Here is a 56,335-nt window from a genome sequence, read left to right as displayed (position 1 = left end):
CCGAGGTGATCACCTTCAAGGCCGTCTCGGACAACGCGGTCGAGGTGCACCTGGAGGTGCGCAAGGACGCGGGCACCCACGGATACTGCACGCTGCGCTCGCAGGCCGACGACGGCAGCGAGGTGGGCCGCGCGGACTTCCGTTTCGACCAGGGCTCCTCCCGCATCGACAAGGTCGTCACGCTCCGTACCACCTCCCGCGGCGGCACGGCGGAGCTGCTCGGCTGCCACGCCGACTGACACCACGCGCTGACCTGCGTTGACGTAATTCTGATGTCTTATGTCCTCCCCCTTCTGCCTGGGAATTGTTAGGCTCGTGGTTTCGCCCACCCGTGAAAGCACATTCTTCTGGGTAGGGCGATGCTTTGTATTCCCAGTACCTACGAGGAGCACCTGTGACCCAGACCAGCGAGAACGTCACCTGGCTGACCCAGGAGGCGTACAACCAGCTCAGGGCCGAGCTGGACTACCTGTCTGGTCCTGCGCGCACGGAGATCGCCGCCAAGATCGCGGCCGCGCGCGAGGAGGGCGACCTGCGCGAGAACGGCGGGTACCACGCGGCCAAGGAAGAGCAGGGCAAGCAGGAGCTCCGTGTGCGCCAGCTGACCCAGCTCCTGGAGAACGCCAAGGTGGGCGAGGCTCCCGCGGCGGACGGCATGGTCGCCCCCGGCATGGTCGTCACCATCGCCTTCGACGGCGACGAGGACGACACGCTGGACTTCCTGCTCGCCTCGCGCGAGTACGCCAGCGCCGACATCGAGACCTACTCGCCCCAGTCCCCCCTGGGCTCCGGCGTGAACGGCAAGAAGATCGGCGAGGACGCCCAGTACGAGCTGCCCAACGGCAAGCTCGCCTCGGTGAAGATCCTCAAGGCCGAGCCCTACAAGGGCTGAGCCGGGACCGACCCCTGCGACGATGCCCCCGGCCGCGCCGGGGGCATCGTCATGCCCGCGTCCGATGATCAGGACCGACCAGAGCAGCGAGGCTCACACGGGGTGCTGCATGGGTCAGGCGTCCGACGGCGAGGCCGTCTGCACCAGGTCGGCGAGGGTCCGGCCGGTCAGGACCGCGCCGCGCGCCATGGGCAGCGAGCGGAAGCGGTCGATGAGGCGGCCCTTGTGCATGTCGTCGGCGATGCCCGCTCCGGCGCCCGCGGTGGCGAAGGTGACGGTCCGCGCGAAGATCCCGGCCATCAGGAACTCGCGGAACGCGCTGAGCTGCCGGTGCGGCTCGGGGTGGTGGCGGTGACGGGGCTGCCGAAGGTGCGGCTGCCGCGGGTGGTCAGCTGAGACGCGGGTGGTCGGCCGAGAGCTGAGCGGGACCGGCCGCGCCCGGTAGGGCAGCAGGGCCCGGACCGCGCGTCGCGGTCCGGGCCCTGCCCCGTGCGGTGCCGCCCTACGGCGGCGCTGCGTCAGCTCTGTGCGGTGTCGTCGCCCGCCTGCCCGGCGCCGTCAGCTGCGCCTGTCTTCTCGCGCATCTTGCGCACCAGCTCCGCCTTCTGGTCGGCCGCACCCTGGCGGTCGAGGTTGCGGTACGGACCGTTGTTCTGCCGTTCGGCGCGGGACAGCTTCTTGCGCTGGCCGCCGCCCATGCCCACGGGGTTGTTGATGTTCTTGCTCACGGTCACGGGTTCTCCCGGTCATGATGTGAAGTGATCTACGGATTCATCGGTGGAGGACGGGTGGCGACGTCGAAGGACGTCAGCGGGGGCCCATCACGCGCTCACTCGTGAATCGGCGTCTGGAAGAACATGAGAAAGACGTTACCCGCTTCCGTCGGCCCCGCACACCAACCTTTTCGCCGCCCCGGCGTCGGCCCGGGCCTTCGGCCCGGGCAAGTCCAACGGGGCGATACTGGGCCGCCGCGGGCGTTGTCAGTGGTCGCGAGCCCACAGCCAGCTTTCGCGAAAGGAACCCGGGAAGACGGAGGAGCGATCAACTGGTCGCCCGGCGGTACTTGCGGACCGCGAGCGTGCGGAAGACGACGATGATCAGGATCGAGTAGATCAGCGACGCCCACACGGGGTGCTGCATCGGCCAGGCATCAGACGGGGACAGGCCTGGGTCGCCGAAGAGCTTGCGGCACGCCTGAACGGTCGCGCTGAACGGGTTCCACTCAGCGATGTGACGCAGCCACGGGGTCATCTTGCTGGAGTCCACGAACGCGTTCGAGATGAAGGTCACCGGGAACAGCCAGATCAGGCCGCCGGAGGTGGCCGCCTCCGGTGTGCGCACCGACAGGCCGATCAGCGCGCCGATCCACGTGAAGGCGTACCCCAGAAGAAGCAGCAGGCCGAAGCCGCCCAAGATCTTCCCGAAGTTGGTCGTCTCCACGGAGCCGGGGCGCCAACCTACGATCAACGCGACGATCGCGAGGACGAACAGCGTCAAGGCCGTCTGCACGAGGTCCGCAACGGTACGCCCGGTCAGCACCGCGCCGCGCGCCATGGGCAGCGAGCGGAACCGGTCGATCAGGCCCTTGTGCATGTCGTCGGCGATGCCCGCACCGGAGCTGGCGGTGGCGAACGTGACGGTCTGCGCGAAGATGCCCGCCATCAGGAAGTTCTTGTAGACGTCCAGATCGGCGCTGTTGCCGATCTGCATGGAACCGCCGAACACGTACGTGAACAGCACCACGAACATGATGGGCTGGATGAGCCCAAACAGAATCATTTCGGGAATCCGGGTCATCCGAATCAAGTTCCGGCGGGCGATGACCAGGGAATCGTTCACAGCGCTCACTTCGCCTGCTCCTTCAAGGCGTCGGGCCGCCGGTCTCGGATGCGCGGCGAGACGGCGCCCCGGGGGGCCGCCGTGGGGACGGCGTCTGTCACGGCACTCACTTCGTGGCCTCCGTCTGCGCGGTTTCCGTCTGCGCGGTTTCGGTCTTCGCCGGGTCCTTCTTCGCGGGGTCCTTCTTCGGCTTGCGGCCCCTCGCGTCCCCCGCCGCCCCGTTCTCCTCGTCCTTCACCTCGGCGACATGTCCGGTCAGGGAGAGGAAGACGTCGTCGAGCGTGGGCCTGCGCAGCCCGATGTCGTCGATCTCGATGCCGCGGCCGTCCAGCTCGCGGATGACCTCCGCGAGGAGCTTCGCGCCGCCGGTGACGGGCACGGTGAGCTTGCGGGTGTGCTCCTCGACGGTCGTCTCACCCTTGCCGAAGCCGCGGAGCACCTCCGAGGCCGTCGCTATGTGCTCACGCTCGTGCACGACGACCTCGACGCGCTCGCCCCCGGTCTGCGCCTTGAGCTGGTCGGCGGTACCGCGGGCGATCACACGGCCGTGGTCGACCACACAGATGTCGTGCGCGAGGTGATCGGCCTCTTCCAGGTACTGCGTGGTCAGCAGCAGGGTCGTACCGCCGGAGACCAGCTGCTTGATGATCTCCCACAACTGCTGCCGGTTGCGCGGGTCGAGGCCGGTCGTCGGCTCGTCCATGAACATCACCGGCGGTGAGACGACCAGCGCGGCGGCCAGGTCGAGCCGGCGGCGCATACCGCCCGAGTACGTCTTCGCGGGGCGGTCGGCGGCCTCCGTCAGGTTGAACTGCTCGAGGAGCTCGGCCGCGCGGACCTTCGCCGCCTTCGCCCTCATCTGGTAGAGCTGGCCGACCATCTGGAGGTTCTCGCGGCCGGTCAGGTACTCGTCGACGGCCGCGAACTGTCCGGAGAGGCCGACCTTGCGCCGTACCTCGTCGGGGTGCTTGAGCACGTCGACGCCCGCGACGAACGCCTTGCCGCTGTCGGGGCGCAGGAGGGTCGTCAGACAGCGGACGGCGGTCGTCTTGCCCGCGCCGTTCGGTCCCAGCAGGCCCAGGACGGTGCCTTCCGGGACATCGAGATCGACCCCGTCCAGAGCCCTTACGTCACCGAAGGTCTTCACCAGGCCTTCGGCATAGATGGCGCCTGGCATGTGAGTTCTCCACGTCGTTGGGGAATTTTCACGGTAACTTCTTACCTTTGCCCGTCTCGTCCCGCCTCACAGACTGCGGCGAGCGCAGCGAGAGGCCGGGCGAGGACCGGGCGCGAGACACACCGTAACGCGATGTATCGCGTTACTCAACAGGTTTTTCCGAGGTTCGAGGACAGAGACCCTGACCTCGGAAGACGGACGACGGAAGATCAGTCGATGACCGTGTAGCCGGCCTCGCGCAGGGCGCGGCCGACCTCGGCGCAGTGCTCCGGACCCTTCGTCTCCAGGTGCAGCTCGACCTCCACCTCCGTGAGCCCGAGCCGGGGATCGGTCCGTACGTGGCTCACATCGAGGACGTTAGCGTCCGCCACTGACAACACCCCGAGAAGTGTGGCCAGAGCGCCGGGACGGTCCGTCAGCCGCAGGGTGACCGCGAGGTAGCGGCCGCTCGCGGCCATGCCGTGGCGCAGGATGCGCTGCATCAGCAGCGGGTCCACATTGCCGCCCGACAGCAGCGCGACGACCGGCCCCTCGAAGGTCCCGGGCTCGCTCAGCAACGCCGCGACGGGGCTCGCGCCCGCCGGTTCGACGACCAGTTTGGCCCGCTCCAGACAGAGCAGCAGCGCACTCGACAGGTGGCTCTCCGACACCGTGCGGACCTCGTCCACCAGCTCCTCGACGATCCGGAACGGCACATCGCCGGGCCGTCCGACCTTGATGCCGTCGGCCATCGTCGCCGGGTTGTCGACCGCCACCGGGCGTCCGGCCGCCAGCGAGGGCGGATACGCCGCCGCGCCCGCCGCCTGCACGCCGATGATCCGTACATCGGGGCGCAGCGCCTTCACCGCGACCGCGATGCCCGCGGCCAGCCCCCCGCCGCCGATCCCCACGACGATCGTGCGCACCTCCGGGCACTGCTCCAGGATCTCCAGGCCGACCGTGCCCTGACCCGCGATGATGTCGGGGTGGTCGAAGGGGTGGATGAACACCGCGCCCGTCTCGGCCGCGTACTCCTGGGCGGCGGCCAGCGTCTCGTCGACCACCTGACCGTGCAGCCTCACCTCGGCGCCGTAGTCGCGGGTGGCCGCGACCTTCGGCAGCGGGGCGCCGGTCGGCATGAAGACCGTGGAGCGCACGCCGAGCAGCGAGGAGGCGAGGGCGACGCCCTGCGCGTGGTTGCCCGCGCTGGCCGCGACCACACCCGCGGCGCGCTCCTCCGGAAGCAGCCCCGCGATCCGCACATACGCGCCCCGCAGCTTGAACGAGCCGGTGCGCTGGAGGTTCTCGCACTTGAAGTGCACCGGGGCGCCCACCAGCTGGGACAGGTACCTGCTGCCCTCCATCGCGGTCATCCGCGCCACGCCCGTGAGCATCTTCTGGGCGCCTCGTACGTCGTCCAGAGTCACCCTGGGCAAGGAGTCGGCCGTGCTGTAGCTCATGACCACCAGTCTCGCAGTTCACACCCGAGGACTCCTGGTGTGACCACGGGCCGAGACCGGTTTTACTCAGCGTCGGTACGACCCGCGTCCGAGCCGCGTACCCTTTCCCCCAACCCAGCTCCCCACGCATGAATTGAGCCCCCGGCCATGCCCACAACACCAGAGATGTCGATGGACATGACGACCGTCGGTGACACCGGTCTTCTCGACACGCTTCAGCACGAGGTCGCGTTGTTCGCGCGCCGTGCCGAACAGACCCGGCTCGGCGGGGTGGGGCAGGTCCGCAACTCCATGGACCGCGCCGCATACCTGCTGCTCAACCGCCTCGACAAGGAAGGCCCGATGGGCGTCAAGGCGCTCGCCGCGAGCATGGGCATCGACTCCTCGACGGTGACCCGGCAGGTGGCCCCGCTGGTCGACACCGGTCTCGTCAAGCGGACCTCGCACCCCGAGGACGGACGCGCCGTGGTGCTACAGCTGTCACCGCGCGGACAGTCCCGCCTCGACGAAGTGCGCTCCTCCAGGCGTCAGTTGATGGCCGAGCTGACCCACGACTGGGCGCCGGAGGAGCGCGAGGCCTTCTGCTCGCTCCTCACGCGCTTCAACAGTGCGCTCTCGTCGCGGATGGCCCCGACGGGGGGCACGGCGGGGGGCACGGCGGGGGAGCAGCCGGCTTCCTGACCCTCTCACCGGCTTCCTGACCGTTCCGCCCCTTCCCGAGCCTTCACACGCGCGTGTGTTTGCGGCTTCACCCGCGCGTGTCGTTTCGGCTTCACACGTGTGTGCCCGCCGGACTCTTGACCGCGGGGCCGCGTCTGGCCTCATATGAGACCGGGTCCTTGTCGCACACGGTGCGGCCCGTCGTACACGGCCGGACCCTTGGTTCCGTCAGGGTCGTCCTCGGGCGGGAGGCGTGGTGCGAGATCGGCGCGCGTTCCAAAACGCCCGCCGGGCCCGGGAGTTCGAGGCGTTCGTCGCGGGCGCGGCAGGGCGGCTGCTGCATGCCGCCACACTGCTCACGGCGGAGCCGCCGAACGCCAATCCGCGCGCGCGGCGCCTGCTGACGCTGACGCTCGCCCACACGTACGCCTCCTGGGACCGGCTGCGCGGCGAGGACCCGTACGACCGGGCCCGCCAGCAGCTGGCCGTCCGCTTCGCGCGTGGGGCGTGGCACCAGTACGGGGCTCTGGGGCGCTCCCGCCCATCCCCACCCCCGTCCCCGTCCCCGTCCGGCTCCGTGGCCGTCCTGGCCCGGCTGACGCCCCAGGAGCGGCTGATCCTGGTCCTGAGGATGTACGAGGGGGTCGCCGAGGAACAGACGGCGGCCCTGCTCGGGCTCCCCGTGGAACGGGTCCGGGCGATCTGCGCGCGGGCGATGACGACACTGCTGCACCCACCGCGCGGACCGGCACCGACCATGGCGAAGGTGGTGCCGTCATGAGGCACGGTGGCGCGGTCGTGAGGTCGGTGGTGCGGTCGTGAACCTGCCCGAGCGCGAGGCGACCGTACGGCGGCTGCTGGAGCAGAAGCAGCCCTCCGTGCCGCCCGACCTGTACGCGGACGTCGTGCGCCGCGGGAGCCGGATGCTGCGCCGCAGGACGCTGGCCCGGCGGGTGATGTGGCTGCTGCTGTTCGCCGCCGTCGTCGCCTTCGTGGTGTGGGCGTCGATGGCCCGTCCCTGGGTGGAGCCGCCTTCGCAGACGACCCCACCACTGACGGGCTGGTGACCCCGAGGGGCCGATGGTGGGTTTAGCCGAGGGCCTGCTGCAGGTCCTGGAGCAGGTCGTCGACGTTCTCGATGCCCACGGAGAGGCGGACGAGGTCGCCGGGGACCTCCAGGGCCGAGCCGGCGGCGGACGCGTGCGTCATGCGCCCCGGGTGCTCGATCAGGGACTCCACGCCGCCCAGGGACTCACCGAGGGTGAAGACCTTGGCGCGGTTGCAGACCTCGACGGCCGCTTCCTCGCCGCCCTCGACCTGGAAGGAGACCATACCGCCGAACGCCCTCATCTGCTTGGCGGCGATCTCGTGACCGGGGTGCTCCGGGAGGCCCGGGTAGAGAACGCGGGTCACGCGCGCGTGCCGGGTGAGCATGTCGGCGATCTTGGTGGCGTTCTCGCTGTGACGGTCCATGCGCACCGAGAGCGTCTTGGTGCCGCGCAGCACCAGCCAGGAGTCGAAGGGCCCGGCGACCGCGCCCATCGCGTTCTGGTGGTACGCCAGCTCCTCGCCGAGCGCCTGGTCGCTGACGATCAGCGCGCCGCCGACGACGTCCGAGTGGCCGCCCATGTACTTGGTCAGCGAGTGCACGACGACGTCCGCGCCGAGCGCGAGCGGCTGCTGCAGGTAGGGGGTGGCGAAGGTGTTGTCGACGACGAGCCGGGCGCCCGCCTCGCGCGCGATCTGCGCGACCGCGGCGATGTCGGTGATGCCGAGAAGCGGGTTGGAGGGGGTCTCCACCCACACGACCTTGGTCTTCGGCGTGAGGGCCGCCCGTACGGCGGCCGGGTCGCTGGTGTCGGCCACGGACCACTCGACGCCCCACCGCGAGACGACCTTCGCGAAGAGGCGGAACGTACCGCCGTACGCGTCGTTCGGGATGACCACGTGGTCGCCGGGGCTGAGCAGCGTACGCAACAGGCAGTCCTCGGCCGCCAGTCCGGACGCGAACGCGAGGCCGCGACGACCGCCCTCCAGGGCGGCGAGGTTCTCTTCCAGGGCGGTCCTGGTGGGGTTGGCGCTGCGGCTGTACTCGTAACCGCCGCGCAGCCCTCCGACGCCGTCCTGCTTGTAGGTCGAGACCTGGTAGATCGGCGGGACGACCGCGCCGGTGAGGGGATCGGCGGTGTTGCCCGCGTGGATCGCGAGGGTCTCGAAGTGCTGACTGATGTGCCTGTCGCTCATGGGTCCCGAGCGTAGTGCGCCCGCGGGCCTGATGGCGGCTCACGGCCTGTGCGGGGCGCCTCGTGGTCGGCGGGACGTGCCGGGATCGGGCCGGGAGCGAACTGGGATCGGGCCGGGAGCGGACCGGGAGCGGACCGGGTTGGCCAATTGTCGGACCCGTCTGGTTCGCTTGAGGCATGGAGATTCTCTGGGTCCTGATGGCGCTGGCCATGTTCAGCCTGGTCCTGCTGCCGGTCCTCAGGCGCAGGCGCACCGGCATTCAGCTGGTCTCGCCCGGCGACCCGGACGCGGCGGACCCGGAGAACTACGGATTCCTGCGTCAGGAGGAGCTGGACATCCGCATGCCCGGACCGGACGGGGACCTCCTGGACGTCCTGGACCTGGTGCAGCGCACACAGGACTACCAAGCGGCCTCGCAGCTCCTGGCGGGCACGGAGATCTCGGGCGAGACGCGCTGGCAGCGGGTGCAGGCCTTCGCCGGCGCCGCGTCCCTGGAGCTGCAGCAACGCCCGGGCGGGGTCAGCCAGACGCCGGGCGGGCAGTGGCTGCGGGTGTGGCGGGCCGAGAAGCCCAAGGACGCGGGCGGCGCGGCGGTGCACGCGGAGTTCCTGGTGCAGCAGGCGTGGCGGACGTCGACGCCGGGGACGGACGAGTTCCGGATCATCATGGAGGAGGCGAGGACGGCATGCGGCGAGGCGGCCCTGCTCTCCCCCGGTGACCCGATCCCGTACATCATCGAGCTGTCGGTGGCCCGCGGACTCGCCTACCCCCGGCCGGAGTTCGAGGCGCTCTGGCTGAAGATCCTGGACCGCGCGCCGGCCCACATGGGCGCGCATCTGGCCGCCCTGCACTACTGGTGCGAGAAGTGGCACGGCTCGCGCGAGGTGGCGTACTCCTTCGCGGAGGCCGCGGCGGCCCGCGCCCCTCAGGGCTCCCTGCTGGCCGCCATGCCCCTCTTCGCGGTCTTCGAGCACCTCCCCGAGGTGAACCTGGTCCGCGGCTTCTACCAGAGCGAGGTCGTCACCAAGGCGGTCCACGGCGCGCTCTACGCGGTGCACGCGGCCCGCCCCGACGACCCGATGCTGGCGCACGTGCGCCATCTCCTGGTGCTCTTCCTGGTCCGCGGCGAGCGCTGGGCGGAGGCCATGAACCAGCTGGTGCACGTGGACGGCCACGTGGGCGCCCTCCCCTGGACCCTCACACCCGACCCGGCGGCGGACTACGCGCTCTACCGCGCCCTGGCGGTGGCGGGCTACGAGGCGAACGGCGGAACGCCGGCGTCACTGCCCCGCTGAGGACGTACGAGCCCCGCGATCACGACCGGGGCTCACCCGTCGAACACCACGGTGCCCCGGCCCCGTGCCCCTGTGATCCCGTGGAGACCGCATGTTCCTGCACAGCCGCACCCCTCAGCTCCCGACCGCCGAACAGGCACTGCGCGGCCGCCCAGAACCGATCTTCACGGTCCCCGACCGGCACACCGTCCTCGGCAACCCCCTCCTCGGCCCCTACCCCGAGGGCCTGGAGATCGCCGACTTCGGCATGGGCTGTTTCTGGGGCGCCGAGCGCAAGTTCTGGCAGCTCCCGACGGGCGTGTACACGACCCTGGTCGGCTACCAGGGCGGCTTCACCGAGCACCCCACGTACGAGGAGGTCTGCTCGGGCCTGACCGGCCACACGGAGGTCGTCCGCGTGGTCCACGACCCCAGCCTCGTCTCCTACGAGCGCCTTCTCCAGGTCTTCTGGGAGTCCCACAACCCGACCCAGGGCTTCCGCCAGGGCAACGACGTCGGCACCCAGTACCGCTCGGCCATCCACACCCACTCCCCCGCCCAGGCAGCCACCGCGGCCGCCTCCCGCGACGCCTACCAGAAGGTCCTGACCTCCTCCGGCTACGGCACCATCACCACCGAACTCCTCCCCGCCGAAGGCCGCACCTTCTACGCGGCCGAGGGCTATCACCAGCAGTACCTTTCGGGCAGCAAAAACCCGGACGGGTACTGCGGGTTGGGCGGGACGGGCGTCAAGCTGGGTACCCCCTTCGGGACGAACCGGGGGGCATCCTGCCCGACGGGTCTCACGCCGGCTCCGACGGATGGCTGACCGCACGCCAGAGAAGTAGCCGAACCGGCCCGAGCGCGGCCGGGTCGTGCTGCTGAGGCGGTGAACGTGGCCGCCTCACTCGTCGCACGCGCTGCCCCTCTCCATGCCGCTTGGGCCGGGCCGCCGGGCCGGGAGGAACGGGAAGGTCGCGAACGGAGAGCGCGGGGAGGAACATCGGAGTCACGTAGGCAAGGTGGTGGATATGGGGACGCCGTCGATGCATTTCAGCGAGAGTCCTGAGGATCCGTTCGCCCTCGGGCGTGGCGCCTCGGCTGTGCTCGACGATCTGGGCACCGTGGTCGGCTGGAGCGCACGCGCACAGGAGCTGCTGGGCTATCCGGCGAAGGAAGTGATCGGACGGGCGTGGCAGGACCTGGTCGACGCCCGTGACCTGCCTGTCGCGCGGTCCGTCGTCGTGGACGCCATGCGCACGGGCGGCTGGTTCGGGATCCTGCCCGTCCGGCACCTCGACGGACGGCGGGTGGAGATGGGATTCCGGGCCCGCGCGATCACGCGGGACGGGGACAGTCAGGAGTGGGTCCTGGTCGGAGCCCCCGCCGCGGAGGTCATTGCCTGGCAGCGGGACCGTGCGCTGCTGGACGGCCTGTACCGCCGGTCCCCGATCGGTCTGGTCACATACAGCCCGGACAGGACGGTGATCCGGGTCAACCGTGCGGTCGAGAAGGCGAGCGGCGTCCCGGCCGAGGCGCCGGTGGGCCGTCGCCCCCGCGAATTCATGGTCGACGAGGACGCAGGTCCGACCGAGGAGCGGGTGCGGCACGTCCTGGAGACCGGCGAGCCGTTGATCTTCACGGAGCAGTCCGCCCGGGCCCGCCACGATCCAGGTCGGGAACGGGTGGTGTCCGTCTCGGCGTTCCGGATGGAAGACCCCTCGGGCCGGGTTCTCGGCGTGGCCGAGACGATCGAGGACGTGACCGACCGCCACCGGGCCCAGCGCAGACTCGCCCTGCTGAACGAGGCAAGCGCCCGGATCGGAACCTCACTGGACGTGACACAGACCGCTCGGGAACTGGCCGAGGTGGCCGTCCACGGCCTGGCCGACTACTGCTCGGTGGACCTCCTCAAGCCGGTGACACTGGGCGACGAACCCGTTCCCGGTGCCTCAGGTCCACTGCTTCGAGCCGCTCTCTCACCCCCGGAGCACCGCGTCCCGTTCCAGGAAGGCGATGTGATCCCGCTGCTTGCGGAATCACCGCAGGCCCGATGTCTGTCCGAGCGTCGCCCGGTTCTCGAAGGACTGCTGTCTCTTCGTCCCGAGTGGTACGCCATGGACCGGCGGCGGATCGAGATCGCCTTGGGCCTCGGAGTTCATTCGCTGATCGCGGTACCCCTGGTCGCGCGCGGTCTCGTACTGGGCGTGGTGAGCCTGTGGCGATCGCGCCATTCGGAGCCTTTCGAGGACGACGATGCCGCCGTGGCCCAGGAGTTCTCCTCGCGTGCGGCCGTCTGCATCGACAACGCGCGCCGCTTCACCCAGCAGCAGAGCGCCGCCCTGACTCTCCAGCGCAGTCTGCTGCCGAGCGCGGCGTCCGACCTGCCGGCCGTCGAGGTGGCCTGCCGATACCTCCCAGCGAGCGGTGAACCGGGCATCGGCGGTGACTGGTTCGACGTGATCCCGTTGTCAGGGGCCCGGGTCGCCCTCGTTGTGGGAGACGTGGTCGGTCACGGGATCCACGCCGCGGCCTCGATGGGTCGCCTGCGCGCCGCCGTGCGCACCCTGGCCAGCCTCGACCTGGAACCGGACGAGGTGGTGGCGCGGCTGGACGATCTGGTCAGTCTGCTGGCCACCGAGCTGGAGGCGAACACCGACGGCAATGGGTCGGCGATCGAGCAGATGATCGGGGCCACCTGCGTCTACGCGGTCTACGATCCGGTCTCCCGGCACTGCTCCCTGGCACGCGCCGGCCACCCGGCGCCGCTGGTGACCACGCCGGACGGCCAGGTGACCATGCTCGACCTGCCCGCAGGCCCACCGCTGGGACTGGGCGGACTGCCGTTCGAGACGTGCGACCTCGACCTCCCCGAGGGAAGCCTGCTCACGCTCTACACCAACGGTCTTCTGGAGGCGCGGGGCGGCGACATCGACGCCGCGCTGGAGCACCTGCACGAATGTCTCACCCACTCCGCCGATCCCCTGGACAGCACCTGCCACACCGTGGTCGAAGCGCTGCTGCCCAAGGAACACCTCCCCACCGACGACATCGCGCTGCTCCTCGCCCGTACCCGGGTGCTGCCCCCACAAGATGTCGCCACATGGCAGCTTCCCTTGGAAGCGACCGCCGCTGCCCGTGCCAGGCAGCTGACCACGGCGAAACTGACCGAATGGGGGCTGACGGAACTGGCCTTCACCACCGAGCTGGTCGCCAGCGAGCTCGTCACCAACACCTACCGGTACGCGGCCGGCCCCGTCACCCTCCGCCTCATCCGTACGCACTGCCTGATCTGTGAGGTGTCCGACACCAGCCACACTTCCCCTCACCTCCGACGGGCCCTCAGCACGGACGAGGGCGGGCGCGGGCTCTTCCTGGTCGCGCAGGTCACGGAGCGGTGGGGCACCCGCTACACCCACGACGGCAAGACCGTCTGGACGGAGCAGCCTCTGCCGCACGCCTGACCCGCGACGAGACCGTGTGCCTTGTCCGGCCCCTGCCCCGGCTCTCGGAACCGCCGTCATGGAACACGCGGACAAGGTCCCGCCTCGCGACTCAGTGGTCCGAGCCTTTGATCTGATGATGAGAGACCTGTTCCCGTGCCGTCCGCCACCGTGACCGAGTCTGCTCGACCACGCTGTCCCACTGTCGGTGGACCTCGTGGTCGGAAGGGCGGTGGCCCTGACGGATCCGGCTGAGCTCGTCTCGTACCTCTCGTCCCAGTGCCGCCGACGCGACCAGGACGAGCATCGCTGCGAAGAGCGCGGAGATCATCGCGAAGACGGCACCGACCACCCCGTAGCGTGCGGCGGAGGAGTTGAAGAGGCGCGGCATGTAGATGGTTGCGCCCACGGAATAGGCCACCGTCAGAACAGCGGCGGTGACGCCGAAGGGGAGCAGGTCCACCCGGCTGATCCGCTTTGCCGACAGGATCCAGCCGCTCCAGACAAGGAACGCAGCGGTCACCGGTACCTGACACACCGAGGCCGCCAGACCAAGCGCTCCCCCGCCAAGGAGCGCGGAGACGGTCGCGGTGACCACCACATAGCCGCCGAGGGTGAGGATCCACCACAAGCCGTTGCGCGTGTTGCGCACACTGAGAGGCTTGAGTTCCCATGCCTGTTCGAAGAGTCGCTGCACGGCCCGCGCGAAACTCAGCACCGAGATCGTCAGAAACACGATTCCGAAGATGCCCATGCTCGCGCTGGTGCCTTCGGCAGGAGAGAACAGGGAGTTCACTGCCGTGGCGCCTGCTCCGGTGAGGTGGTAGCGCTTGATGATCCGCTCTGCGACGTCGTAGTGCACGAAGTTGCTGAAGACGGCGCCAAGGAGGATGGAGAGCGGGACCAATGCCGTCAGGGCGCTGGACGCCAGGGCCATCGAGCGGTCGAAACCCACGATCTTCTGAAACCGGTTGATGACCCGCAACGCGAAGGCAGGACGCAGCCAGAAGGTCAGCGTTCTGACGAGGCGCTCTCGATTGATCCCCGCCGTGCTGCCCTCCGTGAAGATCGGGACCTGTGTGGCGACGCGAGCCTAATGGACGGTCGTCGGACCGATGAGGGGCGACACGACAAGCGGCACGCCGGCCCGGCACCTCGGCCGCAGGGGCCACCCGATGATGCCTCACCTCATCACTTGGTCCGCCGTAGTACGGGAGATTGCAGCTGAGGGGGCTGGCTCTGGCCGAGGGCCGCCGTTCGGATCAACCAGGGCGGCCCTTCAGGTGATTGCCGGACGCCTCATGGGCCGGGCAGCCGTCGCAGGGGTACGACATCTCAGCAGAGGACGAATCCACAACGCCGTGAGGAGCCTGTCGATGTACGCAGCAGTCCGGCGGTACGAAGGGGTGACCGATTCGGCCGAGGCCGCACGTGTCGTGAACGAGGGGTTCGTGCCGCTCATGCGCCAGGTCTCCGGCTTCGTGGCCTACTACTGGATCGACACCGGGGACGGAGTGATGGTCTCGACCAGCGTCTTCCAGGACCGGGCCGGCGCCGACGAATCGATCTCGAGGGCCGCGGACTTCGTGCGGGACAACCTCGCGTCACTGCTCCCCAACCCTCCCCAGGTCATGGCCGGCGAGGTGGTGGCTTCCGCATGACAGCGCTCGGACCAGCCACCTGAGATGGCCGCTCGCGTCCTGGTAGTCGTCCCATCGGCGTCGCTCCCGGACGTCGGCCACAGAGAACTTCCAGTTCTTCTCCGGGAGGTCGATCCGCTTCAGGAGCGGGTGCGCTGCTCCTCCTCGGACAGGTTCAGGAAGATCTTCACCACCGTGAACCCGTTGTCCGTGAGATAGCGCTTCCAGTGGTCGATCTCCCGGTAGCGCCGGTCCCACAGGCCCGGCCCACATGCGCTGAAGTCCGCGATGCGTTCGGCTCTCTCGTCCGACATCACCTATCAGTCCTTCGCCGGTCCGGGGTGAGCACGGCAGCACGGCCCGTCTCGGGGGCCAGAACGGTCACATCCCGTCATTGTCTGCTCGTCCGGACAAGATCGCCCCCTGAGGCCGAGTACACATCGTGCGCCCGGTTCCGGTTTCACCCGTGCTCCCGGTTCCGGTTTCACCCGCCGCGGGTGAGGCGAAGGCCCCAGCACTGCCGAAGGCTTGGCGTGGACGGGTCGCTGACGTGTGCCCGCCCGAGCTGCGGGAGTGCGTCGGACCGAGCAGGGAGGTCTTGTGAACCGGTACCCGCCCATCGCGGAACACGGCATGGTCGGCGATCTCCAGACCGTCGCCCTGGTGTCGTCCGGCGGAACCATCGACTGGTGGTGCACGCCCCGCTTCGACTCACCCAGCCTCTTCGCCTCACTCCTGGACAGTGAACGCGGAGGGCATTGCCGTCTCGCCGCGGAGTCCCCGGACGGGAACGGCATGACGGTCCGGCAGCTGTATCTGTCCGACACAGCGGTCCTGGTCACCCGCTTCATGGCACCCGGCGGAGTCGGTGAGGTGGCCGACTTCATGGTGCCGGTCGACTCCCCGGCCCCGACGGGCGTGCACCGTCTGGTGAGGGTCGCACGGGTGGTCCGGGGCAGCCTGCCCTTCGCCCTCACCTGTCGCCCGCGTTTCGACTACGGCCGTGCCTCGCACACGCTCTCGCAGCCCGATGATCACTCCGCGCTGTTTCACGGCCCGGGGAGGGACCTGCATCTGCAGTCCACCACCGGCGTCGCGCTCCGCGCGGACGGCAACGACATCACCGCCCGCTTCACCCTGTCCGCCGGCCAGACGGCCGCAGTGGTGCTGACCAGCACAGCGAGCAGCGATCCCGCCCCACAGCGCCCTTCCCTGGAAGGGATCGCCGACGCATTCGAGACGTGCCGCGCCTTCTGGCTGTCGTGGCTGCGTTCCTGCGCCTACCGAGGCCGCTGGCAGGACATCGTGAACCGCTCGGCGATCACGCTCAAGCTGCTCACGTACGCCCCCACCGGGGCACCCATCGCCGCTGCCACCATGGGACTGCCCGAGCAGATCGGCGGTGAGCGCAACTGGGACTACCGCTACACGTGGATCCGTGACGCGGCGCTGTCCGTCAGGGCGTTGATCGATCTGGGCTTCCAGGAGGAGGCGCACGCCTTCCGCCGCTGGCTGCGCGAGCGCATCGAGTCAGGAGGGGGCGCCTCGGCGGACCCCCTGCAGATCATGTACCGCGTCGACGGCGATCCCCACCTGACCGAAGAGGCCCTCGACCACCTGGAGGGCTATCTGGGGTCCCGTCCGGTGCGGGCGGGCAACGCGGCGGCCGACCAGTTGCAACTCGACATCTACGGCGAGGCGTTGGACGCGCTGATCGTGGGCGGTGACATCGGTGCGATCCGCGGATGGAAGGCTCTGAGCGACGTCCTGGACTGGCTCGCCGACAACTGGGACCAGCCGGACGAAGGCATCTGGGAGACCCGTGGCGGCCGTCAGAACTTCACCTACAGCCGGTTGATGACGTGGGTGGCGTTCGACCGCGGCGTCCGCGCGGCCACCGACTTCTCCCGCCCCGCCGACGTCGCTCGCTGGACAGGGGCGCGGGACGCGGTTTTCCGCCAGATCATCGAACGCGGCTGGCACGACAAGCGGGGGGCGTTCGTGCAGCACTACGACACCGATGTCCTGGACGCCTCGCTCCTGCTCATGCCGAAGGTCGGCTTCGTCTCGCCCCACGATCCGGACTGGATCAGCACCCTGGACGCCATGGACGAGGAACTGGTCAGTGACAGCCTCGTCTACCGGTACGACCCGAAGGCCTCCCCCGACGGTCTGCGCGGCTCGGAGGGCACCTTCAACCTGTGCAGCTTCTTCTACGTCGAGGCGCTCGCCCGCAGCGGCAGGCTCAACCAGGCCCGCCACGCCTTCGACAAGATGCTCACCTACGCCAACCACGTCGGCCTCTTCGCCGAGGAGATCGGCCCCTCGGGCGAGCAACTCGGGAACTTCCCCCAGGCGTTCACCCACCTCGCCCTGGTCACCGCGGCCATGGCGCTTGACGAAGAGCTGGAGAAGGCGCAGACCGGACCGCGCTACGGCGACCACGGCCATGTGGCGACCCAGGGCCTCACGGCGCCCGACGAGGACACCGACGGGGGTGATACAGGTGGTTGAGACGGCCGGGCCCGCACGGCCGGCGGGACAGGCGGGACAAAGACGCGTGCTGGCCGCCCTCGCCCTCGCCCAGTTCATCTGCAGCTTCGCCGGCTCCAACATGAACGTGATGATCAACGACATCAGCGAGGACCTGGACACCACCGTCCAAGGCGTCCAGGTGGCCATCACGCTCTTCCTGCTGGTGATGGCGGCGTTGATGATCCCCGGCGGCAAGCTGACCGACCGCTACGGCCGCAAGCGCTGTTTCCTGACCGGCCTCGTCGTCTACGCGATCGGTGCCCTGCTGAGCGCGGCCGCCCCGGGGCTCGGCGTCCTGATCCTCGGCAACTCGATCCTCGAAGGCATCGGCACCGCGCTGCTCATCCCGCCCGTCTACATCCTTACGACCCTCCTCCACCCGGACGTCACCTCGCGCGCCCGCGCGTTCGGGGTCGTCATGGCGCTGGGCGGCGTCGGAGCCGCCGCGGGGCCACTGATCGGCGGACTCATCACCACCGCGATCAGCTGGCGCGCGGCCTTCGTGTTCCAGGCCCTGGTGATCGCGGTGATCGTCGTACTCAGCCTTCGTATCGAGGACCCGCTGCCCCCGGATCCCACCCGTTCCTTCGACACCGTCGGGGCGGTCCTCTCGGCCGTCGGCCTCGTCCTCGTCGTCATGGGCATCCTGGCCGCGGACAACAACATCTGGCTCATGGTCACCCTGCTGGTCCTGGGCGCACTCGTGCTGTGGTGGTTCTTCCACTCCGTGCGCGCCAGGGAGGCCTCCGGCCGGGAACCGCTGCTGTCCCTTCGTCTCTTCCACAACCGCACCTCTAACCTCGGACTCGTCACCCAGAACATCCAATGGCTGCTGCTCATGGGAACGTCGTTCACGGTGGCGGCCTACCTGCAAGTAGTGCGCGGCTACGACGCCATCCAGACCGGAGTCATTTTCACGGCGGCCACACTGGGCCTGCTGGTCACGTCGCTGTCCGCCGAGCGCCTGGCCGGTCGGCACTCCCCGCGAACCCTCGTCATGACCGGTTTCGCCGTCTCCGTCGTCGGCGTGGCCGCGCTGATCGCCCTGGCCGGGAGTTTCTCCACCGCCTGGGCCTTCGTCCCTGGTCTCCTGCTCATAGGACTCGGACTGGGAGTCATGCTGACGCCGTCCGTCAACGTCGTACAGTCGAGCTTCCCCGAAGAACAGCAGGGGGAGATCTCGGGCCTGTCCCGCAGCGTGTCGAATCTCGGCTCGTCCTTCGGCACGGCCATCGCCGGCACCATCCTCGTCGCCGGTCTCACCAAGGGCGCCTACGCCACCGCGATGATCACCCTGGCGGTCTTCGGCCTCGGCGGCCTGGCCGCGGCAGCGCTCCTGCCAAGGCACACGGGATCCAGCACCACGAGCACCCCTGGGACCACGGCCCCCAGGTCCAGCGCCTAGGTCCGGGTGATGGCCAGCAGCGCCATGTCATCAGTCCTTCGGCCACCGCTGTGTCGGAAGTGGTCGGCGATCAGAGCGTCAAGAAGAGCGTCCGGGCCGGCATGGCGATGTCCCGTGCATGTGCCGATGGGGTCGTAGAAGGTACCCGTCTCGTCCCGTGCTTCTGTGAGTCCGTCGGTGTAGAGCAGCAGACTGGCCCCTTCGGGGAACGTCACCGTGTCGACGCGCGCAGGGCCGGCGTCGAGGGCCCCCAGGCCCAGGGGCAGACTTCGCCTGCCGGGCTCGACATACCGCACCATGTCTCCCAGGATCAGTACGGGCGCCGGGTGGCCGCGGTTGACCAACCGAACCTCGTTGCCCCGCCGGGGGAACTCGACCAATACGCCTGTGACGAACCCTTCGAGCTCGGTCAGGTTCCCCGACTGCTGAGCCTCGAGGACGACGGCCTGCTCCAGCCGTTCCAGGAGACCGGTCAGGGTGGGCTCGTGCCGGGCTGCCTCTCGGAAAGTCCCGATGCCGACCGCGACCGCCTTGACCGCCCCTATCCCCTTGCCACGCACATCGCCGATCACGCAGCGCACGCCGAACGGAGTGTCGACCACTACGTAGAGGTCCCCGCCGATCTGCGCGTCCGCCCGAGCCGCCTCGTAACGTGCGGCAAAGCGCAGCGAACCGATTCTGTCCGGAGGCTGTGGCAGGACAGCACGCTGAACAGCCGCCGCAATGTCACGTACGGACTCCAGCTGCACTTTCCGGTGGTACAAGACCCGATTGAGGAAGCCCGCGATCACGGTCACTGTCGCAACCATGATCAGCTCGCTCATCGCGATCGCACTCCGGCGATAGCCGAAGTACCGGAACATCATCCAGTCGACAAGGAGCGCGAACACCCCCGTGAGGACGGTGCCCCGCAGTGACAGCAGGGGAGCGGCCGACAGGATCGCAGCCGCATAGAGGGCCGCGGCGCTGACGGTGCGGGGCGTGCTGAGGTCGATCAATGCGGCGATGAGAAGCAGGACGGCCGGCAGCAGACGGCTCCAATTCCCCACCCACTTCCACGCTCCCAGCCTTGCCACGTGCAGCTCCTGATGTTGCTGGGCTCCTGGTCGGCTCAGGCTGACCACTCCCTGTCGCGCGCTGCCCCAGGAGATCCCCGACCGGTGTCAGTTCTGGTCGATGAGCAGGTGGATGGGGCCTCGCAGGACGGGGCTGGGGCGGTACGGGGGTGGGTCGGTCACCAGGGTGGGGTCGGCGAGGCGGCGTACCAGTTCGGTCAGGGCGATCTGGGTTTCCAGTCGGGCCATGGGGCCGCCGAAGCACAGGTGGATGCCGCTTCCGAAGCCGAGGTGCTGGTTGTCCTGGCGATCGGGGTCGAAGCGGTCGGGATCGTGGAAGCGGTCCGGGTCGCGGCTCCCCGAGGCGAGCATGAGCATGATCTTCGAGCCCTTGGGGATGACGGTGTCGCCGACGGCGATGTCGCTGTACGCCGCCCGCCACGGAATGATGTGCACGGGGGGCTCGTAGCGCAGCAGTTCCTCGACCAGCGGTACGACCAGGTCCGGTTCGGCGCGCAGGCGTTGCAGCACCTCAGGGTGGCGCAGCAGCGTCAGCATGCCGTTGGCGATGAGGTTGACGGTGGTCTCGTGGCCGGCGATGAGCAGCAGGTTGGCGGTGCTGACGATTTCGGCGTCGGTCATCCGCCCGTCGGGCCCGTCGTCGTTGGCCAGCCGTGTCAGCAGGTCGTCGCCGGGGTGGCCGTGGCGTTGTTCCAGCAGCCCGCCGAGGTACTCGCGCAGGTCTTTGGTGGCCTGCACGCCGTTGTCCAGTTTCTCCTGCGGGTCGGTCCTGGGGTTGTAGTCGATCGAGTCGATGATGGCGTTCACCCACACGTGGAACCGCGGTTCGTCCTCGCGCGGTACACCGAGCAGGTGGCAGATCACGGTGACGGGGAACGGATAGGCGAAGTCATCGACGATGTCGATCCGTTCCTTGCCCGCGAAGTCGTCGATCAGACCGGCGACGATGGCGGCCAGGTCGGGTTCCATGCCGGTCACCAGGCCCGGGGTGTGCGGGGGGCCGAAGTGACGCATCGCCAGGCGCCGCAGACGGTCGTGCTCGGGCGGGTCGAGGTTGATGAACGACGGCGTGGTGCGTTCCTGCATCGCGGGCATCGGATGCGACAGATTACGGACGTCGGAGCTCAGGTGCGGGTCGTGCAGGATGCCACTGAGTTCGCGGTAGGTGCTGATGACGTAGCTGCCGTCCTCCTGCAGGGCCACCGGCGTCTTGCGCAGCTCGGCGTAGAGCGGGTACGGGTCGGCCCGATTCGAGTAGTCGAGGATCCGGGGCAGGATGTCGGGCGTCTCGGTCGTGGTCATGTCGCTTTCCCTCCTGTTCCCTCCTAGCGGTGCTGCCGCACGGCTGTGACGCGCCGCTCACCCGGGTCATGGCCGGTGACGACCACCGTGGCGCCCTGACCGAGCAGAGTGGGGCCCGGGAAGTCGACGGGCACCGGCTTCGCGTCGAGGGGCTGGTCGGGCGTGGGGCAGGGGGGCGGGAAGGGCGCGGCCGTCTCGATCAGCCGCCGGTAGTGGTCCAGCCACTTCGCGTTGTTGAAGCTGACGGCCGCCGTGACGCGGCCCTGGTACCCGTAGGTGGCGACGAAGCGGTGGTCGGGCACGGATCCCTGGGTGACGACGACCTCGTCGGCGTAGGTCGGCACACCGACGGACTTGATGTTGACGCCGAACTGGATCGACCAGAACGTCGGGATGGTCAGGTGCGGCCAGCGGTCCGCCTGGGTGCTGACCATGTTGTGCGCGGCGATCTCCGCCTGCTCCACGGCGTTGGCCCAGTGTTCGAGCGAGATGAACCGGTACTCGTAGATCGGGTTCGGGCTGCGTGCCACGTCTCCGGCGACGAAGATGTCGTCGGTGACCAGGCCGTTGAGGTCGAAGGCGCGGCAGCCGGCGTCACAGGCGACTCCCCATATGCCCACCGCCAGTCCCGAGTCCCGCAGCCACTCGGTGTTGCGGATGCCTCCGAGCGCCACCACCGCCACGTCGGCGTCGACCGTGCTGCCGTCGTCGAAGTGGGCGCGGCGCAACCGCCCCTGCGCGTCGCCCTCCAGCTGGGTGACACGGACCCCGCAGCGCAGGTCGACGCCGTGCGCGCGCTGCATCTCCGCCGCGACCTCGCCGATCATCGCGCCGAGTCCCCCGACCAGCGGGGCCGGCGCGAGCTCCGCGACGGTCACCGGGATGTCGCGCTCGCGGCAGACGGAGGCGATCTCGGAGCCGGTGAAGCCCGCGCCGATGATCAGTACGCGGGAGGGCCCGGCGGCGACCGCCCGCTGCAGGCCGGCGGCGTCCTCGCGCGTACGGACCACGAAGACACCGTCCAGGGCCGCCTCGGCCTCGACGGGCCAGGGCCGGGCCCGTACGCCGGTGGAGATCAGCATGCGGTCGAAGGGGATCGTGCGGCCGTCGGCGAGCCGCACGTGGTTGTTCGCCAGATCCAGTCCGTCGGCGGGGACGCCCAGGAGCCACTCCGCGTCGATGTCACGACGCCGTGGCAGGGCGGTGCCGTCGGCCGGCACCCATCCGGTCAGTACCTGCTTGGACAGCGGGGGGCGGTCATAGGGCTCCCCCAACTCGTCACCGATCATGGTCAGCTTCCCGGTGAACCCCTCGTCGCGCAGGGCTTCCGCGGCGCGCAGTCCCGCCAGTGACGCCCCGACGATCACGACGCGGCCGTCGCGCTTGAACCCCTGCAGGGTGTCGGCAGTGCTCATGACGGCGACGTCCCCACCGGCGCGTCCCGGCCCTCCAGCTGGTCGACCAGAATGGCCTGGAGCGGGCAGGCCGCCGCAGCGCGCAACACCTGTTGGCGCTGGGTGTCGTCGGGGTTCGAGGCGTACATCAGCGCTTCCTCGCCGTGCATCCGGAACGCGTCCGGGGCCAGGAACGCGCACTGCGCGTATCCCTGACACCGGGAAAGATCAACGACAACTCTCATCCCGACCTCCATTGCAGGGACCGCGAAGCCACGGGTCCTGAGGCAGCCCTCCTACGGCGCCCGAAGCGCGAGGCACGCCTTCTTCGAAGGAGGGAGTCGGCAGTTGCTCACCCCTGAGAACGCGAGAGGGTGCACCACGCTCGGGAAAGGTCTCCGCAGAAAGAATCGATCATCGTGAATGAGGCCTCGGCGTCTGCAAAGCCGCCCGGAGAACCTGACTTTGCCGTCAAAAGCGTATCCCCCGTGCACGTCGTCCGCACGGTGAGGATTGAGGAGGTGGGGAGGATTCAGGGGGTACGGCGTTGAGCACGCCCCGATCCGAGCGGGCGTGGCACCCGCCCGGGAGTTCGCGTCCCCTCCGGCGCGAAGCCCGCCACGAACTCCGCTCCTGTGCATCGATTCCTGTGCATCGATTCCTCTGCATCGGCACCGGGCCTCAGAACACCTCGGTCATCCCCGCCACTCCGCCGATGAACGCGCTGAGCAGCATCAGGGCACCCAGCGCCCCGAGCAGCACCAGCAGCCCGCGCGGTACTCGACGCGCACCGCCCTTGCCGCAGACGACCAGAATCCCCAGCAGCAGCACCATCAGACCGAGCAGGGAAATCGCCAGCCACCCGAACGAGGACGCGGTGCCCGTCTGCTCGTATCCGCCGGAGGCCACCCGCTGCAACGCGACCGTGTCGCCGACGGGCAGGTTCTTGCCGATCGAGGCGTTCGGGTCCACGACGGTGCCGTCGGAGGAGCGGAAGATTCCACCGCAGTGCGGATACCGGTGGCCCCCGACGTGTTCCCAGGCGCAAGCTTCGACCCGGAGATGCCCCGGGGTGCCGGCCAGGCCCGTGGCATAGGCGAAACGCGTTCCCGCGAACCAGGTCAGCCCGAGTCCCGCGGCCACCAGAACGACGACCATGACCGCCGGACGGCCTGCCCGGCCCCTTTCCCTGAGCCGACCCCAGCCGTTCATCCGCTCTCCCCCGCAGCGTGTCCGCCCGAAACACCGAACCGGTCGTCCCGGCCGTCCCAAGCTACGCTCTCGAACCATGTCCGAGCCGACCAGCCTGTACGCGACCCCCTACCGCCGATGAGGTCACCGACGGCGTCGCGGCCAGGTATGAGGACATCGGCGCCGCTGGAGGCAGCGCCGCGGCTGATGTACGGAGGATGCGGTGGGCGGGCCCGCGGCAGGGTTGTGGTGGACGGAGGAGCGAGGTGCGCTCGACGCTCTGCCGCTTTCCGGGGCTCGACCGCCCGCCCGCGGCCGGACCGCTCCTGCTCGCCCACGGCCCGGGGCGGGGGGACCACCTCCTGCTCGGGCACCTCGCCGAGGCACGTACAGCCACGTCGGTGACCGGGAGTTCCTGGGCGCCTGGCTGAGGCACCCCGGCTTTCCCATGGTCAAGTGACAGCGCTTCGGTGGCTGGTGCCTCACTTCCGGTAGCCGAGGATCGTCATCATGCCGGACTCCGAGTGGTACTGGTTGTGGCAGTGGAGCATCCACAGGCCCGGGTTGTCGGCGTAGAAGTCGACGACGAGTTTGTGGTGCGGCACTACGTGGGCGGTGTCCTTGCGGGCGCCGACCACGCCGAAGCCGGTGAGGGCGAAGGTGTGGCCGTGCAGGTGCATGGGGTGCCACATGTCGGTGGCGTTGATGAGGGTCAGGCGGATCCGTTCGCCGTAGCTGACCGGGTGGCGTTGCTCGACGGAGTACGGCCGGTGGTCGAAGGCCCAGTCGAACTTCTTCATCCCGCCGGTCAGCCTGATACGCAGCTCGCGGTCCGGTTCGTCGTCGGTGAGGGCCACCGAGTCGTCCGGCACGAGGCGTCTGGCCGGGACGAGCTTGCCGTCGAGTTCGTCCGGGTGCACGGAGGGGCGGGGATTGTCCCCACTGCCGGTGCGCAGGACGGCCAGGGCTCTGGCGTTCTTGCCCTCGGCGAGCGCGACCAGCGGGAACACCCCGTCCTTGGCGGTGATCAGCACGTCGTAGCGTTCGGCCATGCCGAGCAGCAGCGCGTCCGTCCTCGTGTGCTCGACGGGGTAGCCGTCCGTGTGCGTGATCGTCATCTCGTGGCCGCCCAGCGCCACCCGGAAGGCCGTTTCGGCGCCGGCGTTGATGATCCGCAGCCGGATGCGGTCACCCTTGCGGGCCCGGAAGACCGAAGGAGCCTTCGGGAGACGGCCGTTGACCAGGTAGAACGGGTAGTCGACGCTGCCTCCCTCGCTGTGCAGGATGCGGCTGCGGGAGTTGTGCAGGACGCGGGAGGGGCCGTGGGGCTTCTCGTGGGCGGCCTTGTCATGGGCCTTGCCCCCGGGTTCGTCGTCCTCGCCCATGCCCATGCCCGTCGCCATGCCCTTGCCGTCGAGCAGCTGTGCGAGCACACCGTCGGGGGTGGAGCCGGCCACGCCGTCCACCCAGTCGTCCAGGATGACGACCCACTCCTTGTCGTAGGACAACGGCTCCCTGGGGTCCTCGACGATCAGCGGGGCGTACAGGCCGCGGTCGAGCTGCAGCCCCGAGTGCGAGTGCAGCCAGTACGTGCCCGGGTGCGTCACGGCGAAGCGGTAGTTGAAGTCGTCGCCGGGCCTGATGGGGTGCTGGGTCAGACCCGGCACTCCGTCCATGTCGCAGCGCATGCGGACACCGTGCGAGTGCAGCGTCGTGGACACCGGCAGATGGTTGGCCAGGTTGAGATCGAGGATGTCGCCCGACTTGATCCGCACCTCCCTGCCGGGCAGCGAGTCGCCGTACGCCCATGATCTGACGGTCCGTCCACCCAGGTCGAGGGTGGTCTCGGCGGCCGTGAGCTTGAACGAGCGAACGGGGCCGCCCCCGCGTTTCCTCTCGACGGCGAGGACCTCGGGATCGGACGGGTTCACGTACCCCTTGGGTCCCCTGGGGATGAAGGGCCTGCCGCCGTGACCGACTCCGCTCCCCTGGTGCTCGCCGGGCCCGGGGTGCGAGCCGGGCCCGGAGGAGGAGTCGGACCCGGAGCAGCCGGCCAGGAGTCCCGAGCCGGCGGCCGCGATCGAGGCACCGAGCACGGTGCGCCGCGTAGGTGTGTGCATGAATGAATAACACACGTTTTACGCTGATATGTCCCCGAACCCGGCACGGCGTGTCCCCATTTGGAGCAGACCCCGTCACCCCGAAACGGGGGCTAAGGTTAGGCTTGCCTTATCCATTGATCGGAGTACTCGTGCGCACCTTGGGGTCGAAGGCCGTCCTGGCCGTTGCCATCGTCGGCGGCCTGCTGACCGGATGTTCGTCCGGGAGCGGGAGCGGGGACGGGAACAACGGCTCCTCGCAGAGCAAGAACACCTCCAGCGGCGACCGCAATCTCGTGAGCGGAGCCTCCGAAGGCCCCTCCGTCGCCCCCAGCGCCGTCGCCGCCGGGATGGGCGCGGGCAGCGTCAAGGACGGAGAATTCCCCCGGACCGTCGGGCACTTCGAGGGCAAGACGGAGATCAAGAGCGCGCCCAAGAAGATCGCCGCGCTCAGCACCGGACAGCTGGACGACCTGCTGACCCTCGGCATCGTGCCGACCGTGACGACCCGCGCGGACAACGCCGGGCTGGCGCCGGACTATCTGAGCGACGCCTTCCCCACGTACAAGAAGCAGCTGTCGGCCATGACCGACGCGGGGACCCGCAACGCGCCCAACCTGGAGACGCTCGCCGCCGCCAAGCCCGATCTGATCCTGATCAACGACTCGCTCGGCGACCTCTACCCGAAGCTGACGAAGATCGCGCCCACCGTCGTCACGGCCGGCAACGGCATCAACTGGAAGCGGGATCTGCTCCTCGTCGGTGACGCGGTCGGCAAGGGCGACAAGGCGCGGGAACTGCTCGACGGCATCGTGAGCGACGCCGCCACGCGGGGGAAGCGGCTCGGCGATCCCGCCGTGTCCATGGTGCGGTTCACACCGGACCGGACCCGGATGTTCGGAGTGTCGTCGTTCACCGGCTCCATCGCCGTCGACATGGGGCTCTCCCGGCCCAAGTCGCAGCGGTTCAAGGCGATTTCGCAGGACATCGGGGCGGAGAGCATCGATGTCGCGGACGGGGACTGGATCTTCTACTCGGTGCAGGGCGACGCCTCCAAGACCGACGCGGGCAGCGTGCTCGCCGGGCCCCTGTGGAAGTCGATGAAGGCGGTCAAGGCCGGGCACGCGGTGAAGGTCGACGACGACCCCTGGTACCTCAACGCCGGCCCCACCGCCGCCCGGCTCGTCGTTCGACAGCTCGCGGACACCCTCGGCAAGTGACCGGTCCTACGTCTGTCGCACGCCGCACGTCCGCCCCGGCAGGCGTGCGGCGTGCGAGCCGGCTGGGCGTGGCCCTTCTCCTCGCCGTCACCGCCGTCGCCCTCAGCCTCGCCGTCGGCACCCGCCCCGTCCCGCTGTCCGCCGTCCTCGACGCGCTGGCGCACGGCGGGAGTTCACCGGACGCGCTGGTCGTACGGTCGCTGAGGGTGCCGCGGACCGCGATCGGACTCACCGCCGGTGCCGCCCTCGGACTCGCGGGGGCGGCGCTCCAGGCGGTCACCCGCAATCCGCTCGCCGACCCCGGCATCCTCGGGCTCAGTCAGGGCGCGGCGGCCGGTGTCGTGTTCGCCATCGCGCTCGGCTGGGCGAACGGCTTCGACGGGTACGTCTGGTACGCCTTCACCGGCGCGGTCCTCGCCGCCTGCGTCGTGTACGCCATCGCCTCGCGCGGACGCGGCGGCGCCTCCCCGGTGAAACTGGCGCTCGCCGGAACCGCGCTGTCGGCGATGACGGCGGGAGCCACGACGGTGGTCCTCACGTCGAGTTCGGCCACGCTGGACCAGTTCCGGTTCTGGCAGGTGGGCGCGCTCAGCGGGCGCGACGCGGAAACGGTGGGGCGCATGCTGCCCTTCCTCGCAGCCGGTGCGCTGCTCGTGCTGGCCTGCGCCCGCGGCCTGGACGCGCTCGCGCTCGGCGACGACACCGCACGGGCGCTCGGCCACCGGGTCACGCTCGTACGGGGCTGTGCGGCGCTCGGCGCGACCGTGCTCACCGCGGCCGCGGTCGCCGCCGCGGGCCCCATCGCCTTCATCGGCCTCGCCGTCCCCCACCTCGCCCGCCGACTGGTCAGTGGCGGCCACCGCTGGACGCTCCCCCTCTCCGCACTCCTCGGCGCCGCCCTGCTGCTCGCCGCGGACGTGGCGGGCCGGGTCGTACGCGCCCCGGCGGAAGTGCCGGCCGGAGTGATGACCGCGCTGGTCGGCGTGCCGGTCCTGGTCGTACTCGTACGGCGGAAGGGCATGGCCTCGTGACCACAGCCCCCACGACCCCGACAACCCCCGCCGCATCCGCGACGCCCACCGAGCGCCGCGCCACGTACCCGCACTCGGCCGGGCTCCGCGTAGTCCGCCACCGGCACCTCTCCCTCCTCCTGCACCGGCGCGCCGCGGCCGTCGTCACCGTCCTCCTCCTGCTCCTCGCGGGCGTCATGCTGCTCGCGGCGTGCGCCGGGCAGACATACGTGCCGCCGGGCGAGGTCTGGCGGGTGCTGCGCGGCCACGGCGGCCCCTACGACCTGGTCGTCGGCGAACTGCGGGTCCCGCGGATCGTGCTCGGCACGCTGGTCGGGGCGGCGCTCGGGCTCTCCGGGGCGCTCGTACAGACCGTGACGCGCAACCCGCTGGCCAGCCCGGACGTCATCGGCGTCGGGCACGGTGCCGCCGCCGCGACCGTACTGGCGCTGGCCACCGGAACCGTCGCCTCCCCCGGCGCGCTGCCGGCCGTCGCCGTCACCGGCGGTCTCGCGGCCGCCGCCGTGGTGTACGTACTGGCCTGGCGGCACGGAATGCGGCCGAGCCGGTTCGTCCTGACGGGGGTGGGCATCGGCGTCGCCCTCTCCGCCGTCGTCCAGCTCTACCTCACCGACAGCGAACTGGCCGCCGCCGAGCAGGTCAAGCTGTGGCTGACGGGCAGTCTGAACGGGCGCGGCTGGGAGCAGGCGGGCCCCCTCGCCCGGGTCCTCCTCCTCTCGCTGCCCGCCCTGGTGTGGGCGAGCCGCGCTCTGCGCACCCTCGGGCTTGACGCCGACACGGCCGCCGCGCTCGGCGTCCGCGTGCGGCGCACCCAGCTCGGCCTGACCGTGCTGGGGGTGGTGCTCGCCGCGGTCGCGACCGGCGCGGCCGGCCCGGTCGGCTTCGTCGCTCTCACCGGCCCCCAACTGGCCCGCCGCCTCACGCGCACCCCGCAACTCCCCCTCGCCGCTTCCGCCCTGACGGGCGCGCTGATCGTGGTCGGCGCCGACCTGGTGGCCCGCACGCTGATGCCGCCGCTCGAGATCCCGGTCGGGGCGCTCACGTCCTTGGTGGGCGGCCCGTATCTGCTCTGGCTGCTGGGCAGGTCGGGCCGCCGCTGACGGGCTCGCTGTACGTGCGGTGGAAACACCGAGGGCGCCGACCGGTCGTACGACCGGTCGGCGCCCTCTGAACTCCGTTGAACTCCGTCCGCGACTAGATGGTGGCGGTGTCGATCACGAAGCGGTAGCGGACGTCGCTCGCCAGCACCCGCTCGTAGGCGTCGTTGATCTCGGACGCGCTGATCAGCTCGATCTCGGCGCCGAAGCCGTGCTCGGCGCAGAAGTCCAGCATCTCCTGGGTCTCCTGGATACCGCCGATGCCGGAACCGGCGAGGGTCTTGCGGCCGCCGATCACGGAGAAGAGGTTGAGCTTGACGGGCTCCTCCGGGGCGCCCACGTTCACGAAGGCGCCGTCCGTCTTCAGCAGCGACAGGTAGGCGTCCAGGTCCAGCGGGGCGGACACGGTCGACAGGATCAGGTCGAAGGTGCCGCGCAGCTCCTCGAAGGTCTTCGGGTCGCTGGTGGCGTAGTAGTGGTCGGCGCCCAGCTTCAGCCCGTCGTCCTTCTTGCGCAGGGACTGCGACAGGACGGTCACCTCGGCACCGAGCGCGTCCGCGATCTTGACGCCCATGTGGCCGAGGCCGCCCATGCCGAGGATCGCGACCTTCTTGCCGGGGCCGGCGTTCCAGTGCTTGAGCGGGGAGTACGTGGTGATGCCGGCGCAGAGCAGCGGCGCGGCCACGTCGAGGGAGATGCCGTCGGGGATACGGACGGTGTAGTTCTCGTCGACGACGATCTTCTCGGAGTAGCCGCCGTAGGTCGGCTCGCCGTTCTTGTCGAGGGCGTTGTAGGTGCCGACGCCGCCTCCGGTGCAGTACTGCTCCAGGCCGGCCTTGCAGTTGTCGCACTCGCGGCAGGAGTCGACGAGACAGCCGACGCCCACGCGGTCGCCGACCTTGAACTTGGTGACGCCGGAGCCCACCTCGGAGACGATGCCGGCGATCTCGTGACCCGGCACCATCGGGAAGATCGCCTCTCCCCAGCCCTCCCGGGCCTGGTGGATGTCCGAGTGGCAGATACCGGCGAACTTGATGTCGATCAGGACGTCGAACTCACCGACCGGGCGGCGCTCGATGGTGGTGCGCTCCAGCGGAGCCTTGGCGGCGGGGGCGGCGTACGCAGCAACAGTGGTCATGCCGGGGTTCTCCTAAGGAGTGGTATGTCCTGTGCCCGGCTGCCTTCGGCCGGGCACGCTGTACAGCCTGCCCCACGGGAGAGCCTTCACCCAGGTCACGGCTTTGCGTACGTCCGCTGGTCCTACTACTGGCGGGGTCAGGATCACCGGCGTACGACCGTGAATACTGGACGTATGGACGAACAGCCCTCCCCACCCCTGGACCGGCGAGCCGAGCTCAGTGAGTTTCTGCGCACCCGCCGGGCCCGGCTGAAGCCGGAGGACGTGGGGCTGCCCGACTTCGGCCGGCACCGCCGGGTGCCCGGGCTGCGGCGCGAGGAGCTGGCGCAGCTGGCCGGGGTGTCCGTGGCGTACTACACGCGCCTGGAACAGGGCAACGGACGGAACGTGTCGGCGGAGGTACTCGACGCGATCGCCCGCGCCCTGCGGCTGACGGACGCCGAGCACGCGCATCTCACGCACCTCGCGAAGCCCAAGGCGCACAAGAAGAAGCAGCCGGCGCGGCCGCAGCAGGTTCGGGGGGCGCTGCGGCAGCTGCTGGACTCGATGGACGGCATCCCCGCGTACGTCGGTGGGCGGCGTACGGACATCCTGGTGTGGAACCGGATGGCGGCGGCCGTGTTCGGTGACTGGTCGGAGCTGGCGCCGCAGGAGCGGAACTGGGCGCGGCTGGTGTTCCTGAAGCCCGAGTACCGCGACCTGTACGTGGACTGGGAGCAGAAGGCGATCGACATCGTCTGCATGCTGCGCATGGACGCGGGCTGTCACCCCGACGATCCGCGGCTGTCGACGCTGGTCGGGGAGCTGTCCGTGAAGAGCGAGGACTTCCGGCGGCTGTGGGCCACGCACGACGTCAAGGAGAAGAGCCACGGGGTGAAGCGGATCCGGCATCCGCTGGTGGGTGATCTCTCCCTCCAGTACGAGTCGTTCCGGCTGCCCGACGACAGCGAGCAGTCGCTGGTCACCTACCACGCGGAGCCGGGGTCCGCCTCGGCGGAGGCGCTGCGGTTGCTGGCCAGCTGGGGCACGGACGCGACCCGCGCGGGCGCGACGACGCCCTCGTAGGACCCGAGCCCCGACCGGCCTTAGACCGCGCGTACGGGTAAGTGGGACGTGCGCGCACACTTCCCCGCGCCCCTGACACCGGCGCTCCGCCCCGGATCCCCCGCCCACCCGAAATCCCTCGACTGCGGCTCCGCGGGGGCTGAGCGCGCAGCGCCCCGCGCCCCTGCTGCGGGGCTTCGCCCCGGGTCCCCCGCTCACCCGTTGTCTTTTGGCCGATGGGGACCGGGGCGCAGCCCCGTGTCTCAGGGGCGCGGGGAACTGCGCGCGCCGCCCCCACCCGCCCGCAGCCAGAGTCCGCCCCGGGGGTCTGGGGGCGGAGCCCCCGGGGATGGGACGGGTAGGGGCGGCGGGGGCGAGGGACGTCGGGGTCAGGGCTGGTACGGCGGGGCCGCCCCCCACGTCCACCTCGGTACCGGTTGATCCCCCGGAAGGGTCGCGTCGGGCGCGGAGAAGTGGACGGCCAGCCGTGTGCCCCACTCGGCGTAGGCGAGGAAGGCGGAGCGGAACTCGGCGTCCGTGGGCAGACCCGCGTCGTCCGCCGCGTCCTGGAGCAGGTTGACCCACCGACGCCGCTGCACCTCCGTGATGTTCTTGCCGAGATGCTTGGCGACCATGTGCCCGTGGCCGCCCTGGGTCTCGGAGTAGGCGGTGGGCCCGCCGAAGACCTCGCCGAGCCAGAGGGCGACGTGGGCGGCGTGTTCGGGGGCGAGGCCGGAGAAGACCGGTGCGAGGACGTCGTCCTTGAGGACCTTGTCGTAGAAGACCTCGGTGAGGCGGCCGATGGCCTCGGCGCCCCCGGCCCAGGCGTAGAGGGTGGGAACCGACGCGCCCACGCCCCGTACCGTCGTCGGCGTGTAGTGGCGCATCTCCTCGATGTAGGGGATGTAGGGCTGGATCTCGGCGAGGAAGCCGGGGAACAGCTCCGACTTCCGGAAGCCCTCGACGTGGTCCTCGGTCGAGGTCCAGGTGATGCGCAGGACGAAGTGCTCGAAGTCCTCCTCACAGCGCGCCAGCTCGTAGTCCACGCAACTCGGGGACGCGGCGAGCTGGGCCGCCGCCCGGGTGTAGGCGGCCAGGAACTCCGCGGACTTCTCCTCGGGAATGCGGTACCGGATGTACTCCACGGTCTGGGTGGTCATGGGGCCCACGGAAACACGGACGGCCCGTCGGAAGCTGCTCTTCCGACGGGCCGTTCGCTATCGGCACACTTCACGTGGCCGCGCTACGGGATCACTTTCCGTAGTACGCGTTGTAGATCGATACCGTCGACTTGTTGCCCTGCTTGTCGGTGATCTTCGCGTGGAAGGAGATGCCCTTCCCCCTCGCCGGGTTCTTGACGGTGATCTTGCCGTTCTTGACCTTGAGCATCTTCCAGGTCTGGCCGTAGTCGTACGAGACGTACACGTACAGCGACTTGAGGTTCTTGCCCGCGGCCGAGCCCTGCACGGAGACCGGGATCGTGACCGCCTTGCCGGCCGCGACACGGCTGTCGAGGCCGGTGGTGGCGTTGAAGCGGACCGTGGAGGTGGGCAGCTTCGCGAAGTCGGCCTTCTTGGACTTGAAGGTCCAGCTCGCGTCGATCCGCGTGGAGGCCGCGGCGATCTTCACGGTGCGCTTGACCGAGGTCGTGAGCTTGTAGGTGGCCTCGGCGGCCGGGACCTTGAACTCCTTCGTCCCGATGAGCGGGTCGTCGTTCGAGGCGACCTTCGCGCCGTTGCGGTACAGCGTCGTCGTCACGGACGTGTACAGCGAGGAGCCGGGGTGACCGCCCCCGTCGGCGAACAGCGGCAGGTAGCCCGAGATGCCGTTGCCGTCCCGGAAGACGCCGTAGTCCGCGTTGATCTTCGGGCCGAAGACGGCCGTGTTGTACGTCCTCGTGTAGCTCTTGCCCGCCTTGAGGATCTGCGGGTAGTCGTCCGTGTAGTAGGCCTCGATGATCGGGGTCCCGGTGGCGTCGACGCCGGCGTCCTGCTCGAAGTCGAACGCCCACTGGACCTTCTCGCCGGTCGACACGTACAGCGCGCGCGAGGCCGGCAGCTTCTGGCTGACCCCGACGCTCATGCTGTCGTCGTCGGGCAGGAAGCCGTACGCGGTGACCGCGCCCGTCTTGCCGGAGGCCGCGGCCCCGAGGTTCGCCTTCACCTTGGCCAGCTCGCTCGCCTTGTAGTGCTTGACGTGCGCGCCCTGGAGCTTGGTGGTCCTGGTACCGGTGACGGTGTCGTACTCGGTGCCCGCGCCCTTGGTCCACTGTCCGGACCAGCTCTGGAAGAGGCCGGAGGAGACCGCCGGGCCGACGTGCGCCACGCGCACGTCCTGGAAAGAGGCCAGGCCGATGCCGGTACCGAGGCCGGTGGCGTCGTCGAAGTAGTTGACGAGTGCCGACAGCGGCTTCGCCCCCGCGTCCGGCACCGTGATGTCGGCGCCCTTGGCGGTGCGGGCGTCGAGGGTCACCGTGGTGTTCTTGGTGACGCTCAGCCGGGGCTGGATCAGCCAGTCGACCCCGCCCTTCGCCTCGACCAGGTCCTTCACGAAGAGGGAGTTGAGCACGTACTTGCCCTTGGGAACGCGCAGGGTCGCGGTGTCGGCCGTGCTCTGCGACGTGTAGTCCCGGGCCTCACCGAGGCCGGAGTAGCCCTCCAGGTCGGTGAGGTGCGTGGGCGTCTCACCGGCACGGTTGACGTACTTGAAGGTGACGTCGTACGACTCCGCCTCGCGCTCGACCGCGGCGGCCGTGCGCACGGACTGTCCGCCGCCGCTCGCCGTCACGTACGCCGAGTACGCGCCGTCGAGGGTGCCGCCGAGCTTCGTGTTCGTGGTGACGTCGACGGAGGCCTTGCCACCCGCCGGGACGGTGACCGTCTTGGCGCCGAGCGCGAAGAAGCCCGCCGGAGCCGCCTGGCCCTTGGGGTTGGTCGCGGAGATCGCCAGGGTCAGGGTGACGTCCTTCGTACCGAGGTTGCGGTACGTCAGCTGCTTGGTCGTCGCCGTGTCGTCGGTGTGCGGCCACTGCGCGACGCCGAAGCTCACCGACGACGGGTCGGCGATCACGGTCTGCTTGATCGCCTTGTCGACGGCGATCCGGCCCGAACCCTGCTGGAACGGCGTGTACTTGCCGCCCTTCGCGGAGCCCGTCAGCGCACCCTTGAGCTCGGTGTACGTCCAGTCCGGGTGTTCCTGCTTGAGGATGGCCGCGGCGCCCGCGACATGCGGGGTCGCCATCGACGTACCGGAAATGGTCAGGTAGCCCGCGGGCTTCTCGCCGACCTCCTGGTCGATGAGGCTGCCCGGAGCCGCGGCGGCCGTGATGTCCACGCCGGGCGCGGTGACGTCCGGCTTGATGGCGCTGTCGCCGACGCGCGGGCCGGTGCTGGAGAAGTCCGCCAGCTTGTCGTTGTCGTCGACGGCGCCGACGGTGAGCGCGGCGTCCGCGCTGCCGGGCGAGCCGATCGACTCGGGGCCCTCGTTGCCCGCCGCGATCGCGAAGAGGATGCCCTTCTCGGCCGAGAGCTTGTTGACCTCGGCCTCCAACGGGTCGATGTCGGGGGTGTCCTGGCCGCCCAGGCTCAGGTTCACGATGTCGGCGCCCTGCTCGGCCGCCCACTCCATGCCCGCGAGGATGTTCGAGTCGTCGCCGCTGCCGGTGTCGTCGAGGACCTTGCCGTTGAGGATCTTCGCCCCGGGCGCGACACCCTTGTACTTGCCGCCCGACTTGGCGCCGGTACCCGCCGCGATGGACGCGACATGGGTGCCGTGGCCGAAGTGGTCGGTGGCGTCGGCGGCGGTGGAGAAGTTCTTGGACTCGATCACCTGGGTCTTGAGGTCCGGGTGACTCGCGTCGACACCGGTGTCCAGGACGGCGATCTTGACGCCCTTGCCGTCGTATCCGGCCGCCCACGCCGTGGGGGCGCCGATCTGCGGCACGGACTTGTCGAGGCTCGCCTTGCGGACGCCGTCCAGCCAGACGTGCGCGATGCCGGAGGCCGTCCGGCCGTCGTCGGTGACCGCGGACCACAGCTCGGCCGCGTCCCGCTGCGGCGTCTGCACCGCGTCCGCGTTCAGGGCCTTCAGACTCCTGCGGAGCGTGCCGGCCTCACGGACGTCGGCCTTGGCGGCCGCCGCGGCTCCCCGGTAGCCGACGATCACCTTCAGGCCCCGCTGCTGGGACTTGCGGACCGCCGCCTTGTTGAGCTCGGTGACGTCGAAGAGCCGCCGGTCGAGCTTGCCGCCGGCTATGAGCGCCTGGGCGTCGGCCGGCACCACCAGGGTGTGGCCGTCGGCCTTGCGGATCTGCACGGGGACGTGCTCGCGGCCCTTGGCCCGCTCGAAGCCGACGACGCGCCCCTTGGCGTCGACGACCACCCGGTCACCGGTGATCAGGGTGATGCGGTGCTTGGCCGTGATCCCGGCCGCTTTCCCGGCCGCGAACACCCCCGCCGTGCGCTGCTCCGCCCGCGCCGACGCCGGGCTGGTCATTCCCGCCGCCAGCGCCACGGACGCCGCCATGGCGATGGTCGCGGCGCACGCTCTTTTCACTTGTCTGCGCAAGTCTCCCCCTGGAGATCAGGTCCGGACGAAATCCCCGTTCATCCGGTCGGGGGAAGCCTCGTACGCGTGCACGTACACCCCCCGGAATACGCAAGTATGCCCGGGGGGTGATCGCCCCCTCAATAGCGGGGCGAGGGTGAAGAGTTGACGGAGTTGTTCCGCTAAGCCCCCGCACGCTCCTTTTGCACTTCTTTAAGCACCCGCGTTTTCCTTGACGGAGATCTTCCCCTTGCGAATCGTCGCGAGGCGCGGTGCCCTCTTCGCGATCGAGGAATCGTGCGTGACCATGATGAAAGTGAGCCCGTGCTCCTTCCACATGGCTTCGAGCACCTCCATGATCTCGTCGCGCATGGACTCGTCGAGGTTGCCGGTGGGCTCGTCGGCGAGCAGCACCTTCGGCTGCTTGACCAGGGCACGGGCGATGGCGACACGCTGCTGCTGGCCACCGGAGAGCTCGGCGGGCAGATGTCCGAGCCGCTCGGCGAGGCCCACCGACTCCAGTGCGTCGGCGGCCCGTTGCCGCCGTTCCTTCGCCTTCACACCGAGAGGTACGAGGGCAGTCTCCACGTTTTCCTGGGCGGTGAGCGTGGGAATCAGGTTGAAGCTCTGAAAGACGAATCCGATGTTCTCGCTGCGCACTTTGGTGAGCTTCGCCTCGGACAGTTTGGCCATGTCCGTGCCGTCGAGTTCGACGCTGCCCGCGGTGGGCCGGTCGAGACCGCCGAGCATCTGGAGAAGGGTGGATTTTCCGCCACCGGTGGGGCCCTGGATGACGAGCCGGTCGCCGTCCGCGATGGTCAGGTCGACCCCGGCGAGCGCGTCGACCGTCTCCTTGCCCCGGGTATAGCGCTTGGTGACGCCTCTGAGTTCGTACATGGTGCAACTCCTGGATGACGTGAAGGGGGTGCCCCGTACAGCGGGCGGTTTCGGGCACCCCCTGAGGGGGCTGCTGAGGCCTATTCGACGCGGCGCAGGGCGTCCGCGGGACGGAGCCGGGAGGCGCGCCAGCCGCCGAAGGCGCCGGCGATCAGACCGCCGGTGACGGCGAGGGCCACCGCGCCGACGATGGTGCTGAGGCTGACGGGTGCGGTGAGCGCGACATCGAGGGCCTTGGTCGCGGCCTGCCGGCCACCGCCGCCGAAGCCGCCACCACCGCCGAAGCCGCCGCCGGGGCCGCCCTGGCCTCCGCCGCCGCCCGAACGGCCCACCTGCGCCTGCAGGGTGGGGCTGATCTCGGTGACGACGTAGGCGCCCGCGAGGCCGATCGCGATACCGAGGGCACCGCCGACCAGACCGTTGACCATGGCCTCGCCGACGACCTGCCGGGTCACCCGGCCCGACTTCCAGCCGAGCGCCTTGAGGGTGCCGAACTCGCGCACGCGCCGGGAGACGGCGGAGGAGGTGAGCAGACCGGCGACCAGGAACGCGGCCACGAGCACCGCGATGGACAGCCACTTGCCGACGTTGGAGGCGAGGCTGGAGGCCGTGGAGAGGGAGCCGGAGACGGTGGACGCGAGGTCGGCGGAGGTGGTGACCGTCGTCCCCGAGATGTTCTTCTGGATGGTGCTCTTCACGCTGGAGATCTGCTGCGAGTCCGACGCCTTGACGTAGATCGTGGTGACCTTGTCCTTGGAGCCGCTGAGCGTCTGCGCCTGCTTGAGCGGGATGTAGAGGTTGGCCGCCGCGTCACCGCTGTCGGGCGTGGCGATGCCGATGACCTTGTACTTGACGCTCTTTATGGTGACGGTGGAGCCGACCTTGAGCTTCTTCTCCTTGGCGTACGAGACGTCGGCGACGACTACCTTGGTATCGGTCTCGGACGTCTTGAACGTACGGCCGCTGGTGATCTTCGAGGAGGTCAGCGGGCCGAGGGCGGGCTTGGTGACGTCGGTGCCGTACACCGAGTAGTTGTTGACGTCGAAGTTGGCGCCGCCGCCCTCGACACGGCCCTGCGGGGACTGCTGGCCGTTCGGACGCCCGCCCCCCTGGCCGGTGCCACTGTTCTGGTTCTGCTGGAACTGACCCCGCGTGAACTGGCCGTTGATCCTGATGACCTGGAGGCTCAGCCCGCCGACGGAGTCCGCGACGCCCTTCTGGGAGTCGACCTTGGTGACCGTGGAGGCGGCCAGGGTCTGGAAGCCCTGCACCATGACGCGGTCGCTGCTCTGCTCCTTGGTGGAGCCGTTGTCGTTCGCGTCGAAGTTGAAGCGCGGACGCTGGCTGGTGCTCGTCGCCGGCGCCGCCGCCTTGGTGACGGTCATGTCCGTACCCAGTCCGTACAGCGACTGGAGGACCTTGCCCTGCGCCTTCTCCATGCCGGACGACACGGAACTGACCACGATGACCAGGGCGATGCCCAGGGCGAGTCCGGAGGCGACGACGAGCGCCGCCTTCCTGCGGCGGCGCAGTTCGCGCCTCAGGTAGGTGAAGAACATGGCGGAAAACTAGGTACGGCGCGTGATGGCGCGATAAGCCCTGCATAAGAGAAGGATGAGAAGGCTGTGGCGGCCCGGAAGTTCACCTGTGGGCCGCCGAGGAATCCTGTGCACCCGCCAAGGCCGACGGCCCGCACCCCTGGTGGGGTGCGGGCCGTCGTATTGAGCGGCTGTCACGTTCGAACGAGCCGTCACGTTCGAGCGACAAAGACCGCAACCATCAATTGAGGAACCCCTACGGCGAGCAACCACGTCCGCGAGAGCGGCGGCGGTTGGCCGCGAAGGCGAGCCTAGGCGGCCGAGCCGGCCTTCCAGGCGGACCAGCTCAGGTTCCAGCCGTTGAGGCCGTTGTCCGGGGCGACGGTCTTGTCGCCGGTGTTCTTGACGACCACGACGTCACCGACCAGCGAGTGGTCGTAGAACCAGGCCGCGGGCGTGTTCGGGTCATTGGCACCCTTGGTGTCGGACAGACCCACACAGCCGTGGCTGGTGTTCACCGCGCCGAAGATGGACTTCGCGCCCCAGTAGTTGCCGTGGATGAAGGTGCCGGAGTTCGACAGACGCATGGCGTGCGGCACGTCCTTGATGTCGTACTCGCCCTTGCCGTCGGTCTTCGTGAAGCCGACCGTCGAGCCGTTCATGCGGGTCTCCTTGAACTTCTCGGAGATCACCATCTGGCCCTGGTACGTCTTGTGCTCCGGGGATCCCGAGGAGATCGGGATCGTCTTGATCGTCTTGCCGTCCTGCGTGACCTTCATGGTCTTGGTCTGGGCGTCGACGATCGAGACCTGGTTGCGGCCGATCTTGAAGGTGACCGTCTTCTGCTGCACGCCGTAGACACCGCTCGCGCCCTGGACGCCGTCCAGGTTGAGCTTGAGGGTGACGGTGGAGCCGCCGGTCCAGTAGTTCTCGGGACGGAAGTCGAGGCGGTTGGCGTTGAACCAGTGGCCGACGACTTCCTGGCCGCTGCTGGAGGAGACGGTGATCCCCTTCTGCACGGCGGCCTTGTTCGTGATCGCCTTGTTGAAGTTGATCGAGACCGGCATGCCGACGCCGACGGTGGAACCGTCCTCCGGCGTGAAGTTGCCTATGAAGCTGTTCGCCGGGGAGACCGTGGTGAACGAGGCGTTCTCGTGGGCGACGAGGCCCGCCGAGTCGGTGGCCTCGGCGGCCACCTTGTACGTGGTGGCGCGCTCGAGCTGGGAGGCGGGCTTCCAGCTCTTCTTGTCGGCGGATATCTGACCGGAAACCGCCGTGCCCGACTCCGTCGTCATGGTGACGGACGAGAGCGTGCCCTTGCTCACGGTGACCGCCGCGGCGTTGTTGATGGAGGCGTTGTCGGACCCGTCCGCGGGCGTGATCTTGATCTGTGCCTGGGAGCTCTTCTTGGCCGCCGCCGCGTCGGCCTGGGCCTGCGAGGTCTCGCCGTCCGAGGCACTGGCCTTGCTGCCGCCGCCGCTGCTGCACGCAGAGAGCACCAGCACTCCGCCGAGCAGGGCGGACGCGGCCATCAGACCCTTGCGCCGCTTACTGTCCGTCATCACACGCTTCTCCATCGTTGCCGAATCACCTAGAACCACATATGCCCCGTACGAATCATCAACGCTACGACCGGTTCGTCCCGTTCCACATACTTCTGATGTGTGTGTCACACCACGTCCGTCAACGGCGTCAACCGAATCGGCCCGGGCCGACGGACCCCGATCGAGTGGTACCGACAGCCGGACCGAATTCTGGTGCGGAGGTGGTCGGTGCGTCGTCGGAGACGACAAAACCCCGGGCAGCGGTTGCCACCCGGGGTCACGTTTTCCCCAAGAGGCGTCAGCCGACTCCGACTTCCTCGTCGTCATCCTCGCCGCCATCATCCTCGTCGAGGTCCCATTCCGGCGAATCGGGGTCGTAGTCGATCGGCTCGCTGCTCCAGGAAGCCTGGGCGAGGTCGACCCCGGGCACCTCGCTGACCAGGTCGAACGGATCTACGAGATAGGCGAGGGCTTCGGCAGTGTCTTCCGTCACTGCGTTCTCGGCGTGGGTCCGCTCGTCGGCCGGCATGCCGGAGTCGTCCGCGATGCGGCGCAACGCGGCCTTGGTGACGGCGTCCGCGTCATCGACTTCCAACACCAGCTCCACTCGAAGCCGGACAAATCGTGATGTCTCAGGAGTACTCATGAGACGGAGCGTACGGCCCGTGGCTCCCGCGACTTTCCCACGACCCGCGCCTTTCATTAGCATCGGCCCACACGGCCAATTCGCCAGCGCCACAAGGGGATCGATATTACGTGTCCGCCGCTCGTCGCTCGTTGCTGACCGCCACCGCAGCGGGAACCCTTCTGGGGGCCCTGTGGTTCGTCCCGTCCGCCAACGCGGCCCCCGAAAAGCCTGCTCAGCCCAGCAATATGTCGACGAACACCACGTCGAGAACCGCGGTGCAGGCTTTCACGGAGTCGAGCGACACCCAGTCGGGCGTCGCCGATGCGAGCGACGCCGGAGCGAACGACACAGGCTCCGACACCACCGGGTCGCACGACAGCCGGACCCTGCTCGCCGACACCGGAAGCGTCAACACGACGCCGTACGTCGTCGGCGGAACCCTTTTCCTGGGCCTCGGCGCCGGCTTTGTGACCTACTCGGTGCGCCGGGAGCGCACGGCGGCCTTCTGAGCGCGACGCTCCGGCCCGGAAACCCCACGGGATACCCATGCGAGACCTGACCGAGCTGACTGATGTCGAGGAGCCCGCGTGGCCGCTCCTCTCCGAGGCGATCTCCAACAGCAGGGTGTCCATGGATGTGCTGCCGGTGGACCCGGCGCAGGCCCGTGGATCCCTGCTGCAACTGCAACTCACCGCGCGCTCCTGGCTCGGCTCCTTCGTGCTCAACTGCGGCGGAGTGCTGCTGGACAGCGGCTGGCTGCGCATCTACGGCAGCCCCGACGACGACGCGCCCGCGGGGACGCCGAGCTTCGCCGAGGTCAACGACCTCCCCGAGCGGTTCGACCCGGCGTGGCGGCCAGAGGGCGGGCTCGTCATCGCCCATGACGTCCTCGGCGGGGTCTTCGTGGTCAACGGACCCGACCCCGCGCAGGCGAACCGCCCCGGCGGTCCCGGCGAGGTGCTGTACTTCGCGCCGGACTCCCTGCGCTGGGACGCGCTCGGCGTGGGCCACGCGGACTGGCTCAGCTGGCTCCTGGACGGCGGCATCGAGCAGTTCTACGACACCCTGCGCTGGCCCGGCTGGCGTGCCGAGACGGGGCCCATGCCGGGGTCCCACGGGATCACCTTCGACCCGGTCCTGTGGACGGCCGCCAACCGCCGCGACCTTCCCGCGGCCCGCCGCCGCGCCGTCCACATGTCGGACCTCATGGACCTCCACCGAGGCACCGGCCTGGAACTCGACAAGGTCGACCCGGGCTTCCTGGGCAACTTCGACGACTACTGAGAAACCAGGAAGCGCGCCCCTGGGGGCGCGCTTCCTGGGGGCGCGAGGAACCGCACGACCAGCCCCCACCGGCCCGCGGATACCAACCGGGCTACGCTGCGCGACGCCCGCCGCCCTGCCCGCCACGCTCCGTACGCCGCTGCTGCTGCGGGGCACGCCCACGGCCGCCGGAGCGACCCGCACCCCCGTTGCCGCCACCCGTGCCACCACCGGACGTACCGCCGGCGGCACGCCGCGGCTGACGGCCCTGCGACTCCGAACCCGCACCCGAGCCCGTTCCGGCCGGGCGCCTCGCCCCGCCTCCGACCCGCGGCCGTGACCGCTTCTTCGGCTGTTCGGCCTGTTGCGGCACCTCGATGACGACCGGGACGCCGGAGGGCTCGCGGGCGCCGGTGAGACGGGCGAGTTCCTCGTCGCTGGACGCGATCCGCGCCGTGCGCGGGGTGATGCCGGCGTCCGCCATCAGCCGCGTCATCTCCCGCCGCTGCTCGGGCAGTACGAGGGTGACGACGCTGCCGGACTCACCGGCCCGGGCGGTGCGTCCGCCGCGGTGCAGGTAGTCCTTGTGGTCGGTCGGCGGGTCGACGTTGACCACGAGGTCGAGGTCGTCGATGTGGATGCCGCGCGCCGCGACGTTGGTGGCGACGAGCGCGGTGACCTGACCGTTCTTGAACTGGTCCAGGGTGCGGTTGCGCTGCGGCTGGCTGCGCCCGCCGTGCAGCGCGGACGCCCGGACACCGCTCGCGAGCAGCCGCTTGGTGAACCGGTCGGCGCCGCGCTTGGTGTCGACGAAGAGGATCACCCGGCCGTCACGCGCCGCGATCCGCAGGGCGACGGCCTTCTTGTCGGTCTCGTCGGCGACGTGGAGCACGTGGTGCTCCATGGTGGTCACCGCACCCGCCGAGGGGTCGACGGAGTGCACCACGGGGTCCGTGAGGAACATCTTCACGAGCCGGTCGATGTTCTTGTCGAGCGTGGCCGAGAAGAGCAGTCGCTGACCGCCCGGCTCGACCTGCTTGAGCAGTGCGGTGACCTGCGGCATGAAGCCCATGTCGGCCATCTGGTCGGCCTCGTCGAGGACGGTGATCGCGACCTGGTCGAGGACGCAGTCCCCACGCTCGATGAGGTCCTTGAGCCGCCCTGGGGTGGCCACGAGCACCTCGGCGCCGCGCCGCAGCGCACCGGCCTGCCGGCCGATCGACATCCCGCCGACGGCCGTGGCCACGCGCAGGTTGACCGCGGTGGCGTACGGCGTGAGCGCGTCGTCGACCTGCTGGGCGAGTTCACGCGTGGGGACGAGGACGAGCGCGAGCGGCGCCTTCGACTCCGCCCGGCGGCCCGCCGTACGGGCCAGCAGGGCGAGTCCGAAGGCGAGCGTCTTGCCGGAGCCGGTGCGGCCACGGCCCAGGACGTCGCGTCCGGCCAGGGAGTTGGGCAGCGTCGCGCCCTGGATCGGGAAGGGCTCGGTGACGCCCTGCGCGGCCAGGGTCTTGGTGAGGGCGGCCGGCATGTCGAGCGCGTCGAAGGAGTCGACGGCGGGCAGCGCCGGGGTGATGGTCTCGGGCAGGGAGAACTCCTGCGGCGCCACGGCCTTGCGGGCCGGGCTCTTGCCGGTGCCACGGCCGCCGCCGCGGCCCGCGCTCTTCGCGAAGCCGCCGGTCTGGGCGCCACCGCGTGCGTTTGCCGGCCGCTTACGGACGGGACGTTCGGATCGAGTCATGCTGGATCTGGATTTCCTTCCTGGGCCCCACGGACTGCACGCACAGCGCTCGCAACTGACAAGCACTCACAGCACGAGCCGGGACCCGCACCCCGAAGGTGCGGGCCCCGGCTCTGGAAAAGCGCGTCCCCGAAATCAGGCGGGGATGATGTTCTCCGCCTGCAGGCCCTTCTGGCCCTGCGCGACGTCGAACGAGACCTTCTGGCCCTCCAGCAGCTCACGGAAGCCGGAGCTGGCGATGTTGGAGTAGTGCGCGAAGACGTCGGGGCCGCCGCCGTCCTGCTCGATGAAGCCGAAGCCCTTTTCCGAGTTGAACCACTTCACGGTGCCAGTTGCCATGTTTTTCTCCTGAATAGGTAGGGCCCCAATCCGGAGATGCACCGGGAAATGCCGGAGATGCCGGTAAAACAAAACGCGCCTGCGGAGGATTCCGATCAGGCGCACAAAGTAAATGGGTACCAAAAACGTATCAATGAGACAGTAGCACACTTCGGGCCGCCGCTGTGACAGCGGCGGCCCGCGGTGCTCCGGTCAGGCCAGCGGTCCGGTCACCGGCTCCACCGCCGCCACCACCCGGCCACCGCGCACGAACGCGTCCGCCGCCTCCAGGTCCGGGGCGAGGAAGCGGTCGGGGCCGGGGCCCTGGACACCGGCCGCGCGGACGGCCTCGATGACGGCCCGCGAGGCGGGGGCCGGGGTCAGGCCCTCGCGCAGTTCGATCGCGCGGGTGGCCGCGTACAGCTCGATCGCGACGATACGGGTGAGGTTGTCGACGGCGGTGCGCAGCTTGCGCGCGGCCGACCAGCCCATGGAGACGTGGTCCTCCTGCATGGCGGAGGAGGGGATGGAGTCCGCGGACGCCGGCACGGCGAGGCGCTTCATCTCGCTCACCAGCGCCGCCTGGGTGTACTGGGCGATCATCAGGCCCGAGTCGACGCCCGCGTCGTCCGCGAGGAACGGCGGCAGACCGTGCGAGCGGTTCTTGTCGAGCAGCCGGTCGGTGCGGCGCTCGGCGATCGAGCCGAGGTCGGCGGCGGCGATGGCGAGGAAGTCGAGGACGTAGGCGACCGGGGCGCCGTGGAAGTTGCCGTTCGACTCGACGCGGCCGTCGGGCAGCACGACCGGGTTGTCCACGGCGGAGGCGAGCTCACGCTCGGCGACGAGCCGGGCGTGCGCGAGGGTGTCGCGTCCGGCGCCCGCGACCTGCGGGGCGCAGCGCACGGAGTAGGCGTCCTGGACGCGCGGGGCGTCGTCCTGGTGGTGGCCGGTGAGCTCCGAGCCCTTCAGCACGGCCAGCATGTTGGCGGCGCTGGCGCCCTGTCCCGGGTGCGGGCGGATGGCGTGCAGCTCGGGGGCGAGCACCTTGTCCGTGCCGAGCAGGGCTTCGAGGGAGAGCGCGGCGGTGACGTCGGCCGACTTGTAGAGCGTCTCCAGGTCGGCGAGGGCCATGACCAGCATGCCGAGCATGCCGTCGGTGCCGTTGAGGAGGGCGAGGCCCTCCTTCTCGCGCAGTTCGACGGGGGTGATGCCGGCCTCGGCGAGCAGCTCGCCCGCGGGCCGTACGACACCGTCGGGGCCTTCGGCGTCGCCCTCGCCCATCAGCGTCAGCGCGCAGTGGGAGAGCGGGGCCAGGTCGCCCGAACAGCCGAGGGAGCCGTACTCGTGGACGACCGGGGTGATCCCGGCGTTGAGGATGTCGGCCATGGTCCGGGCGACCCCGGGCCGCACACCGGTGTGCCCGGAGCAGACGGTCTTGAGCCGCAGGAACATCAGCGCGCGGACGACCTCGCGCTCCACGCGCGGGCCCATGCCGGCGGCGTGCGAACGGACGATGTTGCGCTGCAGCTGGGCGCGCAGCTCCGGGCTGATGTGCCGGCTCGCGAGGGCGCCGAACCCGGTGGAGACGCCGTAGACCGGCTCCGGCTTGGCGGCCAGCGCGTCCACGATCTCGCGGGCCGCGGCGAGGGCCGCCACCGCCTCGTCGGAGAGCTCGATCCGGGCGCCGCCGCGCGCCACGGCGAGAACGTCGGACGCGGTCACTCCGGACGTCCCCACCACCACAGTGTGCATATCCATATTCAGGAGCGTACGCAGTGAATTCGATGATGTCACTAGTGGGTGGGCGGTTGACCCCTTACTTCGACGTACGTCACACACGCCCGCGCGGGCTCAGGGGCGGGGGTGCTCGTGGCGCCCCCGGAAGCGGCGGCGTTCCCCCTGCGCAGGGGAGGGCGCGTCGGCGAGACGCACGACCGGGTCGTCGGGGCCCTCGCGCCCGGCGACGACGGGCTGCGCGGCCCGTACGGCCTTCGCGCGGTACTGGGCGGCGTCGGCCAGCCGGAAGAGCCGCCGCGCCGAGCGCACCGGACCGATCGGGTCAGCGGTCGAGGCGACCCCGCACGCCACTCCCTCCCCCAGCTCCAACTCGGCGGCGCGACGGCAGAGTTCGTCGGCGATGCGGACGACCTCGTCGGCCGGCGGGCCGACCGCGAGCAGGCAGAACTCGTCACCGCCGAGGCGGGCGGCGAGGGTGCCCGGGAGCATCGCCCCGCACAGCGAAAGCACCGATCCGAACCGTTCCAGGAGCCGGTCGCCGACGGCGTGCCCGCGGGTGTCGTTGACGTTCTTGAGTCCGTTGAGGTCACAGACGACGAGGCTGACCGCGTCCCCTTCCTGCCGGTGCCGCTCGAGGGCCTCTTCCAGGCGTACGTCGACGGCACGGCGGTTGGCGAGTCCGGTGAGGGCGTCCGTGAACGCGAGCCGCCGCGCCTCCTCCAGGCGCTCGGTCTGGGCGAGCCCGGCGGCGACGACGGAGGCCAGCACGGTCGCGAAGTCCGCGTCGCCCCGGTCGAAGACGGGTGCTGTGACCGGGCGGGCCACATACAGCTCGCCCCACGCCCGCCCGTTCAGCACGATCGGGGCGACGACGCAGCAGCCCCGGCCGCGCCGGCGCAGGGCCGCGACCCTCCCCCGGCCGGCGCTGGGAGGCGCCCCCAGGTGACAGTGGCCGACGGGACCGGCCGCCGGTCCGTCGGCGGTCTCCACCCAGGCGTTCGGGCCGCCGCCCCCGGCCCAGCGCTCGTGCAGGAACTCGGTGATCTCCGGGAACTGGTGCACGGGGTAGGCCTCGCCGTCCGGGAACTCCTCCTCGTCCGGCGCGCGTTCGCCCACGTTCGCCAGGACCCGCAGCCGGCCGAGGTCGCGCTCCCACACGGAGAGCGCGGCGAAGCTCCCGGCGAGCGCGTGGCAGGCGCCGAGCGCCGCGGCCCGCCAGGACTCGCGCGGGGTGCGTGCCGCCGCCATCCCCTGCGCCAGCTCCACCACGGCCCTCAGCCGTCTGTCCTCACCCATCACTCCAGGCTAGGGATATTTACCGTGATTCGGGACATTGGTGAGCCGAACAGGGGTCCGAGTGGCCGTACCGGCCGGAGGGCGCCGGGAAGCGTGGGGGACTACTCCCCCGGCCACTGCGGCTTGCGCTTCTCGTTGAACGCGGCGACGCCCTCCGCACGGTCCCCCGAGAAGGCGACGGACCGCCAGGCGGCGTCCTCCACCTCCAGGCCCGCGCGCAGGTCGAGCCCGTGCCCGAGCCGCAGCGCGCGCTTCGCGGCCCGCAGGCCGACGGGGGAGTTGGCGGCGATACGGGCGGCGAGCGCGAGGGCTTCGCCGCGGTCCCGGCCCGCGTCCACGAGTTCGTCGACGAGGCCCAACTCCCGCGCCTCGTCCGCCTCCAGCCGCCGCGCCGAGAAGATCAGCTCGGCCGCGCGGGCCGCCCCGACCCGCCGCGGCAGCAACTGCGTACCCCCGCCTCCGGGAATCACCCCGACCGACACCTCGGGCAGCCCGAGCACCGCCGTACGATCGGCCACGATGAGGTCGCAGGACAGGGCGAGCTCGAAGCCGCCGCCGAGCGCGAAGCCGTGCACGGCGGCGATGGTCGGCATCGGCAGTTCCAGGACGCCGGTGTACGCGGCCCGTGCGACGGGGCGCTGGCGGACCAGGTCGGCATCGCTGAAGGAGTTGCGCTCCTTCAGGTCGGCGCCGACGCAGAAGGCGCGCTCGGCGGTGGAGGTCAGCACGACCACGCGTACGTCGTGCTCGCCGCCGAGCGCCTCGCAGGCGGCCGTGATGGAGCGGGCCATGTCCGTGGACACGGCGTTCATGGCCTTCGGCCGGTCGAGGGCGAGCTCCGCGACGTACCCGTGCCGCCGTACGACGACGAACTCCCCGAACCGCCGCTCGTCCCCTTGCTCCGCCATGACACCCTCCCGGTGAACGGTTAACGCAGGTTAACTTCCGATGCCTCCGATCATCGCAGCCACCCCGGCCCGGCGAAACCCGTCCCCTCCCTTCCCCTCGCCCCACGCTCCCCGTTCGAGTGACATCCCGCCCAACTCCCGCCCCACACCCCCAAAAGACGCATAACCTGCGCACCGCCCGGCGCTTCGGGGGGCGCGGGCACATCGGGGAGGGATGACCATGACGAACGGCACGACGACAGACGTGACGAGGCAGTCGAGAACACCGACGGACACGGGGCCCTCCGGGGGTTCAGCGGCCGCGTCGGCGAGGCCGTCGGCCGCCCCCTCGCGGCCCGGCGACACGGCACCCCGCCGGGCGGCGCGTGTGCCGACCGCCAACCCGTTGATGGCACGGGTGCCGGGCGGCCTCGCCGCGGCGGGGTCCGCGGCACCCGGCCGCGTACCGGCGGCGCGTATGGCCGGCCGCCCGGCCGCCGACCGCGCGACGGCGGATCCCGGGCCGACCGGTGGCAGGGCCGGGACCCCGGCGGGGGCCGGTGGCGCGGCAACGCGCCCCGTGCCCCGTCCCGTGGGGGCCGACCGGACGCCCGGCGGTCGCCCGGCGGCAGATCCCGCACCCGCCGGTGGCGCCTCCACGAGCCTCTCGGAGGGCGAGGCGATCGGTCCGCTCCGGGGGCGGGGGCGCCACCGTAAGCCGCGTCCTCGGCGGGCGCTGTTCGCCGTGGGTGGGCTCGCGCTGGCCGCGGGGGCGTTGAGTCTGGCGCGGATGGCACCGGAGTCGGTGGTCAGCGGCGGGAGCGGGAACACGGAGGCCGAGCCGAGGCCCGGGGTCGCCACGGGCGAGGCGCTCGACGCCGCGCCGACGGTGTGGGCCGCGCCCTCCGCGCATCCCGCGTCCGCGGGGACGACCGCCGCGCGCGGCGGGGCGAGCGCGACCCCGTCCTCGGGCGTGAGCCACGCGCCCACGGCACCGTCGACGGCCGCCTCACCCTCATCGACGGCGACGATCCCGTCCCGGGCGAGCGCCCCCGTGGGGAGCGTGCCGGACACGACCGGCATCCCCACCGCGCCCGTCGTCGTACCGTCGCAGCCACACACGCAACAGCCACCGGCCCCGAGCCCCAGCACCCACGCCCCGACGCCGACGCCCGGCCAGAACCCGCCGGGTCTGTGCGTGCCCATCGTCGGCATCTGTGTGAACGATCTGGCGGCCCCCGCCGGAGGCCATTGAGAGAAACAGGATCTACGGCTGGTCGCCGTTCCGGCGGGCCAGCAGCCATGGTTCGACCACGCCGAGGCCGCGGACGGGGCGCTGCCACATCGGCTGGAGCGCGAAGCGGAAGACGGGCGGCTCCTCGCCCTCCTTCTCCGCGGCGGCCGCGGCCTCGGCGGCCTCCGCCTCGGAGGCGGGCGCGTCCCCGGTGCGGATCAGTTCCTCCGCGAAGGCGCCGTCCACCAGGACGGCATCCCGTGGCGCTATCGACGTGAGCCGCGAGGCGAGGTTCACCGTCGTACCGAACACATCGCCCATGCGGGTCGTCACGGTGCCGAAGGCGATGCCGACGCGCAGCTCCGGCATCGTCTCGTCGTTGGCCATCGTCTCGATGAGACGCAGAGCGATCTCGGCGGCGATCCCGGCGTCGTCCGCGGCGTACAGCACCTCGTCGCCGAGGGTCTTGATGAGGCGCCCCCCGTGCGCGGCCACCAGGTCGGCGGCAGTGGTCTCGAAGGCCTCGACGAGCTCGCCGAGTTCCTCCTCCTCCATCCGGCGCGTCAGCCGCGTGAAGCCGACGAGGTCCGCGAAGCCGACGGCGAGGCGGCGGTCGACCATCTCCTCGTCGTCACCGGCCTGGACGACCCGGCCGGTCGCGGCGGCGAGCTGGCGCCGCCAGACGTAGACGATGAACTCCTCCAGCTCGGGCAGGAGCAGCTCGATCAGGGGGTACGTGACCTCGGTGCGCGTCATGCCCGGTTCGGGGGGCTCGGTCAGGCCCTCCAGGAAGGAGTCGATCTGCCATTCGGCCAGGCGGGCCGTGGTCTGCCCGGTGGAGCGGGCGACCTGGACCGCCATCGCCTCGCTCAGCAGGCCCGCCTCGACGAGACCGGCGAGGCGCCGCAGCGCCAGCACGTCGGCCTCGGTCAGCGCCTTGGCCTGGCCGATGTCGGCGAAGCCCATGGCCCGCCAGAAACGGGAGGCCAGTTCCATGGAGACGCCTGCGCTGCGGGCGGCCTGGAAGGGGGTGTAGCGGCGCTCGGCGCCGAGAATGAGCGTTTCGAGGCGCAGCGCGAGGGGGTCCTCGCCGGAGTCGACGGACTCCTCGTCCATCCGGTTCTGCGCGTCCAAGCGGCTCTGTCCGTCCATCCGCCCGGTCGTCTCGCCGGTCGGCCCGGCGGCCTTCTCGCCGGTCGGCCCGGCGGCCTTCTCGCCGGCCATGTCACCGTTCGTGTCGACGCGTGCGGGCGCCGGGTCGGTGACCGGCCCGGCGGTACGCCCCGGCTCACCGTCGGGGGCGGGGTGTGCACCCGTGCCGGAGCCCGTGTCGTCGACGGTCACGCCTGCTGCCCTTCCGATCTGCCGTGGTCAGGTATCGACCGCGCTCAACTCTACGGCAGGTGTGCGCTGGCTCACTCCTGACTCGTACGCCCGGCCGGAGCTCGGCACCGCGATCGGTTCCGGGCCCCACCGCTGAGTACGGTCTGCCGACCTCCTCGGCTCACGCCGGCCGCAGATGGACGATGTCCCCCGCTCCCACCGGCTGCTGTACGCCCTCCTCCGTGGCCAGGACCAGACGCCCGTCCCCGTCGACCGCCACCGCCTCCCCGGTGATCGACGTGTCGCCGGGCAGTTCGGCCCGCACCACCCTTCCGAGGGTCGCGCATCCCGCGGCATACGTCTCCTGGAGACCGGAGGCGGCGGGGTCGCCGCCGGCGGCCCGCCACTTCTCGTACCACTGCTCCAGGGAGCGCAGGACGGCCCGCAGCACGGTGTCACGGTCCGTGGTCGTGGCGCCCGCGAGGGCGAGGGAGCCCGCGCCGGGCACGGGGAGTTCGTCCTCGCGCAGGGTGACGTTGATGCCGATGCCGACGACGACCGCGTCGTTCCCGGCGCGCTCGGCGAGGATGCCGCCCGTCTTGCGCTCCTCGCCGTCCACGGTGACCAGCAGGTCGTTGGGCCACTTGAGTGCCGTGTCGACGCCCGCCACCCGGGACAGGGCCGTGGCCACCGCGACCCCGGTGAGCAGCGGGAGCCAGCCCCAGCGCTCGACGGGGACCCCGGTGGGCCTCAGCAGCACGGAGAAGAACAGGCCCGAGCGGGCCGGTGCGGTCCACTGGCGGTCCAGGCGGCCCCGCCCGGCGTTCTGCTCCTCGGCGACGAGGACGACGCCCTCGTCGGCCTTCTCGTCCGTGGCGAGGGCCACGAGGTCGGAGTTGGTGGACCCGGTGTGCGGCGTGACCCGGACATCACGCCAGAGCCCGCCCTCGCGCACCAGAGCCCGGCGCAGTGCGGCCCCGTTCAGCGGTGGACGGTCCAGGTCGGACCACCGGTTGTCGTTCGCGTCTGAAGCATCTCGCGGCGTCATGCAACCCACCCTAGGTGTGGTAAACGCCGCACTGCCGAACGGTATCGGCACCACTACCCTACGAGTCAGTAGCAACCCCCTGAGCACATCACCCTCATTTTCCCACTGAGCAGGCAGGGAGCCGCATCCCGATGTCCGAGCCGGAAGAGCTGCACCACCCCGACATCCACACGACCGCGGGCAAACTCGCGGACCTGCGGCGCCGCGTCCAGGAAGCGACGCACGCCGGCTCGGCACGAGCTGTCGAAAAGCAGCACGCCAAGGGCAAGCTGACAGCCCGTGAGCGGATCGAGCTGCTGCTCGACGAGGGCTCGTTCGTCGAGCTGGACGAGTTCGCACAGCACCGCTCGACCGACTTCGGCATGGAGAACAACCGGCCCTACGGCGACGGCGTCGTCACCGGCTACGGCATGGTCGACGGCCGCCCGGTCGCCGTCTTCTCCCAGGACTTCACCGTCTTCGGCGGCGCCCTGGGTGAGGTCTTCGGCCAGAAGATCATGAAGGTGATGGACTTCGCGCTGAAGACCGGCTGTCCGGTCATCGGCATCAACGACTCCGGCGGCGCCCGCATCCAGGAGGGCGTCAGCGCGCTCGGCATGTACGGCGAGATCTTCCGCCGCAACACCCACGCCTCCGGTGTCATCCCGCAGATCTCGCTCGTCGTCGGCCCCTGCGCCGGCGGCGCGGTGTACTCCCCCGCGATCACCGACTTCACGGTCATGGTCGACCAGACCTCGCACATGTTCATCACGGGCCCGGACGTCATCAAGACGGTGACGGGCGAGGACGTCGGCTTCGAGGAGCTCGGCGGCGCGCGCACCCACAACGCGGTGTCGGGTGTGGCCCACCACATGGCGGGCGACGAGAAGGACGCCATCGAGTACGTCAAGCAGCTGCTGTCGTACCTGCCGTCCAACAACCTCAGTGAGCCCCCGGTCTTCCCCGAGGAGGCGGACCTCGCCCTCACGGACGAGGACCGCGAGCTGGACGTGATCGTGCCGGACAGCGCGAACCAGCCGTACGACATGCACACGGTGATCGAACACGTCCTGGACGACGCCGAGTTCTTCGAGACCCAGGCACTGTTCGCGCCGAACATCCTCACCGGCTTCGGACGGGTCGAGGGCCACCCGGTGGGCATCGTCGCCAACCAGCCGATGCAGTTCGCCGGCTGCCTGGACATCGACGCGTCCGAGAAGGCGGCCCGCTTCGTGCGCACCTGCGACGCCTTCAATGTCCCCGTCATCACCTTCGTGGACGTCCCCGGCTTCCTCCCGGGCGTCGACCAGGAGCACATGGGCATCATCCGCCGCGGCGCCAAGCTGATCTACGCGTACGCCGAGGCGACCGTCCCGCTCATCACGGTCATCACCCGCAAGGCCTTCGGCGGCGCCTACGACGTCATGGGCTCCAAGCACCTGGGCGCGGACCTCAACCTCGCCTGGCCGACCGCCCAGATCGCGGTGATGGGCGCGCAGGGCGCGGTGAACATCCTGCACCGCCGCACCATCGCGGCCGCCGAGAGCGCCGGAAACGGTGACGCCACCCGGGCCCGCCTGATCCAGGAGTACGAGGACACCCTCCTCAACCCCTACACGGCGGCCGAGCGCGGCTACATCGACGCGGTGATCATGCCCTCCGACACCCGCTCCCACGTCGTACGGGGCCTGCGTCAGCTGCGTACGAAGCGGGAATCACTCCCTCCGAAGAAGCACGGCAACATCCCGCTCTAGAACCCCGGACCCTTGGGAGCAGACATGACGATCAAGGTCGTACGGGGCAATCCGACCCCTGAGGAGCTGGCCGCCGCCCTGGCGGTGGTCCGAGCGCGCGCCGCGGCGGCGACCACCACGCCACCCGGCGCGCCCGGCACCCGGGACTCCTGGTCGGACCCGTCCCGCATAGCCGGCCAGCACCTGCCCCAGCCGGGCCCCACGGCCTGGACACGCACGTACTGGCCCGCCTAGAGGCACCCCGCCGCCTCCTCGGCCATCACCCCGTACCCGGCGTCATTGGGATGCAGGTGATCGCCGAAGTCGTACACACCCCGTAGCCGATCCGGATCCGCCGGATCGGCCAACACCCCGTTGAGATCCACCACCGCGTCCCACTCCCCCGCCCCGAGAATCCACCCGTTCACCTCACGGCTCACCTTCGCCGCCCGCTCCCCCCAGTGATCGGACCCCCCGAAGGGGAGCAGCGTCGCCCCGATCGCCCGCAGCCCCCGCCCACGTGCCTGCCGTATCAATTCCCGGTACCCGTCGATGAGTTCATCGGCCTCCAGCAGTGGCGCGGGCTTGTACGTCGGCTGTTCGTCCGTTTCGCTGAACCCGATGTCGTTGAGCCCCAGCAGCACGACGACCGCCTCGACCCCGGCCTGTTCGAGAACGTCCCGCCCGAACCGCCGGACGCCCTTCTCCCCGTACCAGGCGGAGTCGTTCAGCAGCAGGTTCCCGCCGATGCCCGCGCCCAGCACGGGCCGCCCCGTGCGCTCGGCGAGCGCGTCCGACCAGCGGCGGTTCGCCCCCGGCGTCGAGCCGAACCCGTCCACGATGGAGTCTCCGAAGAGCACGACACCGTCCGTGCGGCCCGCGTCGACCTCGACGGCCGACAGGAAGTACCAGGACTCGCTCGGCTCGCCGAATCCGTCGCCGTCGAGGTCGTCGAGGCGGTCCCCTTCGCCCCGGTGGCTCGTCGTGAAGGCCTGGGCGTGGAAGGTCGCGGGCCCGGTGACGGCGTCGAGGTGCAGGGTGACGGTCACGGACCCCAGGGCCTCCACCACGAGTTCGGCGGGGTCGCTGGCGACCTGTCCGCGCGCCGGGACCTCGACGCCCCCGGCCCCCTCGAAGGTGAGCCGCCGCAGCGAGCCGGGCTCGATACCGGCCCCTTCGCCCGCACGGGCCACGGTGGCCCCGGCGATCCGCAGCGGCGAGGCTCCGTACGCGTTCGACAGCCGTATGCGCACCCGGCCGCCGCCCGCCCCGACGCGGACGACCTGGCGCAGGGACTGGCGCCAGAAGCCCTCCTGGGACCAGTTGGGGGTGAAGCCCACGGCGGGGAGCTGGGGCGATGCGGTCCAGGCGGTGGTGAACACGGCAGTTCCCTCCCCAAAAGGGACCAGAGTTCCTTTAGTAAATGCCATGACCGTAGCAGGCGGACGCACACTAAAGGAACCATAGACCCGTTTAATCGGGTCGAGGGCAAGTTTGAGTACGCGTACTCAGGCGGCCGGCGCCCCCGCCGCCGCACGATCGAAGGCATGCTGTGGTCCGACCCGGAGAACGAGCCGCCCAAGGAACTTCGCGACATGCAGGAGATGTTGCGGCGGCTCGGCCTTCTCCTGGCGTTGGCCATGCTGCTCGCGATGATCGTCCTCGGGGTGATGTGATCGGCGTGACGTGATCTGCGTGATGCGATCGGCGGGAATGCGAGACAAGGCGACGGGGCGACACGCCCACGCCGATACCCTGACCGCATGACTGATCAGCCGCGCCGCCGCCTCGTGCTCGCCTCGCAGTCCCCCGCCCGGCTCGGCCTGCTGCGCCAGGCCGGGCTCGACCCCGAGGTCATCGTGAGCGGCGTCGACGAGGACGCCGTCCTTGCCCCGACCCCCGCCGAACTCGCCCTCGCCCTGGCCGAGGCCAAGGCCTCCGTCGTGGCCGCCCGGCCCGAGGTCCAGGGCGCCCTGGTGATCGGCTGCGACTCGGTCCTCGACCTGGACGGCGAGGCGCTGGGCAAGCCCGCGGACGCCGAGGAGGCCACCGCACGCTGGAAGGCGATGCGCGGCCGGGCAGGCACCCTCCAGACGGGGCACTGCGTCTACGACACGGCAGCCAAGCGCTACGCGTCGGCGACCGCGTCCACGGTGGTCCGCTTCGGCGAGCCGACCGACGCCGAGATCGCCGAGTACGTCGCCTCGGGCGAGCCGCTCCACGTCGCCGGGGCCTTCACGCTCGACGGCCGCTCGGCCCCGTTCATCGAGGGCATCGACGGCGACCACGGCAACGTCATCGGCATCTCCCTGCCGCTGGTGCGCCGCCTGCTGGCCGAACTGGGCGTGGGCATCACGGAGTTGTGGACCCCACGGGAGAAGTGATCAGGACGCGCTCGGTGCCGGGGGCGCCGTGACCGGGGATCCCCCGGTACCGCCGTTCGTTCCGCCGTTCGTGCCTCCGTTGCCGTCCTTGCCGCCCGCGCCGTCGCCCGGCGCGGCGTCGGCGGGACCCGCGCCCCGGTCGAAGGCCAACAGAGTGAACACGATCAGCCCGAGCGCCACCATCATGAACACGAACGCGCCCCAGCCCACCAGACCCACCGTGAACGCGCCGAGCAGACCGTGCACCACGGCGGCGCTGATCAGCAGGATGCGGCCGAGGAGGCCCGGGGCGCGGCCGCGCACCGCGACGAGCAGCGCGGCGACGCCGCACAGCGCGAAGTAGAGGCCGAAGACCAGCCCCCCGACCTTGGACGAGACGGACATCATGTCCGAGTCGAGACCCGCCAGAGACATGTCCTGGCGGTCGACGACCACGCCGAGGAACCAGTTCAGCAGCGCGATGCCGATCGCCTCCACGAAGAGCACGATCGCCGCCACCCACGCCACCGGTCTGCGCACCACCGGTCCCCACCCACTTCCGAGTGCTGTTACCTCAAGTACGTTCGAGACATCCCGAACGCTACTAACGGGTAAACGCCGGGACAAGGGTTCGGCCACGGGCAAAGAATCGTTGGGCCATTCGTAGGGACTCCACAAAGAAACGCTGTGCGTCGCAGCACGGCCTCACAGAGACCTTGGCCACACAGGAGGGCTAGGGTTCAGCCAAGGATTCCTGCGTACCGCGGTGTGACAAGGGATCTCGCGGGTCGAGCGAGCCTCGAATCACGCTCCGTGTGGGCAAGCTCACCATTGGGGACGGGTCGAAAGGTCGTGTCGGCAGTCCCTAAACTCGGCTTGTTTCAAGGAGGGAGCCATCGTGCGCAAGGTGCTCATCGCCAACCGTGGCGAAATCGCTGTCCGCGTGGCCCGGGCGTGCCGGGATGCCGGGATCGCGAGCGTTGCCGTGTATGCGGAACCAGACAGGGACGCTCTGCATGTCCGGGTGGCGGACGAGGCGTTCGCTTTGGGCGGTGACACCCCCGCCACCAGCTACCTGGACATCGCCAAGGTCCTCCAGGCCGCCAAGGACTCCGGGGCGG

52 protein-coding genes and 2 pseudogenes (1 of these 54 cut by a window edge) are annotated in these 56,335 nt (G+C 70.2%); 24 read left to right on the top strand and 30 right to left on the bottom strand.

From position 1 onward, the window contains the following. Positions 1-239, top strand: the 3' portion of a protein-coding gene (locus tag ACIQTP_RS14950) for a DUF4307 domain-containing protein (protein WP_403399926.1). Its footprint begins 163 nt before the window's first position; 239 of the gene's 402 nt are visible here — the last part of the coding sequence; the start codon falls outside the window, past its left edge; it ends in the stop codon at positions 237-239. A gap of 155 nt (positions 240-394) precedes the next feature. Continuing rightward, on the top strand, positions 395-892 hold the full coding sequence (gene greA / locus ACIQTP_RS14945) for a transcription elongation factor GreA (RefSeq protein ID WP_054234773.1): 498 nt from the start codon (positions 395-397) through the stop codon (positions 890-892). A 132-nt stretch (positions 893-1,024) separates the two neighbouring features. Here greA and ACIQTP_RS14940 read toward each other — a convergent pair. The 5 genes and pseudogenes from ACIQTP_RS14940 to ilvA all read right to left on the bottom strand — a co-directional run. Beyond that, a pseudogene (locus ACIQTP_RS14940) lies at positions 1,025-1,210 on the bottom strand (ABC transporter permease); the annotation flags it as partial. Positions 1,211-1,410: 200 nt separating this feature from the next. Beyond that, positions 1,411-1,626 carry a DUF6243 family protein gene (locus ACIQTP_RS14935; protein WP_403399924.1) on the bottom strand — a complete coding sequence of 72 codons (216 nt, stop codon included), beginning with the start codon at positions 1,624-1,626 and terminating at the stop codon, positions 1,411-1,413. A 307-nt stretch (positions 1,627-1,933) separates the two neighbouring features. Continuing rightward, positions 1,934-2,689 carry an ABC transporter permease gene (locus ACIQTP_RS14930; RefSeq protein WP_211180092.1) on the bottom strand — a complete coding sequence of 252 codons (756 nt, stop codon included), beginning with the start codon at positions 2,687-2,689 and terminating at the stop codon, positions 1,934-1,936. Positions 2,690-2,837: 148 nt separating this feature from the next. After that, the gene (locus tag ACIQTP_RS14925; RefSeq protein ID WP_403399921.1) at positions 2,838-3,908 is read right to left on the bottom strand and encodes an ATP-binding cassette domain-containing protein; all 1,071 of its coding nucleotides are present in this window, start codon (positions 3,906-3,908) and stop codon (positions 2,838-2,840) included. 209 nt (positions 3,909-4,117) lie between these two features. After that, positions 4,118-5,347: a threonine ammonia-lyase gene (gene ilvA, locus ACIQTP_RS14920; protein WP_402035199.1), complete on the bottom strand. Its 1,230-nt coding sequence runs from the start codon at positions 5,345-5,347 to the stop codon at positions 4,118-4,120. 165 nt (positions 5,348-5,512) lie between these two features. Here ilvA and ACIQTP_RS14915 point away from each other — a divergent pair, with 165 nt between their 5' ends. From ACIQTP_RS14915 to ACIQTP_RS14905, 3 genes are all read left to right on the top strand, one after another. Further along, positions 5,513-6,028: a MarR family winged helix-turn-helix transcriptional regulator gene (locus tag ACIQTP_RS14915; protein WP_403400444.1), complete on the top strand. Its 516-nt coding sequence runs from the start codon at positions 5,513-5,515 to the stop codon at positions 6,026-6,028. Between the two features lie 235 nt (positions 6,029-6,263). Next, positions 6,264-6,788 (top strand): sigma factor-like helix-turn-helix DNA-binding protein, encoded by a 525-nt coding sequence (locus ACIQTP_RS14910; protein WP_403399919.1) that lies wholly within the window; start codon positions 6,264-6,266, stop codon positions 6,786-6,788. A 37-nt stretch (positions 6,789-6,825) separates the two neighbouring features. Beyond that, positions 6,826-7,074, top strand: a complete 249-nt coding sequence (locus tag ACIQTP_RS14905; RefSeq protein WP_403399917.1) for a hypothetical protein — start codon at positions 6,826-6,828, stop codon at positions 7,072-7,074. Between the two features lie 22 nt (positions 7,075-7,096). On the opposite strand, the gene ACIQTP_RS14900 is transcribed toward ACIQTP_RS14905, so the two are convergent. Further along, entirely contained in the window at positions 7,097-8,251 is a 1,155-nt protein-coding gene (locus ACIQTP_RS14900) for a cystathionine gamma-synthase (protein WP_402035192.1), read from the bottom strand. Positions 8,252-8,427: 176 nt separating this feature from the next. Between ACIQTP_RS14900 and ACIQTP_RS14895 the strand changes: the two genes are divergently transcribed. The 3 genes from ACIQTP_RS14895 to ACIQTP_RS14885 all read left to right on the top strand — a co-directional run bounded on the left by ACIQTP_RS14895 (position 8,428) and on the right by ACIQTP_RS14885 (position 12,989). Then, positions 8,428-9,546 (top strand): hypothetical protein, encoded by a 1,119-nt coding sequence (locus tag ACIQTP_RS14895; protein ID WP_403399915.1) that lies wholly within the window; start codon positions 8,428-8,430, stop codon positions 9,544-9,546. Between the two features lie 91 nt (positions 9,547-9,637). Further along, on the top strand, positions 9,638-10,354 hold the full coding sequence (gene msrA / locus ACIQTP_RS14890) for a peptide-methionine (S)-S-oxide reductase MsrA (RefSeq protein ID WP_403399913.1): 717 nt from the start codon (positions 9,638-9,640) through the stop codon (positions 10,352-10,354). A gap of 217 nt (positions 10,355-10,571) precedes the next feature. After that, positions 10,572-12,989, top strand: coding sequence for a SpoIIE family protein phosphatase (locus ACIQTP_RS14885; protein WP_403399911.1), 2,418 nt, complete (start codon positions 10,572-10,574; stop codon positions 12,987-12,989). A 91-nt stretch (positions 12,990-13,080) separates the two neighbouring features. On the opposite strand, the gene ACIQTP_RS14880 is transcribed toward ACIQTP_RS14885, so the two are convergent. Continuing rightward, complete coding sequence (locus ACIQTP_RS14880) at positions 13,081-13,953, bottom strand: YhjD/YihY/BrkB family envelope integrity protein (RefSeq protein WP_403399909.1); 873 nt, start codon at positions 13,951-13,953, stop codon at positions 13,081-13,083. A gap of 391 nt (positions 13,954-14,344) precedes the next feature. On the opposite strand from ACIQTP_RS14880, the gene ACIQTP_RS14875 reads away from it, so the two are divergent. Then, the gene (locus ACIQTP_RS14875) at positions 14,345-14,629 is read left to right on the top strand and encodes a hypothetical protein (protein ID WP_402035181.1); all 285 of its coding nucleotides are present in this window, start codon (positions 14,345-14,347) and stop codon (positions 14,627-14,629) included. Positions 14,630-14,662: 33 nt separating this feature from the next. Here ACIQTP_RS14875 and ACIQTP_RS14870 read toward each other — a convergent pair. After that, positions 14,663-14,886: pseudogene (locus ACIQTP_RS14870) on the bottom strand (polyphosphate kinase 2 family protein); the annotation flags it as partial. A gap of 322 nt (positions 14,887-15,208) precedes the next feature. On the opposite strand from ACIQTP_RS14870, the gene ACIQTP_RS14865 reads away from it, so the two are divergent. Further along, complete coding sequence (locus ACIQTP_RS14865; RefSeq protein WP_403399907.1) at positions 15,209-17,122, top strand: glycoside hydrolase family 15 protein; 1,914 nt, start codon at positions 15,209-15,211, stop codon at positions 17,120-17,122. Continuing rightward, positions 17,115-18,548, top strand: coding sequence for an MFS transporter (locus ACIQTP_RS14860; protein ID WP_403399905.1), 1,434 nt, complete (start codon positions 17,115-17,117; stop codon positions 18,546-18,548). The genes ACIQTP_RS14865 and ACIQTP_RS14860 overlap by 8 nt, the downstream gene beginning before the upstream one ends. On the opposite strand, the gene ACIQTP_RS14855 is transcribed toward ACIQTP_RS14860, so the two are convergent. The 5 genes from ACIQTP_RS14855 to ACIQTP_RS14835 form a co-directional block, all read right to left on the bottom strand. Next, complete coding sequence (locus ACIQTP_RS14855; protein ID WP_403399904.1) at positions 18,545-19,672, bottom strand: PP2C family protein-serine/threonine phosphatase; 1,128 nt, start codon at positions 19,670-19,672, stop codon at positions 18,545-18,547. The two genes, ACIQTP_RS14860 and ACIQTP_RS14855, sit on opposite strands and share 4 nt — an antisense overlap. Positions 19,673-19,711: 39 nt before the next feature. Next, a complete protein-coding gene (locus ACIQTP_RS14850) occupies positions 19,712-20,926 on the bottom strand; it encodes a cytochrome P450 (protein WP_403399903.1) in 1,215 nt (404 codons plus the stop codon). 23 nt (positions 20,927-20,949) lie between these two features. After that, positions 20,950-22,341 (bottom strand): NAD(P)/FAD-dependent oxidoreductase, encoded by a 1,392-nt coding sequence (locus ACIQTP_RS14845; RefSeq protein ID WP_403399900.1) that lies wholly within the window; start codon positions 22,339-22,341, stop codon positions 20,950-20,952. After that, positions 22,338-22,565 carry a ferredoxin gene (locus ACIQTP_RS14840; RefSeq protein ID WP_402035160.1) on the bottom strand — a complete coding sequence of 76 codons (228 nt, stop codon included), beginning with the start codon at positions 22,563-22,565 and terminating at the stop codon, positions 22,338-22,340. The genes ACIQTP_RS14845 and ACIQTP_RS14840 overlap by 4 nt, the downstream gene beginning before the upstream one ends. 436 nt (positions 22,566-23,001) lie before the next feature. After that, positions 23,002-23,532: a hypothetical protein gene (locus ACIQTP_RS14835; RefSeq protein ID WP_403399898.1), complete on the bottom strand. Its 531-nt coding sequence runs from the start codon at positions 23,530-23,532 to the stop codon at positions 23,002-23,004. Between the two features lie 202 nt (positions 23,533-23,734). On the opposite strand from ACIQTP_RS14835, the gene ACIQTP_RS14830 reads away from it, so the two are divergent. Further along, positions 23,735-23,971: a DUF6368 family protein gene (locus tag ACIQTP_RS14830; protein WP_403399897.1), complete on the top strand. Its 237-nt coding sequence runs from the start codon at positions 23,735-23,737 to the stop codon at positions 23,969-23,971. A gap of 22 nt (positions 23,972-23,993) precedes the next feature. Here the strand turns inward: ACIQTP_RS14830 and ACIQTP_RS14825 are convergent, their stop codons facing one another. Beyond that, positions 23,994-25,631: a multicopper oxidase family protein gene (locus ACIQTP_RS14825; RefSeq protein ID WP_402035153.1), complete on the bottom strand. Its 1,638-nt coding sequence runs from the start codon at positions 25,629-25,631 to the stop codon at positions 23,994-23,996. Positions 25,632-25,762: 131 nt separating this feature from the next. Between ACIQTP_RS14825 and ACIQTP_RS14820 the strand changes: the two genes are divergently transcribed. From ACIQTP_RS14820 to ACIQTP_RS14810, 3 genes are read left to right on the top strand one after another with little or no spacing between them, the layout of a single operon-like run. Next, positions 25,763-26,830, top strand: coding sequence for an iron-siderophore ABC transporter substrate-binding protein (locus tag ACIQTP_RS14820; RefSeq protein ID WP_403399894.1), 1,068 nt, complete (start codon positions 25,763-25,765; stop codon positions 26,828-26,830). A 44-nt stretch (positions 26,831-26,874) separates the two neighbouring features. Beyond that, positions 26,875-27,861 (top strand): FecCD family ABC transporter permease, encoded by a 987-nt coding sequence (locus tag ACIQTP_RS14815; protein WP_403400441.1) that lies wholly within the window; start codon positions 26,875-26,877, stop codon positions 27,859-27,861. Beyond that, complete coding sequence (locus tag ACIQTP_RS14810; protein WP_403399892.1) at positions 27,858-28,961, top strand: FecCD family ABC transporter permease; 1,104 nt, start codon at positions 27,858-27,860, stop codon at positions 28,959-28,961. The genes ACIQTP_RS14815 and ACIQTP_RS14810 overlap by 4 nt, the downstream gene beginning before the upstream one ends. A gap of 94 nt (positions 28,962-29,055) precedes the next feature. Here the strand turns inward: ACIQTP_RS14810 and ACIQTP_RS14805 are convergent, their stop codons facing one another. Next, on the bottom strand, positions 29,056-30,096 hold the full coding sequence (locus tag ACIQTP_RS14805; RefSeq protein WP_054234752.1) for an NAD(P)-dependent alcohol dehydrogenase: 1,041 nt from the start codon (positions 30,094-30,096) through the stop codon (positions 29,056-29,058). A 174-nt stretch (positions 30,097-30,270) separates the two neighbouring features. On the opposite strand from ACIQTP_RS14805, the gene ACIQTP_RS14800 reads away from it, so the two are divergent. After that, positions 30,271-31,161: a helix-turn-helix domain-containing protein gene (locus ACIQTP_RS14800; RefSeq protein ID WP_403399889.1), complete on the top strand. Its 891-nt coding sequence runs from the start codon at positions 30,271-30,273 to the stop codon at positions 31,159-31,161. 368 nt (positions 31,162-31,529) lie between these two features. Here ACIQTP_RS14800 and ACIQTP_RS14795 read toward each other — a convergent pair whose 3' ends face one another. The 6 genes from ACIQTP_RS14795 to ACIQTP_RS14770 form a co-directional block, all read right to left on the bottom strand. Continuing rightward, positions 31,530-32,300: a group II truncated hemoglobin gene (locus tag ACIQTP_RS14795; protein ID WP_403399888.1), complete on the bottom strand. Its 771-nt coding sequence runs from the start codon at positions 32,298-32,300 to the stop codon at positions 31,530-31,532. Between the two features lie 91 nt (positions 32,301-32,391). Beyond that, positions 32,392-35,694 carry a S8 family peptidase gene (locus tag ACIQTP_RS14790; protein WP_403399886.1) on the bottom strand — a complete coding sequence of 1,101 codons (3,303 nt, stop codon included), beginning with the start codon at positions 35,692-35,694 and terminating at the stop codon, positions 32,392-32,394. A gap of 204 nt (positions 35,695-35,898) precedes the next feature. Continuing rightward, positions 35,899-36,582 carry an ABC transporter ATP-binding protein gene (locus ACIQTP_RS14785; protein WP_403399884.1) on the bottom strand — a complete coding sequence of 228 codons (684 nt, stop codon included), beginning with the start codon at positions 36,580-36,582 and terminating at the stop codon, positions 35,899-35,901. 80 nt (positions 36,583-36,662) lie between these two features. Beyond that, a complete protein-coding gene (locus tag ACIQTP_RS14780) occupies positions 36,663-38,141 on the bottom strand; it encodes an ABC transporter permease (RefSeq protein WP_403399882.1) in 1,479 nt (492 codons plus the stop codon). A 290-nt stretch (positions 38,142-38,431) separates the two neighbouring features. Continuing rightward, positions 38,432-39,697, bottom strand: coding sequence for an Ig-like domain-containing protein (locus ACIQTP_RS14775; protein WP_403399880.1), 1,266 nt, complete (start codon positions 39,695-39,697; stop codon positions 38,432-38,434). Between the two features lie 265 nt (positions 39,698-39,962). Continuing rightward, on the bottom strand, positions 39,963-40,310 hold the full coding sequence (locus ACIQTP_RS14770) for a hypothetical protein (RefSeq protein WP_101400325.1): 348 nt from the start codon (positions 40,308-40,310) through the stop codon (positions 39,963-39,965). A 110-nt stretch (positions 40,311-40,420) separates the two neighbouring features. On the opposite strand from ACIQTP_RS14770, the gene ACIQTP_RS14765 reads away from it, so the two are divergent. Together ACIQTP_RS14765 and ACIQTP_RS14760 are read left to right on the top strand one after the other, a co-directional pair. Then, positions 40,421-40,801 (top strand): hypothetical protein, encoded by a 381-nt coding sequence (locus ACIQTP_RS14765; protein ID WP_403399878.1) that lies wholly within the window; start codon positions 40,421-40,423, stop codon positions 40,799-40,801. Between the two features lie 37 nt (positions 40,802-40,838). Continuing rightward, complete coding sequence (locus ACIQTP_RS14760; RefSeq protein WP_402035131.1) at positions 40,839-41,576, top strand: DUF2625 family protein; 738 nt, start codon at positions 40,839-40,841, stop codon at positions 41,574-41,576. Positions 41,577-41,667: 91 nt separating this feature from the next. On the opposite strand, the gene ACIQTP_RS14755 is transcribed toward ACIQTP_RS14760, so the two are convergent. From ACIQTP_RS14755 to ACIQTP_RS14735, 5 genes are all read right to left on the bottom strand, one after another. Continuing rightward, positions 41,668-43,296, bottom strand: coding sequence for a DEAD/DEAH box helicase (locus ACIQTP_RS14755; RefSeq protein ID WP_403399876.1), 1,629 nt, complete (start codon positions 43,294-43,296; stop codon positions 41,668-41,670). 135 nt (positions 43,297-43,431) lie between these two features. Beyond that, complete coding sequence (locus ACIQTP_RS14750; protein ID WP_028803001.1) at positions 43,432-43,635, bottom strand: cold-shock protein; 204 nt, start codon at positions 43,633-43,635, stop codon at positions 43,432-43,434. A 192-nt stretch (positions 43,636-43,827) separates the two neighbouring features. Further along, positions 43,828-45,366 carry a histidine ammonia-lyase gene (gene hutH / locus ACIQTP_RS14745; protein ID WP_403400438.1) on the bottom strand — a complete coding sequence of 513 codons (1,539 nt, stop codon included), beginning with the start codon at positions 45,364-45,366 and terminating at the stop codon, positions 43,828-43,830. A 99-nt stretch (positions 45,367-45,465) separates the two neighbouring features. Then, positions 45,466-46,647, bottom strand: coding sequence for a diguanylate cyclase domain-containing protein (locus ACIQTP_RS14740; RefSeq protein ID WP_403399874.1), 1,182 nt, complete (start codon positions 46,645-46,647; stop codon positions 45,466-45,468). 101 nt (positions 46,648-46,748) lie between these two features. Then, positions 46,749-47,555, bottom strand: a complete 807-nt coding sequence (locus ACIQTP_RS14735; protein ID WP_403399872.1) for an enoyl-CoA hydratase/isomerase family protein — start codon at positions 47,553-47,555, stop codon at positions 46,749-46,751. A gap of 367 nt (positions 47,556-47,922) precedes the next feature. On the opposite strand from ACIQTP_RS14735, the gene ACIQTP_RS14730 reads away from it, so the two are divergent. Next, entirely contained in the window at positions 47,923-48,789 is an 867-nt protein-coding gene (locus ACIQTP_RS14730; protein WP_403399870.1) for a hypothetical protein, read from the top strand. Between the two features lie 12 nt (positions 48,790-48,801). Here ACIQTP_RS14730 and ACIQTP_RS14725 read toward each other — a convergent pair whose 3' ends face one another. Next, positions 48,802-49,884 carry an adenylate/guanylate cyclase domain-containing protein gene (locus ACIQTP_RS14725; protein WP_402036024.1) on the bottom strand — a complete coding sequence of 361 codons (1,083 nt, stop codon included), beginning with the start codon at positions 49,882-49,884 and terminating at the stop codon, positions 48,802-48,804. A 388-nt stretch (positions 49,885-50,272) separates the two neighbouring features. Further along, complete coding sequence (locus tag ACIQTP_RS14720; protein ID WP_402035118.1) at positions 50,273-51,139, bottom strand: biotin--[acetyl-CoA-carboxylase] ligase; 867 nt, start codon at positions 51,137-51,139, stop codon at positions 50,273-50,275. A 131-nt stretch (positions 51,140-51,270) separates the two neighbouring features. Here ACIQTP_RS14720 and ACIQTP_RS14715 point away from each other — a divergent pair, with 131 nt between their 5' ends. Then, positions 51,271-52,872: an acyl-CoA carboxylase subunit beta gene (locus tag ACIQTP_RS14715; protein WP_402035116.1), complete on the top strand. Its 1,602-nt coding sequence runs from the start codon at positions 51,271-51,273 to the stop codon at positions 52,870-52,872. A gap of 24 nt (positions 52,873-52,896) precedes the next feature. Continuing rightward, on the top strand, positions 52,897-53,106 hold the full coding sequence (locus tag ACIQTP_RS14710) for an acyl-CoA carboxylase epsilon subunit (protein ID WP_403399866.1): 210 nt from the start codon (positions 52,897-52,899) through the stop codon (positions 53,104-53,106). Here the strand turns inward: ACIQTP_RS14710 and ACIQTP_RS14705 are convergent. Continuing rightward, positions 53,103-54,233 carry an SGNH/GDSL hydrolase family protein gene (locus ACIQTP_RS14705; RefSeq protein ID WP_403399863.1) on the bottom strand — a complete coding sequence of 377 codons (1,131 nt, stop codon included), beginning with the start codon at positions 54,231-54,233 and terminating at the stop codon, positions 53,103-53,105. The two genes, ACIQTP_RS14710 and ACIQTP_RS14705, sit on opposite strands and share 4 nt — an antisense overlap. A gap of 165 nt (positions 54,234-54,398) precedes the next feature. On the opposite strand from ACIQTP_RS14705, the gene mmpB reads away from it, so the two are divergent. Both mmpB and ACIQTP_RS14695 read left to right on the top strand, forming a co-directional pair. Then, positions 54,399-54,527: a morphogenic membrane protein MmpB gene (gene mmpB, locus ACIQTP_RS14700; RefSeq protein WP_095852906.1), complete on the top strand. Its 129-nt coding sequence runs from the start codon at positions 54,399-54,401 to the stop codon at positions 54,525-54,527. Between the two features lie 87 nt (positions 54,528-54,614). Continuing rightward, entirely contained in the window at positions 54,615-55,235 is a 621-nt protein-coding gene (locus tag ACIQTP_RS14695) for a Maf family protein (protein WP_403399861.1), read from the top strand. Here the strand turns inward: ACIQTP_RS14695 and ACIQTP_RS14690 are convergent, their stop codons facing one another. After that, on the bottom strand, positions 55,236-55,757 hold the full coding sequence (locus tag ACIQTP_RS14690) for a hypothetical protein (RefSeq protein WP_403399858.1): 522 nt from the start codon (positions 55,755-55,757) through the stop codon (positions 55,236-55,238). 355 nt (positions 55,758-56,112) lie between these two features. Here ACIQTP_RS14690 and ACIQTP_RS14685 point away from each other — a divergent pair. Further along, the coding region (locus tag ACIQTP_RS14685; protein ID WP_403399856.1) for a biotin carboxylase N-terminal domain-containing protein at positions 56,113-56,335 on the top strand (223 nt) is incomplete at its 3' end.

The organism is Streptomyces sp. NPDC090798, from assembly GCF_044768965.1.
GTDB lineage: Bacteria > Actinomycetota > Actinomycetes > Streptomycetales > Streptomycetaceae > Streptomyces.
Note: the sequence above shows the minus strand (reverse complement) of the source record. Positions and strands in the feature narration are given on the sequence as shown.

Bases quoted from the DNA above. Each gene is read 5' to 3' on its own strand.
- ACIQTP_RS14930 (WP_211180092.1), bottom strand. From the start codon at position 2,689: ATGACCCGGATTCCCGAAATGATTCTGTTTGGGCTCATCCAGCCCATC.
- ACIQTP_RS14925 (WP_403399921.1), bottom strand. From the start codon at position 3,908: ATGCCAGGCGCCATCTATGCCGAAGGCCTGGTGAAGACCTTCGGTGAC.
- ilvA (WP_402035199.1), bottom strand. From the start codon at position 5,347: ATGAGCTACAGCACGGCCGACTCCTTGCCCAGGGTGACTCTGGACGAC.
- ACIQTP_RS14915 (WP_403400444.1), top strand. From the start codon at position 5,513: ATGTCGATGGACATGACGACCGTCGGTGACACCGGTCTTCTCGACACG.
- ACIQTP_RS14900 (WP_402035192.1), bottom strand. From the start codon at position 8,251: ATGAGCGACAGGCACATCAGTCAGCACTTCGAGACCCTCGCGATCCAC.
- ACIQTP_RS14895 (WP_403399915.1), top strand. From the start codon at position 8,428: ATGGAGATTCTCTGGGTCCTGATGGCGCTGGCCATGTTCAGCCTGGTC.
- msrA (WP_403399913.1), top strand. From the start codon at position 9,638: ATGTTCCTGCACAGCCGCACCCCTCAGCTCCCGACCGCCGAACAGGCA.
- ACIQTP_RS14885 (WP_403399911.1), top strand. From the start codon at position 10,572: ATGCATTTCAGCGAGAGTCCTGAGGATCCGTTCGCCCTCGGGCGTGGC.
- ACIQTP_RS14875 (WP_402035181.1), top strand. From the start codon at position 14,345: ATGTACGCAGCAGTCCGGCGGTACGAAGGGGTGACCGATTCGGCCGAG.
- ACIQTP_RS14850 (WP_403399903.1), bottom strand. From the start codon at position 20,926: ATGACCACGACCGAGACGCCCGACATCCTGCCCCGGATCCTCGACTAC.
- ACIQTP_RS14845 (WP_403399900.1), bottom strand. From the start codon at position 22,341: ATGAGCACTGCCGACACCCTGCAGGGGTTCAAGCGCGACGGCCGCGTC.
- ACIQTP_RS14840 (WP_402035160.1), bottom strand. From the start codon at position 22,565: ATGAGAGTTGTCGTTGATCTTTCCCGGTGTCAGGGATACGCGCAGTGC.
- ACIQTP_RS14835 (WP_403399898.1), bottom strand. From the start codon at position 23,532: ATGAACGGCTGGGGTCGGCTCAGGGAAAGGGGCCGGGCAGGCCGTCCG.
- ACIQTP_RS14825 (WP_402035153.1), bottom strand. From the start codon at position 25,631: ATGCACACACCTACGCGGCGCACCGTGCTCGGTGCCTCGATCGCGGCC.
- ACIQTP_RS14805 (WP_054234752.1), bottom strand. From the start codon at position 30,096: ATGACCACTGTTGCTGCGTACGCCGCCCCCGCCGCCAAGGCTCCGCTG.
- ACIQTP_RS14800 (WP_403399889.1), top strand. From the start codon at position 30,271: ATGGACGAACAGCCCTCCCCACCCCTGGACCGGCGAGCCGAGCTCAGT.
- ACIQTP_RS14795 (WP_403399888.1), bottom strand. From the start codon at position 32,300: ATGACCACCCAGACCGTGGAGTACATCCGGTACCGCATTCCCGAGGAG.
- ACIQTP_RS14785 (WP_403399884.1), bottom strand. From the start codon at position 36,582: ATGTACGAACTCAGAGGCGTCACCAAGCGCTATACCCGGGGCAAGGAG.
- ACIQTP_RS14780 (WP_403399882.1), bottom strand. From the start codon at position 38,141: ATGTTCTTCACCTACCTGAGGCGCGAACTGCGCCGCCGCAGGAAGGCG.
- ACIQTP_RS14775 (WP_403399880.1), bottom strand. From the start codon at position 39,697: ATGGAGAAGCGTGTGATGACGGACAGTAAGCGGCGCAAGGGTCTGATG.
- ACIQTP_RS14770 (WP_101400325.1), bottom strand. From the start codon at position 40,310: ATGAGTACTCCTGAGACATCACGATTTGTCCGGCTTCGAGTGGAGCTG.
- ACIQTP_RS14760 (WP_402035131.1), top strand. From the start codon at position 40,839: ATGCGAGACCTGACCGAGCTGACTGATGTCGAGGAGCCCGCGTGGCCG.
- ACIQTP_RS14755 (WP_403399876.1), bottom strand. From the start codon at position 43,296: ATGACTCGATCCGAACGTCCCGTCCGTAAGCGGCCGGCAAACGCACGC.
- ACIQTP_RS14750 (WP_028803001.1), bottom strand. From the start codon at position 43,635: ATGGCAACTGGCACCGTGAAGTGGTTCAACTCGGAAAAGGGCTTCGGC.
- hutH (WP_403400438.1), bottom strand. From the start codon at position 45,366: ATGCACACTGTGGTGGTGGGGACGTCCGGAGTGACCGCGTCCGACGTT.
- ACIQTP_RS14740 (WP_403399874.1), bottom strand. From the start codon at position 46,647: ATGGGTGAGGACAGACGGCTGAGGGCCGTGGTGGAGCTGGCGCAGGGG.
- ACIQTP_RS14735 (WP_403399872.1), bottom strand. From the start codon at position 47,555: ATGGCGGAGCAAGGGGACGAGCGGCGGTTCGGGGAGTTCGTCGTCGTA.
- ACIQTP_RS14725 (WP_402036024.1), bottom strand. From the start codon at position 49,884: ATGGACGAGGAGTCCGTCGACTCCGGCGAGGACCCCCTCGCGCTGCGC.
- ACIQTP_RS14720 (WP_402035118.1), bottom strand. From the start codon at position 51,139: ATGACGCCGCGAGATGCTTCAGACGCGAACGACAACCGGTGGTCCGAC.
- ACIQTP_RS14715 (WP_402035116.1), top strand. From the start codon at position 51,271: ATGTCCGAGCCGGAAGAGCTGCACCACCCCGACATCCACACGACCGCG.
- ACIQTP_RS14710 (WP_403399866.1), top strand. From the start codon at position 52,897: ATGACGATCAAGGTCGTACGGGGCAATCCGACCCCTGAGGAGCTGGCC.
- mmpB (WP_095852906.1), top strand. From the start codon at position 54,399: ATGCTGTGGTCCGACCCGGAGAACGAGCCGCCCAAGGAACTTCGCGAC.
- ACIQTP_RS14695 (WP_403399861.1), top strand. From the start codon at position 54,615: ATGACTGATCAGCCGCGCCGCCGCCTCGTGCTCGCCTCGCAGTCCCCC.